At 73.0% G+C, this 45,536-nt stretch carries 38 protein-coding genes and 1 pseudogene; 25 read left to right on the forward strand and 14 right to left on the reverse strand.

Annotated features, from left to right (window positions below; translation table 11 throughout):
* The 4 genes from sucB to ACFWV2_RS09130 all read left to right on the forward strand — a co-directional run.
* Positions 1 to 1,008: 2-oxoglutarate dehydrogenase, E2 component, dihydrolipoamide succinyltransferase (gene sucB, locus ACFWV2_RS09115; protein WP_384404035.1), on the forward strand; the 1,008-nt coding region annotated here is incomplete at its 5' end.
* 129 nt (positions 1,009 to 1,137) lie between these two features.
* Entirely contained in the window at positions 1,138 to 1,761 is a 624-nt protein-coding gene (locus tag ACFWV2_RS09120) for a GntR family transcriptional regulator (protein WP_073806834.1), read from the forward strand.
* A gap of 300 nt (positions 1,762 to 2,061) precedes the next feature.
* Positions 2,062 to 4,776, forward strand: coding sequence for a pyruvate dehydrogenase (acetyl-transferring), homodimeric type (gene aceE, locus ACFWV2_RS09125; RefSeq protein ID WP_384404040.1), 2,715 nt, complete (start codon positions 2,062 to 2,064; stop codon positions 4,774 to 4,776).
* A gap of 36 nt (positions 4,777 to 4,812) precedes the next feature.
* Complete coding sequence (locus tag ACFWV2_RS09130; protein ID WP_384404043.1) at positions 4,813 to 5,778, forward strand: helix-turn-helix transcriptional regulator; 966 nt, start codon at positions 4,813 to 4,815, stop codon at positions 5,776 to 5,778.
* Between the two features lie 16 nt (positions 5,779 to 5,794).
* Here ACFWV2_RS09130 and ACFWV2_RS09135 read toward each other — a convergent pair whose 3' ends face one another.
* The gene (locus tag ACFWV2_RS09135) at positions 5,795 to 6,724 is read right to left on the reverse strand and encodes an SDR family oxidoreductase (protein WP_384404046.1); all 930 of its coding nucleotides are present in this window, start codon (positions 6,722 to 6,724) and stop codon (positions 5,795 to 5,797) included.
* Between the two features lie 98 nt (positions 6,725 to 6,822).
* On the opposite strand from ACFWV2_RS09135, the gene ACFWV2_RS09140 reads away from it, so the two are divergent.
* Complete coding sequence (locus ACFWV2_RS09140) at positions 6,823 to 7,344, forward strand: DUF4240 domain-containing protein (protein WP_384404641.1); 522 nt, start codon at positions 6,823 to 6,825, stop codon at positions 7,342 to 7,344.
* 48 nt (positions 7,345 to 7,392) lie between these two features.
* On the opposite strand, the pseudogene ACFWV2_RS09145 reads toward ACFWV2_RS09140, so the two are convergent.
* Together ACFWV2_RS09145 and ACFWV2_RS09150 are read right to left on the reverse strand one after the other, a co-directional pair.
* A pseudogene (locus ACFWV2_RS09145) lies at positions 7,393 to 7,778 on the reverse strand (SDR family oxidoreductase); the annotation flags it as partial.
* Positions 7,779 to 7,781: 3 nt separating this feature from the next.
* Positions 7,782 to 8,282: a GNAT family N-acetyltransferase gene (locus ACFWV2_RS09150; RefSeq protein ID WP_384404049.1), complete on the reverse strand. Its 501-nt coding sequence runs from the start codon at positions 8,280 to 8,282 to the stop codon at positions 7,782 to 7,784.
* A 47-nt stretch (positions 8,283 to 8,329) separates the two neighbouring features.
* Between ACFWV2_RS09150 and ACFWV2_RS09155 the strand changes: the two genes are divergently transcribed.
* Both ACFWV2_RS09155 and ACFWV2_RS09160 read left to right on the forward strand, forming a co-directional pair.
* A complete protein-coding gene (locus ACFWV2_RS09155) occupies positions 8,330 to 9,241 on the forward strand; it encodes a TIGR01777 family oxidoreductase (RefSeq protein WP_384404052.1) in 912 nt (303 codons plus the stop codon).
* 269 nt (positions 9,242 to 9,510) lie between these two features.
* The gene (locus ACFWV2_RS09160) at positions 9,511 to 10,887 is read left to right on the forward strand and encodes an NAD(P)/FAD-dependent oxidoreductase (protein WP_384404055.1); all 1,377 of its coding nucleotides are present in this window, start codon (positions 9,511 to 9,513) and stop codon (positions 10,885 to 10,887) included.
* Positions 10,888 to 10,965: 78 nt separating this feature from the next.
* On the opposite strand, the gene ACFWV2_RS09165 is transcribed toward ACFWV2_RS09160, so the two are convergent.
* Positions 10,966 to 12,507, reverse strand: a complete 1,542-nt coding sequence (locus tag ACFWV2_RS09165; protein WP_384404058.1) for a regulator — start codon at positions 12,505 to 12,507, stop codon at positions 10,966 to 10,968.
* 289 nt (positions 12,508 to 12,796) lie between these two features.
* Here ACFWV2_RS09165 and lipB point away from each other — a divergent pair, with 289 nt between their 5' ends.
* From lipB to ACFWV2_RS09185, 4 genes are all read left to right on the forward strand, one after another.
* Complete coding sequence (gene lipB, locus ACFWV2_RS09170) at positions 12,797 to 13,615, forward strand: lipoyl(octanoyl) transferase LipB (RefSeq protein WP_384404061.1); 819 nt, start codon at positions 12,797 to 12,799, stop codon at positions 13,613 to 13,615.
* Between the two features lie 118 nt (positions 13,616 to 13,733).
* Positions 13,734 to 14,690, forward strand: a complete 957-nt coding sequence (gene lipA / locus ACFWV2_RS09175) for a lipoyl synthase (protein ID WP_384404063.1) — start codon at positions 13,734 to 13,736, stop codon at positions 14,688 to 14,690.
* Positions 14,691 to 14,941: 251 nt separating this feature from the next.
* Positions 14,942 to 15,157: a hypothetical protein gene (locus ACFWV2_RS09180; protein WP_360783414.1), complete on the forward strand. Its 216-nt coding sequence runs from the start codon at positions 14,942 to 14,944 to the stop codon at positions 15,155 to 15,157.
* Positions 15,158 to 15,167: 10 nt separating this feature from the next.
* Positions 15,168 to 15,872 (forward strand): DUF4191 domain-containing protein, encoded by a 705-nt coding sequence (locus tag ACFWV2_RS09185; RefSeq protein WP_384404067.1) that lies wholly within the window; start codon positions 15,168 to 15,170, stop codon positions 15,870 to 15,872.
* 86 nt (positions 15,873 to 15,958) lie between these two features.
* On the opposite strand, the gene ACFWV2_RS09190 is transcribed toward ACFWV2_RS09185, so the two are convergent.
* Positions 15,959 to 16,426 (reverse strand): RDD family protein, encoded by a 468-nt coding sequence (locus ACFWV2_RS09190; RefSeq protein WP_384404070.1) that lies wholly within the window; start codon positions 16,424 to 16,426, stop codon positions 15,959 to 15,961.
* A 244-nt stretch (positions 16,427 to 16,670) separates the two neighbouring features.
* On the opposite strand from ACFWV2_RS09190, the gene glnA reads away from it, so the two are divergent.
* Positions 16,671 to 18,095 carry a type I glutamate--ammonia ligase gene (glnA, locus tag ACFWV2_RS09195; protein ID WP_360783421.1) on the forward strand — a complete coding sequence of 475 codons (1,425 nt, stop codon included), beginning with the start codon at positions 16,671 to 16,673 and terminating at the stop codon, positions 18,093 to 18,095.
* Positions 18,096 to 18,189: 94 nt separating this feature from the next.
* Here the strand turns inward: glnA and ACFWV2_RS09200 are convergent, their stop codons facing one another.
* Positions 18,190 to 18,465, reverse strand: coding sequence for a hypothetical protein (locus ACFWV2_RS09200; protein ID WP_384404074.1), 276 nt, complete (start codon positions 18,463 to 18,465; stop codon positions 18,190 to 18,192).
* Between the two features lie 149 nt (positions 18,466 to 18,614).
* Here ACFWV2_RS09200 and ACFWV2_RS09205 point away from each other — a divergent pair, with 149 nt between their 5' ends.
* Together ACFWV2_RS09205 and ACFWV2_RS09210 are read left to right on the forward strand one after the other, a co-directional pair.
* Positions 18,615 to 18,974: an ArsC/Spx/MgsR family protein gene (locus tag ACFWV2_RS09205; RefSeq protein WP_384404077.1), complete on the forward strand. Its 360-nt coding sequence runs from the start codon at positions 18,615 to 18,617 to the stop codon at positions 18,972 to 18,974.
* A 14-nt stretch (positions 18,975 to 18,988) separates the two neighbouring features.
* Complete coding sequence (locus ACFWV2_RS09210; protein ID WP_384404080.1) at positions 18,989 to 20,398, forward strand: PLP-dependent aminotransferase family protein; 1,410 nt, start codon at positions 18,989 to 18,991, stop codon at positions 20,396 to 20,398.
* Here the strand turns inward: ACFWV2_RS09210 and ACFWV2_RS09215 are convergent.
* Positions 20,296 to 21,303: a Gfo/Idh/MocA family protein gene (locus tag ACFWV2_RS09215; RefSeq protein ID WP_384404082.1), complete on the reverse strand. Its 1,008-nt coding sequence runs from the start codon at positions 21,301 to 21,303 to the stop codon at positions 20,296 to 20,298. The genes ACFWV2_RS09210 and ACFWV2_RS09215 overlap by 103 nt on opposite strands.
* A 120-nt stretch (positions 21,304 to 21,423) precedes the next feature.
* On the opposite strand from ACFWV2_RS09215, the gene ACFWV2_RS09220 reads away from it, so the two are divergent.
* The 4 genes from ACFWV2_RS09220 to ACFWV2_RS09235 all read left to right on the forward strand — a co-directional run bounded on the left by ACFWV2_RS09220 (position 21,424) and on the right by ACFWV2_RS09235 (position 26,149).
* The gene (locus ACFWV2_RS09220) at positions 21,424 to 22,899 is read left to right on the forward strand and encodes a hypothetical protein (protein ID WP_384404085.1); all 1,476 of its coding nucleotides are present in this window, start codon (positions 21,424 to 21,426) and stop codon (positions 22,897 to 22,899) included.
* Positions 22,896 to 24,071: a hypothetical protein gene (locus tag ACFWV2_RS09225; protein ID WP_384404088.1), complete on the forward strand. Its 1,176-nt coding sequence runs from the start codon at positions 22,896 to 22,898 to the stop codon at positions 24,069 to 24,071. Before ACFWV2_RS09220 ends, ACFWV2_RS09225 begins: the two co-directional genes overlap by 4 nt.
* A 138-nt stretch (positions 24,072 to 24,209) precedes the next feature.
* Positions 24,210 to 25,241: a glutamine synthetase gene (gene glnII / locus ACFWV2_RS09230; protein WP_384404091.1), complete on the forward strand. Its 1,032-nt coding sequence runs from the start codon at positions 24,210 to 24,212 to the stop codon at positions 25,239 to 25,241.
* 359 nt (positions 25,242 to 25,600) lie between these two features.
* Positions 25,601 to 26,149: a winged helix-turn-helix domain-containing protein gene (locus ACFWV2_RS09235; protein ID WP_384404094.1), complete on the forward strand. Its 549-nt coding sequence runs from the start codon at positions 25,601 to 25,603 to the stop codon at positions 26,147 to 26,149.
* Here ACFWV2_RS09235 and ACFWV2_RS09240 read toward each other — a convergent pair whose 3' ends face one another.
* On the reverse strand, positions 26,150 to 27,598 hold the full coding sequence (locus tag ACFWV2_RS09240; protein ID WP_384404097.1) for a PepSY-associated TM helix domain-containing protein: 1,449 nt from the start codon (positions 27,596 to 27,598) through the stop codon (positions 26,150 to 26,152). It abuts the gene before it with no gap.
* A gap of 43 nt (positions 27,599 to 27,641) precedes the next feature.
* Positions 27,642 to 28,397 carry a hypothetical protein gene (locus ACFWV2_RS09245; protein WP_384404100.1) on the reverse strand — a complete coding sequence of 252 codons (756 nt, stop codon included), beginning with the start codon at positions 28,395 to 28,397 and terminating at the stop codon, positions 27,642 to 27,644.
* A 223-nt stretch (positions 28,398 to 28,620) separates the two neighbouring features.
* Between ACFWV2_RS09245 and ACFWV2_RS09250 the strand changes: the two genes are divergently transcribed.
* The 5 genes from ACFWV2_RS09250 (at position 28,621) to ACFWV2_RS09270 (ending at position 35,074) form a co-directional block, all read left to right on the forward strand.
* Positions 28,621 to 29,664, forward strand: coding sequence for an NAD-dependent epimerase/dehydratase family protein (locus tag ACFWV2_RS09250; RefSeq protein ID WP_384404102.1), 1,044 nt, complete (start codon positions 28,621 to 28,623; stop codon positions 29,662 to 29,664).
* A gap of 59 nt (positions 29,665 to 29,723) precedes the next feature.
* Complete coding sequence (locus ACFWV2_RS09255; RefSeq protein ID WP_384404105.1) at positions 29,724 to 30,518, forward strand: tyrosine-protein phosphatase; 795 nt, start codon at positions 29,724 to 29,726, stop codon at positions 30,516 to 30,518.
* A gap of 79 nt (positions 30,519 to 30,597) precedes the next feature.
* A complete protein-coding gene (locus ACFWV2_RS09260) occupies positions 30,598 to 32,901 on the forward strand; it encodes a hypothetical protein (protein ID WP_384404108.1) in 2,304 nt (767 codons plus the stop codon).
* Positions 32,902 to 33,125: 224 nt separating this feature from the next.
* Complete coding sequence (locus ACFWV2_RS09265; RefSeq protein ID WP_384404110.1) at positions 33,126 to 34,010, forward strand: metal-dependent hydrolase; 885 nt, start codon at positions 33,126 to 33,128, stop codon at positions 34,008 to 34,010.
* The gene (locus ACFWV2_RS09270) at positions 34,010 to 35,074 is read left to right on the forward strand and encodes a PDR/VanB family oxidoreductase (RefSeq protein ID WP_384404113.1); all 1,065 of its coding nucleotides are present in this window, start codon (positions 34,010 to 34,012) and stop codon (positions 35,072 to 35,074) included. The genes ACFWV2_RS09265 and ACFWV2_RS09270 overlap by 1 nt, the downstream gene beginning before the upstream one ends.
* A gap of 25 nt (positions 35,075 to 35,099) precedes the next feature.
* On the opposite strand, the gene ACFWV2_RS09275 is transcribed toward ACFWV2_RS09270, so the two are convergent.
* Positions 35,100 to 35,510: a hypothetical protein gene (locus ACFWV2_RS09275; RefSeq protein WP_384404116.1), complete on the reverse strand. Its 411-nt coding sequence runs from the start codon at positions 35,508 to 35,510 to the stop codon at positions 35,100 to 35,102.
* A 37-nt stretch (positions 35,511 to 35,547) separates the two neighbouring features.
* Between ACFWV2_RS09275 and ACFWV2_RS09280 the strand changes: the two genes are divergently transcribed.
* Positions 35,548 to 36,261 carry a TetR/AcrR family transcriptional regulator gene (locus ACFWV2_RS09280; protein WP_360783460.1) on the forward strand — a complete coding sequence of 238 codons (714 nt, stop codon included), beginning with the start codon at positions 35,548 to 35,550 and terminating at the stop codon, positions 36,259 to 36,261.
* Here the strand turns inward: ACFWV2_RS09280 and ACFWV2_RS09285 are convergent.
* On the reverse strand, positions 36,246 to 36,578 hold the full coding sequence (locus ACFWV2_RS09285) for a 5-carboxymethyl-2-hydroxymuconate Delta-isomerase (RefSeq protein WP_384404119.1): 333 nt from the start codon (positions 36,576 to 36,578) through the stop codon (positions 36,246 to 36,248). The two genes, ACFWV2_RS09280 and ACFWV2_RS09285, sit on opposite strands and share 16 nt — an antisense overlap.
* 66 nt (positions 36,579 to 36,644) lie before the next feature.
* Between ACFWV2_RS09285 and ACFWV2_RS09290 the strand changes: the two genes are divergently transcribed.
* On the forward strand, positions 36,645 to 37,166 hold the full coding sequence (locus ACFWV2_RS09290; protein WP_384404122.1) for a GNAT family N-acetyltransferase: 522 nt from the start codon (positions 36,645 to 36,647) through the stop codon (positions 37,164 to 37,166).
* Here the strand turns inward: ACFWV2_RS09290 and pulA are convergent.
* From pulA to ACFWV2_RS09305, 3 genes are all read right to left on the reverse strand, one after another.
* On the reverse strand, positions 37,153 to 42,444 hold the full coding sequence (pulA, locus tag ACFWV2_RS09295) for a pullulanase-type alpha-1,6-glucosidase (RefSeq protein WP_384404125.1): 5,292 nt from the start codon (positions 42,442 to 42,444) through the stop codon (positions 37,153 to 37,155). The two genes, ACFWV2_RS09290 and pulA, sit on opposite strands and share 14 nt — an antisense overlap.
* A gap of 70 nt (positions 42,445 to 42,514) precedes the next feature.
* Complete coding sequence (locus ACFWV2_RS09300; RefSeq protein WP_384404128.1) at positions 42,515 to 44,233, reverse strand: carbohydrate-binding module family 20 domain-containing protein; 1,719 nt, start codon at positions 44,231 to 44,233, stop codon at positions 42,515 to 42,517.
* A 123-nt stretch (positions 44,234 to 44,356) separates the two neighbouring features.
* The gene (locus ACFWV2_RS09305; protein ID WP_384404131.1) at positions 44,357 to 45,451 is read right to left on the reverse strand and encodes a LacI family DNA-binding transcriptional regulator; all 1,095 of its coding nucleotides are present in this window, start codon (positions 45,449 to 45,451) and stop codon (positions 44,357 to 44,359) included.
* Positions 45,452 to 45,536 lie beyond the last annotated feature (85 nt).

Genomic DNA, 45,536 nt, shown 5'->3' on the forward strand with positions numbered 1-45,536 from the left:
CCGGCCACCCAGGCTCCGGCCCAGACCCCGGCCCCGGCCCCCGCCCCCGCCCCCCCCGCCCCCGCGGCTCCGGCCGCACCGGCCGAGGACGGCGCGTACGTCACCCCGCTGGTCCGCAAGCTCGCCACCGAGAACGGTGTCGACCTGGGCGCCGTCAAGGGCTCGGGCGTCGGCGGCCGTATCCGCAAGCAGGACGTCCTCGCCGCCGCCGAGGCCAAGAAGGCCGCCCCGGCCCCCGCCGCCGCTCCGGCAGCCGCGAAGGCCCCGGCCCTCGAGACCTCCCCGCTGCGCGGTCAGACCGTCAAGATGACCCGCATGCGCAAGGTCATCGGCGACAACATGATGAAGGCGCTGCACGGCCAGGCCCAGCTGACCTCGGTCGTCGAGGTCGACATCACCAAGCTGATGAAGCTGCGCGGCCGCGCGAAGGACGCCTTCGCCGCCCGTGAGGGCGTCAAGCTGTCCCCGATGCCGTTCTTCGTGAAGGCGGCGGCCCAGGCGCTGAAGGCCCACCCGGTCATCAACGCCCGGATCAACGAGGACGAGGGCACGATCACCTACTTCGACACCGAGAACATCGGTATCGCGGTGGACTCCGAGAAGGGTCTGATGACCCCGGTCATCAAGGGTGCGGGCGACCTCAACATCGCCGGCATCTCGAAGAAGACCGCGGAGCTGGCCGGCGCCGTGCGCGCCAGCAAGATCACCCCGGACGACCTGGCCGGCGCGACCTTCACCATCTCCAACACCGGTTCGCGCGGCGCGCTGTTCGACACGATCATCGTGCCCCCGAACCAGGTCGCCATCCTGGGCATCGGCGCCACCGTGCGCCGTCCGGTCGTCATCGACCACCCGGACCTGGGTGAGACGATCGCGATCCGCGACATGACGTACGTCGCGCTGTCCTACGACCACCGTCTGGTGGACGGCGCCGACGCCGCCCGCTACCTGACGGCGGTCAAGGCGATCCTGGAGGCCGGCGAGTTCGAGGTCGACCTCGGTCTGTAAGGCCGTGTGAGGGCCGTACGCCCGACTGGCAACGTAACGAGCCTCACCTGCGGCGCCCCCGTCCGGAAGTGTTTCCGGGCGGGGGCGCCGCCGTATTGTCTAAGGGTCAACACTCCCCGAGGAGCCTTCATGACCGTCCCCGTCGTCCACTCGCTGCGCGAACAGATCCGCGAGCACATCGTGGAGGGGATCGTCAGCGGCCGCTGGAAGCCGGGCGAGCGGATCGTGGAGCGCCGGATCGCGACCGAGCTGGAGGTCTCCCAGACCCCGGTCCGCGAGGCGCTGCGCGAGCTGGAGTCGCTGCGCCTGATCGAGTCGGCGCCGAACAAGGGCGTCCGGGTCCGCAATCTGACCGCGGCGGACCTGGAGGAGAGCTACCCCGTACGCGCGGGTCTGGAGCAGATCGCGGCCGAGCTGGCGGCCCGGCGGCTCGCGGCGGACTGCTCGGCCCTGGAGCCGCACGTGGCGGCCCTGTACGAGGCGGACGCGACCTCCGACGGGACGGCGCAGGTGCGGCACACGGTGGCGTTCCACCGGGAGCTGGTGAAGGCCGCGGGGAACGGGGTGCTCCTGCACACCTGGGAGACGCTGGGCATCGAGGTCTTCACGGCCCTGTCGATCCGCTGGCTCGGCACGGTCCAGAAGTCGTACGCGGAGGAGCACCAGGAGCTGGTGGAGGCCTTCCGCAGGGGCGATCCGAACATCGGCGCGCTGGTGAAGGCGCATGTGCTGGGCTGCGCGCCGAGGGCCTGAAGCCATAGCTGCACGCACAGTGAGCGGGTCCACCGTCCGGTGGGCCCGCTCATTCGTGCGGGCATCTTCTCAGAAAGCCGCTCCCACCTGCGAAAACGGGGGGAAAATCCGGCACCGGGTGCCCTGTTTCGCGGCACCCTGTGCCGACTTTCTCGATCTGAAGAGGTTTTCCCCTTCAACCCTTTGATCGATCATCGATCGGCGGCTTACAGTCTTCGGCGGGCCGCTACCCGGCCCTTCGCCCTGTCCTGCCAGACACGGCACCCCTTCTCCACCCCACCTGTCCGGAAGGCGGCGATCATGACCGATCCCGTAGGCAAGACTCCGAGCGAGCTCGACCAGCTCCCGGACCGTGACACCGAGGAGACCGCCGAGTGGGCGGCCTCCCTGGACGCCGTCACCAAGGCCGCCGGCCCCCACCGGGCCGCCTACCTGATGCGCCGCACGCTCCAGCACGCCGAGGGCGCGGGCCTCGCCCTGCCCAAGCTGCTGGAGACGGACTACGTCAACACCATCCCGACCTCCGCCGAGCCGACGGGCGCCGCGTTCGACGGCGACGAGGACATGGAGCGCCGGATCACCGCCTGGAACCGGTGGAACGCGGCGGCGATGGTCTCCCGCGGCTCCAAGTACGGCGTCGGCGGCCACATCGCCACCTTCGCCTCGGCCGCCTGGCTGTACGAGACCGGCTTCAACCACTTCTTCAAGGGCAAGGACTCCGGAGACGCGGCCGGTTCCGGCGACCAGCTCTACATCCAGGGTCACGCCGCCCCCGGCATCTACGCCCGCGCGTTCCTGGACGGGCGCCTGAACGAGGCCCACCTCGACAACTTCCGGCAGGAGTCGGGCGGCAACGGCCTGCCCTCCTACCCGCACCCGCGCCGCCTCCCCTGGCTGTGGGAGTTCCCCACCGTCTCCATGGGTCTCGGCCCGCTCTCCGCGATCTACCAGGCGCGCTTCAACCGCTACCTGACCAACCGCGCCATCAAGGACGTCTCCGCCTCGCACGTGTGGGCGTTCCTCGGTGACGGCGAGATGGACGAGCCCGAGTCGACCGCGGCCCTCGCCCTCGCCGCCCGCGAGGGTCTGGACAACCTGACCTTCGTCATCAACTGCAACCTGCAGCGCCTCGACGGTCCGGTCCGCGCCAACTTCAAGATCGTGCAGGAGCTGGAGGCCCAGTTCCGCGGCGCCGGCTGGAACGTCGTGAAGTCGCTGTGGGGCAACGCCTGGGACGAGCTGTTCGCGCTCGACACCACCGGCGCCCTCGTCCGCCGCCTCCGCGAGGTGCCGGACGCGCAGGTCCAGACGTACCAGACCCGCGACGCCGCCTACATCCGCCAGGACTTCTTCGGCAAGGACCCGGCGCTCGTCGCCATGGCGCAGCTGCTGAGCGACGACAAGATCCTGGAGTGCTTCCACCTCTCGCGCGGTGGCCACGAGCCGCGCAAGGTGTACGCCGCGTACAAGGCCGCCCTGGAGTTCAAGGGCGCGCCGACGGTCATCCTCGCGCAGACCGTCAAGGGCTTCACCCTCGGTGAGGGCTTCGCGTCGAAGAACGCGAACCACCAGATGAAGAAGCTCTCGAACGACGAGTTCAAGAACATGCGCGACCTGCTCGACCTGCCGATCCCGGACGCGCGGTTCGCCGACGGCCAGGTGCCCTACGGCCACCCCGGCGCCGACTCCCCCGAGGTCCGCTACCTCCAGGAGCGCAGGGCGGCCCTCGGCGGCCCGGCCCCGGCCCGCCGCACCCAGCCGCTCGCCCCGCTTCCGGCCCCGGCCGAGAAGGCCTTCACGGCTTTCGACAAGGGCTCCGGCTCGCAGTCGATGGCGACGACGATGGCGTTCGTACGGCTCGTCAAGGACCTGATCCGCGACAAGGAGACCGGCAGGCGCTGGGTCCCGATCGTCCCGGACGAGGCCCGCACCTTCGGTATGGAGAGCCTCTTCCCGTCGCTCGGCATCTACTCGCCGAAGGGACAGACGTACGAGCCGGTCGACCGCGACCAGCTGATGTACTACAAGGAGGCCGTCGACGGTCAGATCCTCAACGAGGGGATCACCGAGGCCGGTTCGATGGCCGACTTCATCGCCGCTTCCACCGCGTACTCCACGCACGGCGAGGCGATGATCCCGTTCTACATCTTCTACTCCATGTTCGGCTGGCAGCGGACCGCCGACCAGATGTGGCAGCTCGGCGACCAGCTCGGCCGGGGCTTCCTCGTCGGCGCCACCGCGGGCCGTACGACCCTGACCGGTGAGGGCCTCCAGCACGCCGACGGCCACTCGCCGGTGATCGCGGCGACGAACCCGGCGGCGCTGACGTACGACCCGGCGTTCGCCTACGAGGTCGCGGTCATCGTCAAGGAGGGTCTGCGCCGGATGTACGGCGAGGCCGCCGAGGGCGAGGACCAGAACGTCTTCTACTACCTCACCGTCTACAACGAGCCGATGCCGCAGCCGGCCAAGCCGGCCGGGATCGACGAGGGCATCGTCAAGGGCCTCTACCGGTTCAACACGGCGGAGTCGGCCGGTCTCGACCTCCCGGCGAACGCCCCGCGCATCCAGCTCCTCTCCTCCGGCACGGCCATCCACTGGGCCCTGGAGGCGCAGAAGCTGCTCGCCGCCGAGTGGGGCGTGGGCGCCGACGTGTGGTCCGCGACCTCCTGGACGGAGCTGCGGCGCGACGCCCTGGAGGCCGACGCTGCGCTGCTGCGCGGCGAGGAGCGGGTGCCGTACATCCGCCAGGCCCTGGAGGGCGTCGGCTCCCCGGTCCTCGCCGTCTCCGACTACATGCGCCAGGTCCCGGACCAGATCGCGCAGTGGGTCGAGCAGGACTGGTCCTCGCTGGGCGCCGACGGCTTCGGCCTGTCGGACACCCGTGACGCGGCCCGCCGCCACTTCGGCGTCGACGCCCAGTCGATCGTCGTCGCGGCGCTCGCGCAGCTCGCGCGGCGCGGCGAGGTGCGGGCGACGTCCGTGAAGGAGGCGCGCGAGCGCTACGGCCTCTGAGGCCCGACTGTCGGTGCGGGCACGCATGATGGGTTCATGCGTGCCGCCCGGCTGATCAAGATGGTCCTGCTGCTCCAGTCCCGTCCCTCGATGACGGCGGCCGAACTGGCCGAGGAGCTGGAGGTGTCCGAACGGACCGTCACCCGTGACGCCCTCGCCCTCTCCGAGGCGGGGGTTCCGGTGTACGCGGACCGGGGCAGGACCGGCGGGTACCGGCTCGTCGGCGGCTACCGTACCCGTCTCACCGGCCTGGCGCGCGGCGAGGCCGAGGCGCTGTTCCTGTCCGGACTGCCGGGCGCGCTGCGGGACATGGGCCTGGAGGACGCGGCGTCGGCGGCCCGGCTCAAGGTGTCGGCGGCGCTGCTGCCCTCGCTGCGGGACGCGCCCCGCACGGCGGCCCAGCGCTTTCACCTGGACGCGCCCGGCTGGTACCAGGAGCCGGTGACCCCGCAGCTGCTCCCGGCGCTCGCGGAGGCGGTCTGGGACGACCGGTGCGTCCGGGTCCGCTACCGGCGCGGGGGCGGTACGGAGGTGGAGCGGGAGCTGCGGCCGTACGGGCTCGTCCTGAAGGCGGGCGTCTGGTACGCGTGCGCGTGGACGGACGGCTCGTTCCGTACGTACCGGGTGGACCGGTTCACGGCGGTGTCGGTGGGCGAGGACCGCTTCGAGCGGGATCCGGACTTCGACCTGCCCGCGTTCTGGTCCGACCGCTCCCACGAGTTCACGCGCTCCCTCCTCCGGGCCGAGGCGGTCCTGCGTCTGACGGCGGCGGGAGCGCGGCGGCTTCCGTACGTGACGGACCGGGCGGCGGCGGAGGATGCCCTCGCGGCGGGCACCGCCGAGACCGACGGCCGCCTCCGGGTGCGCCTGCGCGTCGAGAACGAGGAGGTCGCCTTCGGTCAGCTCCTGGGTCTGGGTCCGGAGGCGGAGGTGCTGGCCCCGGACACGCTCCGGAAGCGGTTCGCGGAGGCGGCCCGGGGCCTGGGAGAGCTGTACGGGTAGGCGGGCCCGGCCGGGGCTACCGGTAGTCGTCCACGGACGCGTTCTCGTCCGTCTCCTTCGCGATGATGAAGCCCCAGCCGTCCGGCCGCGATCCGTCGGCGTCGGTGAAGCCGTACTCCTTCGCCATTTGGCCGCTGGAGAGGGACCGGCCGTTCCAGCGGGCCCGGTCGGGGTCGGCGGCGAGGGCGGCGATCGCGCGGCCCACGTACACCGGGGACTCGGCGACGGCGAAGTCGGGGAGCTTCTCGGCGGCGTCGCGCCAGTTGTCCTCGGTCACGCCGAAGTGGTCCAGCATCTGTTCCGAGCGGAGCCAGCCCGGAGTGATCGCGACCGCCGTGCCGCCGGACGGCTCCAGCTCGCGCGCGAGGCCGAACGCCATCCGGATCGGCGCGTTCTTGGCGAGGTCGTAGTAGATGTTCTCGCGGTACCGGGTGTTGTTGTACTCGGCCGTGCCGTCGGTGACCTCGACGAGGAGGCATCCGGGGTGCCGTACGAGCAGCGGTGTGGCCGCCGCGCTGGTGACGAGGTGGCTCTTCACGCCCAGCTCCAGCATGCGCAGGCCGTCGGCGAGTTCCATCTCCCAGATCTTCTTGCCGAAGCCGGCGATGACCAGGTGCTCGCCGCCCCAGATGTCGTTGACGAGGACGTCGAGCCGCCCCCGCTCCCGGTCGATCCGGTCGACGAGGGACCGGACCTGTTCCACCTCCAGATGGTCGGTGGGGACGGCGACGCCCTCCCCGCCGGCGGCCGTCACCAGTTCGGCGGTCTCCTCGATGGTCTCGGTCGCCCGGCCGACCTCGCTGAGCTTCTCGCGGGTGGTGCGGCCGGTGACGTACACGGTGGCGCCGGCGGCCCCGAGCTGGACGGCGATGGCCCGTCCGGCTCCTCGGGTGGCGCCCGCGACCAGGCAGATCCGTCCGTGCAGTGGCTTCGTCTCAGTCGTCATGGGCACCAGCGTGTCAGCAAATGACGACACCTTCTGTCCTGATTGATTCGGCCTTTCCGGGTGCGTCGCGTCCTGCGAACCAGGATGCTTGTCCCGTGATGGACGAGACGGAGTTCTGGCAGATCATCGACACCTCCCGCGAGGAAGCCGAGGGCGACCCCGAGGAGCAGGCCGATCTGCTCGTGGAGCGGCTGACCCGCCTCGACCCCGACTCCGTGCTCGACTACGCGCGCCACTTCGAGGCCCGCTACAACCGCGCGTACCTCTGGGACCTGTGGGGCGCGGCGGCCGTGCTGTTCGACGGGGCGGGGGACGAGACCTTCGACTCGTTCCGTTGCTGGCTCATCGGGCAGGGCCGGGAGGTCTACGAGGGCGCGGTGCACGATCCGGACGCGCTGGCGGAGCTGCTCGGCGACTTCGACGTGGAGATCGACGGGGACGGTGAGGAGATCGGTTTCGCGGCGGACGAGGCGTACGAGCGGCTGACCGGCGCCGAGACGCCCGATCTGGGCATCCCCATGCCGGGCGGGGAGCCGCTCGGCACCCCCTTCGACCTGGCGGACGACGAGGTGCTGGCCAGCCGCTTCCCCCGGCTGTGGGAGCGCTTCGGCGCCGGGTAGGCCGGCCGGGGCGTCCCTCGCCGGCCGGGCCGGGCCGGCGGGCGCTCGTCAGAAGGGCGTGCCGCCGTCGACGCGGATCTCGGTGCCGGTGACGAACCTTCCGTCCTCGCTCGCCGGCATCGCGACGAACCCCGCGACGGTCTCGGATCCGCGAAGCCCTGGCCGAGGGCGGGGGCGAGCTTCGCGAAGAGGGTCCAGCGGTGTCCTCGGGCAGGCCGGGGCCGACGCTGCGGCGTCCGGCGCCGGTGCCGTCGGTCATGCCGGAGGAGAGGGAGCCGGGCTGGACGGCGGTGAAGCGGATGCCCTGCTTGGCGTACTCGGCGGCGAGCGCGTGGGGCATGGACCGGATGCCGCCGATTGCCGGCCGCGCAGGCCGCCCTGTGGGGGTGGGCGAACCTCGCGGAGGTGGAGGAGAGGTTCACCACCGCCGCCCGGCGTCACTCCGTGAGTGACCGGCCCATGAGCACGTCGTCCACGGGCACGCCGTCGAAGAGGAACTCCCCCGGGAGCACACCCTCGACCGCGAAGCCCTCGGAGGCGTAGAGCGCTCGGGCCGGGGCGTTGTGCCCGAGGACCCGGAGCGTGATCCGGACGGCGCCGTCCGCGCGCGCCTTGTCCATCGCGGCCCGCAGCAGCGCCCGCGCCACACCCCGCCCACGGACGGACTCGGCCACGACGAGGCCCTGGATCTGGCGTACGTGGGCGTTGGACGCGAGCCGGGTCGGCGGCGCCACCCGGACATAGCCGACGACGGCCCCCTCGCTCACCGCGACCAGGTAGTCATCGGGCCGGTGGCGCTCGTCGAAGAACGGCTCGTACGGCGGGACGGGCGCGGGCAGCACCGCGTGGAGGGGCGACCAGGCGGCCCGGTCGAGCGCGCCGAGGGCGTCCGCGTCCCCGGCTGCGGCCCCGCGTATCCCTGTCTCCGACACCCTCATGACGGCCACTGTGCCATGCGCCCGGCCGGGGAGGGCAGGATGACCCCATGCAGCGTTCCGCCACCCGCAAGCGTGTCGCCGTCACCGGCGCCTCCGGGCTCATCGGCTCGGCCCTCGTCCGCTCCCTGCGCGCCGACGGCCATGACGTCCTCCGGCTCGTCCGCCGCCCGGCCCGGGCGGCCGACGAGGTCGAATGGGATCCCAAGCGGCTGTACGTCGACGCCGCCGGGCTCGTCGGCGTCGATTCCGTCGTGCACCTGGCGGGCGCCGGGGTCGGCGAGCGCCGGTGGAGCGAGGCGTACAAGCAGGAGATCCGGGACAGCCGGGTGCTCGGCACGATGGCCGTCTCCCAGGCCCTCGCCTCGCTGGCGCAGCCGCCGGAGAGCCTGGTGTGCGGCACGGCGCTCGGCTGGTACGGGGACACCGGCAGCCGCGCGGTCGACGAGAGCGCCCCCTCCGGCACGGGTTTCCTGCCCGAGGTCTGCGTGGAGTGGGAGGCCGCCGCGGCTCCCGCCGAGGAGGCGGGCATCCGGGTCACCTACGCCCGTACCGGCCTGGTGGTGGCGCGCGAGGGCGGGGCCTGGGGGCGGCTCTTCCCCGTCTTCCGCGCCGGGCTCGGCGGACGGATGGGCGACGGCCGCCAGTACTGGTCGTTCATCTCCCTCCACGACGAGGTGGCCGCCCTGCGCCATCTCGTCGACACCCCGTCGCTCTCCGGCCCGGTGAACCTGACGGCCCCCGACCCGGTCACCAACCGCGAGGTGACGGCGGCGATGGGCCGGGTCCTGCGCCGTCCGACCCTGTTCACCGTGCCCGCTCCGGCCCTGAAGGCGGTCCTCGGGGACTTCGCGCAGGACGTGCTGGGCAGTCAGCGGGTGCTGCCGGGGCGGCTGTTGGAGACCGGTTTCGACTTCGCGTTCCCGACGATCGACGACTCGATCAGGGCGGCGGCCGGCTGAGCGCTGACGGCGGGCGGCGCGCGGCGGGAAAGCGGCGGCGGGCGGCCTGACGAGGGCGCCGGGCGGCGGAGCGGGGTGCTCCCCTCGTACCCCGGGACCACCGGTCTCCGCGCCTCTGCGCTCCCCCGTGCCGCACGCACCCCCGGTACGCGCGGCTGGCACCCGTGGGAGCGCTGCCTAGGCTCGACCCGAACCGCGAACTCGGGCATTCCGGGGGCTCGTTGGGGGCATAGGCCTCCCACCGGCCGCGCCGACCTGGGGAGGGGCACGTGCTCAGCAGCGCAGACAGCGCAAGGAACGCACAGCGTACGGACGTCGTGGAGGCCGTCGACGTCGTGATCGTGGGAGCGGGGGTCGCGGGGCTCGCGGCCGCCCAGCGGCTGACCGGCGCGGGGCTGTCCGTCGCCGTCCTGGAGGCGGAGTCCCGGATCGGGGGCCGGATGGCGACCGACACCGTCGACGGCTTCCTCCTCGACCGGGTCGGGCCCGTGCTCACCCTGTCGCCGGAGGAGCTGCGGGCCACCCCGGGGCTCGACGGCCTCGTGCTGCGCCCCTTCGCCCCGGGAGTGCTCGTGCACAGCGACGGGCGGTACGCGCGATGGGGCGCTCCGCATCCGCGCCGGGTCGCCGGAGCGGCCAGGGGCGGGGGCAACCGGAGCGTGGGGGGAGCGTTCAGCGTCGCGCGCGCCCTCGCGAGCGCCCCCCGTCATCCGGCGTACTCGCTCGACCAGGCGCGGCTCGGCGCCTCCCTCGTCCGGCTCGCCGCGACCCCGACGCAGCGTCTCCTGACCCGGCCCGAGCGGACGGCGCGCGAGGCACTCACCGCGCGGCTGCCCGCCAGGACCGTGCAGGGGGTGTTGCGGCCGCTGCTCGCGGCGCTCCTCGGCGACCCGGACCTCGGCACGTCGAGCCGCCACGCGGACCTGGCGCTGCGCGCCTTCGCCCGGGGCTGGGCGGCCGTCCCCGAGGGCGGTTCGGGGGCGCTTCCCGAGCGGCTCGCCGCCGCGCTGCCGCCGGGCACGGTCCGTACCGGGGTACGGGTGACGGAGGCGTCCGTCACCCGGGTCACGACGGCGGAGCACGGGGTGTTCCGGTGCCGTTCGGTACTGCTGGCGACGGGGGCGCGGACGGCGGCGGCGCTGCTTCCTGGCCTGCGGACGCCTGCCTTCCACTCGGTGACGGTGCTCCACCACACGGCGCCCGTGGCACCCGCGGGGGACCCGACGCTGCTCCTGGAGTCCGACCCGGGCGGGCCGGTGGCGCACACGGCCGTGATGAGCGCGGTCGACCCGCGCCGGGCGCCGGAGGGCCGGGCGCTGATCACCTCGACGGTGCTGGGGACGCCGCCGGACGACACGGAACGGCGGGTCCGCAAGCACCTGGCCACGCTGTACGGGACGTCCACCGACGAATGGGAGCTGATCGGCCTGCGCCACACCCGGGACGCGTATCCGGCGATGACCCCGCCGCACGACGCCCGCCGCCCGGTCCGGCTGCTCTCGGGCCTCTACGTCTGCGGCGACCACCGCGCCACGGCCACCCCCCAGGGCGCCCTCTCCTCCGCCGCCCGAGCCGCCCGAGCCCTCCTGACGGACCTGGGCGTCCGGGTCCCCCCACGAGGAGAGGCGCACGGGGAGGCTGCTTGAGGAGGGGCCACGGCGGCCACGGTCGCGGGCGTGGGCCACGAGCGCGCGGGCCCGGGGCTCGGCTCCCCCGCCGCCCCCTCAGCCGATCGCGGCCACCCGGTCGCGGTACGTGCGCGCCGCCGCCGCGTCCCGGTACGGCTCCAGGCGGCGCTCGAAGTCGCGTACGTACTCCACGGCCCGGGCCGACCGCATCTCCGAGGCCTGCTGCGCCGCCTCGGCCCCGAGCGCGCACGCCTGGTCCAGTTCGCCGAGGGCGAGGCGGGACGTGGCGAGGACGACCCGGCAGAAGAGCCGGCTGCGGGCGAAGCCGGGGGCGCGGAGCTGGAGGGCCCGTTCGGCGTGCTGCGCGGCGGGCCGGTACTGCTGGAGGTCGCGGTGGCAGTGCCCCAGCTCGTCGGCGAGCTGGGCCTCGTCGAAGGTCCGGGCCCAGTACGGCACCTCGTCGCCAGGCCGGGCCGCATCGAGGGCCCGCTCGGCCCGTACGAGGGAGGCACTGCACGCGCGTGCCTCGCCGAGGACCGCGTGCCCCCGCGCCTCCACCGCGTGCAGCATCGCCTGGACGACGGGGGGCGCGGCGGCTCCGACGCCCTGCTGGGCGACCCGGGCGAGCTGCACGGCCTCCCTGCCGTGGCCGAGGTAGACGGCCTGGCAGCTCATGGTGAGGAGCACGTACGAGCCGTAGGCCCGGTCCCCCGCGGCCTGGGCCAGGCGCAGCGCCTGGACGAAGTAGCGCTGGGCGAGGCCGTGGGCGGCGATGTCGTACGAGGTCCAGCCGGCGAGCCGGGTGAGGTCGGCGGCGGCGGCGAAGAGGCGCCGGCCGACGGCCTCCCCGTAGGTCCCGCGCAGCATCGGTTCGGTCTCGTGCTCCAGGTAGCGGACGAGGGCCTGGCGGGCGTGGCCGCCGCCGTAGGCGTGGTCGAGGGTGCGGAAGAGTTCGCCGACCGAGCGGAGGGCGGCGATGTCGCCGCTGGAGACCCGCTGGCCGGGCCCCCGGTCCGTACCGCGCTGGCGTGGCACGGAGAAGCGGCCCTGGGGCGGGACCCGGGGGTCGTTCGGGAGACGCGTGTCGTGCCCGATCCGGGGGTCGTGCGGGACCCGGGCCTCGGTCAGGGTCGTGCTCGCCGTCGTGGTGAAGGAGCGGGGGCCGGGGCCGGACGGAAGGTCCCCGCGTGCCACCCGGTCGTCCGCGCGGCCGATCAGCCAGTCGCGGCTGGGGACGACCAGGCCCGCCGGGGTGAAGGCGATCTTGCGGAGTTCCGCGTGGCTGCCGGAGTCCTTGCGCCACAGGCCGCTGACGATGTCGACGGCCTCCTCGGGGGTCGCGGCGAACTCCAGGCCCGCGTAGACGGGCGCGCAGGCGTCGAGGCCGAGGTCCTGGGCGGAGAGGCGGCGGCCGAGTCGGCGGGTGAAGACCTCGGCGATGAGCGCGGGCGTGGTGCCGCGCGGCTGCTGCCCGCGGAGCCAGCGGGTCACGGAGGTCTTGTCGTACCGCAGGTCGAGACCGTGTTCCAGGCCGAGCTGGTCCACCCGTCTGGCGAGCCCCGCGTGGGAGAACCCGGCTTCGGCGATGAGCGCGGCGAGCTGGCGGTTCGGGATGCGCTGCGGTGGTCGTTCCGTCATCAGCTGTGCGGTCTCCTGCCTTCCGGGTCCGGGCGGCAGCCCCGTCGGACCCTCATGGAACGGCGCGAATTTAGCGGTCCTCACGGCCCGTACCGCCAGCTTCGCCCCACATTCATCCGATCGTGTGAGGATTGATGGCACCGCTGACGTAGGCGCCCCCGTCCACCTGCCGGAGGGGTGTCGCGGGCGCCGCCGTACAGTGGCATGGGCGCGAATGACCCGTTCGGCGCCGAGTCGGCCCGGGATGATCCCCGGTTCCCGGTCCCGGCACCCAGGAGGAGGCATGGCCGTGAGTGAGCTGCGATTCGTCCGCCTTGGATTCGGCGAGGACGCCGTCGACTACCAGGTGGCCTGGGACAAGCAGCGCGAGGTGCACGCCGCGCGGTTCGCGGACGAGATCGACGACACCTGTCTGCTCCTGGAGCACCCGCCGGTCTACACCGCCGGACGCCGTACGGCGGAGAGCGAGCGCCCGCTCGACGGGACGCCGGTGGTGGACGTCGACCGCGGCGGCAAGATCACCTGGCACGGCCCCGGCCAGCTCGTCGGCTACCCGATCATGAAGCTGCCCCGCCCGGTGGACGTCGTCGCGCACGTCCGCCGCCTGGAGGACGCGCTGATCCTCACGGCCGCCGAGTTCGGGATCGAGACGACCCGGGTCGAGGGCCGCAGCGGCGTCTGGGTCCTCGGGGACCCGCGACAGGAGACAGAGCAGCGGCCGTCCCTGGGCGGTCTGTCGCTCGACTTCGACCCGCGGCTGCACGACGAGGAGTTCGACGCGCGTCTGAACGGCCCGGAGTACGCCCCGTCCAACGCCGGCCAGCGCCGCGAGGACCGCAAGCTCGCCGCCATCGGCATCCGGGTCGCCAAGGGCGTCACGATGCACGGCTTCTCGTTCAACGTGAACCCGGACAACGCCTGGTTCGACCGGATCATCCCGTGCGGCATCCGCGACGCGGGGGTGACCTCGCTCGCCAACGAGCTGGGCCGGGACATCTCGATCGCGGAGGTGCTCCCGGTGGTGGAGCGCCGGCTGCGGGAGGTCCTGGAGGGCGCGGAGCTGAAGCCGCGCGAGATCGAGCGTCCGGTGGAGCCGGCGTCGGCCTGAGGCGTCCCGAGGCGTCCCCAGGAATGCGGGGAACCGGCCAGAGGTTGGCCAGTAGTAAGGCATGAAAGCAACGGCGTACGCTGGTGTACGCCGAAGAATCGAAGCTACAGGAGCCGATGTGTCCGCAGTCGCACCCGACGGACGCAAGATGCTGCGCCTGGAGGTCAGGAACGCCCAGACCCCCATCGAGCGCAAGCCCGAGTGGATCAAGACCCGGGCGAAGATGGGGCCCGAGTACACGAAGATGCAGGGTCTCGTGAAGAGCGAGGGCCTGCACACGGTCTGCCAGGAGGCCGGCTGTCCCAACATCTTCGAGTGCTGGGAGGACCGCGAGGCGACCTTCCTCATCGGCGGCGACCAGTGCACCCGGCGCTGCGACTTCTGCCAGATCGACACGGGCAGGCCCGAGGCCCTGGACCGTGACGAGCCGCGCCGCGTGGGCGAGTCGGTCGTCACGATGGACCTGAACTACGCCACCATCACGGGCGTCGCGCGCGACGACCTGGAGGACGGCGGCGCCTGGCTGTACGCGGAGACCGTGCGCCAGATCCACCAGCAGACGGCGGACCGGGCCGAGGGCCGCACCAAGGTCGAGCTGCTCGCGCCCGACTTCAACGCGGTGCCGGAGCTCCTGGCCGAGGTCTTCGCCTCCCGCCCCGAGGTCTTCGCGCACAACGTGGAGACGGTGCCGCGGATCTTCAAGCGGATCCGCCCCGGTTTCCGTTACGAGCGTTCGCTCGACGTCATCACCCGGGCGCGGGACTACGGTCTGATCACGAAGTCGAACCTGATCCTCGGCATGGGCGAGACCCGCGAGGAGGTCAGCGAGGCGCTCCAGCAGCTGCACGACGCGGGCTGCGAGCTGATCACGATCACCCAGTACCTGCGTCCGTCGGTCCGGCACCACCCCGTGGAGCGCTGGGTGAAGCCGCAGGAGTTCGTGGAGCTGAAGGAGGAGGCCGACGAGATCGGCTTCTCCGGCGTGATGTCGGGCCCGCTGGTCCGTTCCTCGTACCGCGCGGGACGGCTGTACCAGCAGGCGATGGAGCAGCGCGGCCGCGTCGCGGGTGTGTGAATCCAAGCACAAGGAGTTACCGGCCAGTAGTGGCCGAATCCGGCGCGGCCCGTACGCTCCCGCAGCTCAGCGGGGACGTACGGGCCGCGTCGGCGTCCCGCGTACGTCCGGTCGGCCGCATCAACCTTTCATCAGTGTTTGACCATCGGGTCACGCCCTGGTAACACCAATCTGTGAGCCTGGTTTCACACACCGCCACCTCCTGCTCACACCCCCGCCTCGTCTCACCCGCCTTCGAGGGAGGACCCGCCATGCCGGGCGCATCGACCCACGTCCGCGTCACCCCGATCCCGTCCGTCACCGACGCCCTGAAGGCCGTGGAGTCACTGCTCCTCGGCGCCGGGCAGCGCACCGCACGGCGCAACGCCTGGAACTCCGTCCTGGAGGACCGCCGCCGCGCCAAGGACAGGGTCGAGGCCCAGCACGTGATGGAGGTCGCGTCGGGCCGGACTTCCCGGGCCACGTAAACTTCAGGACATGGCGAGGAAGGCAAACACGGGCAGCGCTGACGCTGCGAACCAGGGGCGACTCAAGCAGATCGCCCTCACGTACAAGATGACCCGAAAGGCCGACCCCCGGGTCGGACTTGTCGTCGCAGGCGTGGGCATCGTCGTACTCGGTGTCCTCCTCGCGATCGGCTTCCTGATCGGGCACCCGGTCTACCTGGGCATCCTGGGATTCGTCCTGGCGCTCCTGGCGGCGGCCATCGTCTTCGGGCGGCGTGCCGAGCGCGCGGCCTTCGGACAGATGGAGGGCCAGCCGGGCGCGGCCGCGGCGGTCCTGCAGAACGTCGGACGCGGCTGGACGACGACCCCCGCGGTCGCGATGAACCGCAGCCAGGACGTCGTGCACCGGGCGGTCGGCCGGGCCGGCATCGTGCTGGTGGCGGAGGGCAACCCGAACCGGGTGAAGCCGCTGCTGGCGGCCGAGAAGAAGCGGATGAACCGCGTCGTGGTGGACGTGCCGGTGACCGACATCATCGTCGGTGACGGCGAGGGCCAGGTGCCGCTGAAGAAGGTCCGTACGACCATGCTCAAGCTGCCTCGGGTGCTCACCGGCCCGCAGGTGACGGCGGCCAACGACCGACTGCGGGCGATGGGCGACCTGATGAGCAACATGCCGCTGCCGAAGGGTCCGATGCCGAAGGGCATGCGGATGCCTCGCGGCGGAAAGACGCGCTGACGCGCCCGACCGCTCTCATGGGAGCGAACGAGAGGGGCCCCGGACCGTGACAACGGTCCGGGGCCCCTCTCGTCTGTCGGTACGGGTCAGACGCGGACCTGGACGGCGCCGGAGAGGCGGTCGTGGAGGCCGCGTCCGTCGCGGTCCCAGATGAGGGCCGGGATCGCCAGGCAGACGAGCAGGGAGCGCAGCGCCACGCGCGGCAGGCCGAGGCGGCCGCCGCGCACCGAGACGACCGCGAGGCCGAAGAGGCGCTTGCCGGGCGTCGAGCCGATGGTGCCGACGGTCAGCACGCTCAGGACGAACAGGAGGCCGAGGGCCCAGTTGCCCGTGGCCTGGTTGTAGCCGTCGGTGATCAGGCCGTATGCGATCAGCGTGCAGAGGGCCCAGTCGACGGCGAGGGCGCCCAGGCGCCGCCCGGGACGGGCGATGGAACCGGGGCCCTCCTCCGGCAGCCCCAGCTGCTGACCGCGGTAGCCGAAGTCGACGCCTGCGTCCTCGGCCGCCGCGCGGGGGCCGGAGAGCCAAGATCCGAGTGCTTGCCTGTTGTCCACCCGACCACGGTACTGTGCCCGCTTTTGATCACTTCGGCCCGGGTCGGCGAAGACGGGCCGGACCGGTCGCCCCGGAGCGCCGGACAGCGCCGCGACACCCACCCCGGTTAACTTCGACGAAACAAATGGGTCATGCTGGAGAAATCCCGTCTGCCTATGGTCGGGTCCAGCGTGTGCCACCGCACTGGCCGCACGACCGAGCTGCAAGCCCGCCCCTCCCCGGGCCGGGAGTAGGAGGAGTTGGATGTCCGAGAAGCACGGGTTCCAGAACGCCGACGAGGTCCAGAAGTTCATCAAGGACAACGACGTCAAGATGGTCGACGTCCGTTTCTGTGACCTTCCGGGCGTGATGCAGCACTTCACGATCCCGGCGACGGCCTTCGACCCGGCGGAGGAGCTCGCCTTCGACGGCTCGTCGATCCGCGGCTTCCAGGCGATCCACGAGTCCGACATGGCGCTCCGCGCCGACCTGTCGACGGCCCGGGTGGACCCCTTCCGCCGTGACAAGACGCTGAACATCAACTTCTTCATCCACGACCCGATCACGGGCGAGCAGTACAGCCGTGACCCGCGGAACATCGCGAAGAAGGCCGAGGCGTACCTCGCCTCCACCGGCATCGCCGACACCGCGTACTTCGGCCCGGAGGCGGAGTTCTACGTCTTCGACTCGGTCCGGTTCGAGACCTCCGCGAACCAGGGCTTCTACCACATCGACTCCGAGGCCGGCGCCTGGAACACCGGTGCGGAGGAGAACAACCGCGGTTACAAGGTCCGCTACAAGGGCGGCTACTTCCCGGCCCCGCCGGTCGACCACTTCGCCGACCTGCGCTCCGAGATCTCCCTGGAGCTGGAGAACGTCGGCCTCCAGGTCGAGCGCCAGCACCACGAGGTCGGCACCGCCGGCCAGGCCGAGATCAACTACAAGTTCAACACGCTGCTCGCCGCGGCCGACGACCTGATGCTCTTCAAGTACATCGTGAAGAACGTCGCCTGGCGCAACGGCAAGACCGCGACCTTCATGCCGAAGCCGATCTTCGGCGACAACGGCTCGGGCATGCACGTCCACCAGTCCCTGTGGGCGAACGGCGACCCGCTGTTCTACGACGAGACGGGCTACGCGGGCCTCTCGGACACCGCCCGCTACTACATCGGCGGCATCCTCAAGCACGCGCCGTCGCTGCTCGCCTTCACCAACCCGACGGTGAACTCGTACCACCGCCTGGTGCCGGGCTTCGAGGCGCCGGTCAACATGGTGTACTCGCAGCGCAACCGCTCCGCCGCCATGCGCATCCCGATCACGGGCTCGAACCCGAAGGCCAAGCGCGTCGAGTTCCGCGCGCCGGACCCGTCCTCGAACCCGTACCTCGCCTTCTCGGCGCTGCTCCTCGCGGGCCTCGACGGCATCAAGAACAAGATCGAGCCGATGGAGCCGATCGACAAGGACCTGTACGAGCTGGCTCCGGAGGAGCACGCCAACGTCCCCCAGGTCCCGACCAACCTGGAGGCCGTCCTCTCCGCCCTGGAGGACGACAACGAGTACCTCCAGGCCGGCGGTGTCTTCACCTCCGACCTGATCGAGACGTGGATCGACTACAAGCGCACCAACGAGATCGCCCCGATCCAGCTGCGCCCGCACCCGCACGAGTTCGAGCTGTACTTCGACCTCTAGACCGCGGACTGCCGCGTCCCCCGCGTGACGAAGGCCGCCACCCCGGAAACCCCGGGTGGCGGCCTTCGCCGTGCGCGACGCGGGTGAGCGGCCGTCAGCGGCCGTAGCGGATGAAGGTGCGGACCATGCGGCAGGTGGTGTCCGAGGGCGGGTGGATGTCGAGGCGGGCGGCCGTGGTGCGTATCGTCGCGTTCGTGGCCTTCGACGGGACGTAGACGCCGGCGTCGAGGAGGGCGATCGCGAGGCGCATGGCCTTCAGGCGCCGGTTGTGCGTCACGTACCACTCGCGGGGGCGGCCCGCGGGCAGGGGCTTCTTCTGGAGGGGCTTCCAGGGTTCGATGGACGGCGTCCGGATCACGGTGAGAGCCATGGGCTACCTCCTGGCGAACGGCGGGGTGCGGGCCCTCCCCGGGACCCTCACCTTCACCCCCCATTCTAGTGCCCCCCACTGACAATCGCCCCTGGCCAGACGGGGTTTGGGGGGTGGTGGAACGAAGTCCGGCGGGTACCGTGGGGCGCATGGAGATCTGGATCAACCCCGCCTGTTCCAAGTGCCGCGCCGCCCTCACCCTTCTCGACGCCGAGGGGGCCGACTACACCGTGCGGCGGTATCTGGAGGACGTGCCCTCACCGGAGGAGATCGCGCGGGTGCTCGAACGGCTCGGGCTCGAACCGTGGGACATCACCCGCACCCGGGAGACCACCGCCGAGGAGCTCGGCGTGCAGGACTGGCCCCGGGACGCCGACAACCGCGACCGGTGGATCGAGGCGCTCGCCGGACACCCCGAGCTGATCCAGCGGCCCCTCATCACCGCCGAGGACGGCACCGCGGTCGTCGGCCGGTCGGAGGAGGCCGTACGGGACGCGCTGTCCCGCTGAGACGGAGCGAGGACATGGTGCTCGGGAACGATCTGCATCTGGAACTCGGAGCCGGGGGCGGGCGGCGGGCCGCGCTCATCGGGGCGCTGCGCGACGCCGTGCGCGGCGGGCGGCTCGCGCCGGGGACCCGGCTTCCGCCCTACCGCACCCTCGCCGCCGACCTCGGGATCGCCCGCAACACCGTCGCCGACGCGTACGCCGAACTGGTCGCCGAGGGCTGGCTCACCTCCCGTCAGGGCTCCGGGACCCGGGTCGCGGACCGGGTCGCCGCGCCCGCCCCCGGGCCCGTGCGGCCGGCGGCGCCGCCCCCGCTCCCGTACGACCTCGTCCAGGGCAAGCCCGACCCCGGTGCCTTCCCGCGCGCGGCCTGGCTCGCGGCCGCCCGGCGGGCTCTGACGGCCGCGCCGCACGAGGCCTTCGGGATCGGCGACCCGCACGGCCGGATCGAACTGCGCCGGGCACTCACCGAGTACCTCGCGCGAGTCAGGGGCGTGCGGACCGCCCCGGACCGGATCGTGATCTGCTCGGGCGCCGCCCACGCCCTGCGGCTGCTCGCGCGGGTCCTCGGCACGACGGGCCCCTGGGCCGTGGAGGCCTACGGGCTGCCCTTCCACCGCGGGCTCCTCACCGGCGCCGGGGTCACCACGGTGCCGGTGAGCGTCGACGAGGACGGGGCGCGGGTCGGGGAGATCCCCCGCCACGCGGGCGCGGTGCTGCTCACCCCCGCCCACCAGTTCCCCACCGGTGGGCCGCTGCACCCCGAGCGCAGGGCCGGCGTCCTGGAGTGGGCGCGGGCCGCCGGCGGTCTGGTCGTCGAGGACGACTACGACGGGGAGTTCCGCTACGACAGACGGCCGGTCGGAGCCGTCCAGGGTCTCGACCCGGAACGGACGGTCCTCATCGGCTCCGTCAGCAAGAGCCTCTCCCCCGCGCTCCGGATCGGCTGGATGTGCCTGCCGGCGGCCCTCGTCGACCCGGTCGTCACGGCGAAGGGCGAGCGCGAGCCGTACGCCGCCGCGACGGAGCAGCTCACCCTCGCGGACTTCCTCGCCACCGGAGGGTACGACCGGCACGTCCGGCGCATGCGCCTGCGCCACCGGGCGCGGCGCGACCGGCTGACGGCGGCGCTCGCGGAGCGGGTGCCCGCCGTACGGGTCACGGGCATCGCCGCCGGTCTGCACGCCGTGGTGGAGCTTCCGCCGGGTACGGAGCGGGCGGCCCTGGCCGCGGCGGCCCGGCACGGGGTCGCGGTGGAGGGCCTGGCCTCCTACCGCCACCCCGACGCCCGCGACCCGGCCCGCCCGGACGGTCTGGTGGTCGGTTACGCCACTCCGCCGGAGCGGCTGTACGGGGCGTCGCTCGACGCGTTGTGCGACGCGCTGCGCGCGGTGTCGGGCGATCCCTCGGGCGACGCTCCGTCCTGAGGACGACGGGCCGCCTCCGTCTCCGCCGCCGTCAGGATCTCCGTGAGGCGGAGGCCGAACCGGGCGTCGCACGGGTGGGGTTCCCCCGTGCGGGCCGCCGTGACGAGGGCGTCCACGGCCGCGCCGAAGGCGTCCACCGCCCCGTCCCAGCGGGGCAGTTCCGCTCTGCCCCCGGCGCCGTACAGGGTGAGGGCCGCCTCCGCCGCCTCCGGTGGGGCGCTGAGCGTGAGCGTGGCGGTGCTGCTCGCCCCCGAGGTGTGCCGCAGGACCAGGTGGTGGGTGTCGTGCGGCCCCGGTACGGCGGTGATCGCCGTGACGTCGCCGAGGACCGGCAGGTAGACCGAGAGGACGTGCGGGCCGACGTCCCAGAGGCCGCCCTTCTCCCGGCGCCAGGGGGAGGCCGCGTACGCGCTGGTGGAGCCCGGCCCGTAGAGCGAGCCCAGCCAGTGCGCCTCGCCGAGGAACCAGCCGCCCTTCACCGCCTGTTCCTCGATCCAGCGGGCCGTCGGCTCCGCGAACCGCAGCGTGCAGAAGACCACCGAGGCGACCCCCGCCGCCTCGACCGCCTCGGCCACCTCCCGCGCCCCGGCGACCGTCGTCGCGACCGGCTTGTCGAGGAGGACGTGGCACCCGGCCCGCGCCGCCCGGACCGCCAGCGGGGCCTGCACGTCCGGCGGGAGCGCGAGGGCGACGGCGTCGCTGGCCGCGAACAGGGCGTCCACGTCGTCGTACGCGCGCGTGCCGGAATCGGCGGCGAGCGCCGCCGCCGCCTCGGCGCGTCTGCCCCAGACCCCGCTGAACTCGATCCCCGGATGCCGGGCGAGCGCGGGCGCGTGCGTGCGACCGGCCCAGGGGCCGGTGCCGAGGAGTCCGATACGGGGCTTCACGCCCGGGTTCTTCGCCATGCCCCCAGTCTGCCGGGTCGCGGTGACGGGCGGCCAAATCCGCTGGCGGACCTCCCCCCGCCCGGTGTTAGCGTTTCCGGGCCGGCCGCGGGACTCCGGTGCGACTTCCGGAACCTGCCTATGAAGCAACGTCTTCGCTGTTCGTGCCCTCATTCCCCGGCCGGCGCCCACGAGAGGGGAAGAGCCTTGTCCGAGCTCGTCGCCGCCGAGGACGTGCTCCTCTTCGTCAACGCCGCCGTGACCGCCACCGGCCAGCGCGAGTTCCGCTCCTCCGCGGCCGCGCAGCACTTCTCCCTCCGCTTCGTGCACGAGTACGTACGGGTCAACTACCGGCCCGTGTACGCCGCCGCCCTCGCGCTCGACATCAACCACCACAACGCCGCCCTCATCGTCGAGCAGCTGTTGCGCACCGCCGACGAGGCGGGCGGGCCCGAGGGGAAGCGGGCCGAGGGACGGCTGATCGGCGCGCGCCTCGCGCTGCTCCCGCCGCAGCGGGTCTACCGGCTGTTCCGCGTGCTGCGCACGGCCGGGGTCAACAACCGGCGTACGCGCGCGATCACGCGCGCGTGGATCGCGGCCCGCCCCGACCACGCCCTGGACGCGGTGAAGTACCGGTCCGGTCTGAAGTCCGCCCTGCGGCACGTCCACGGGCGGCTGCCCGATCCCGAGACGGGTGACTTCCTCTTCGCGCCGGGCCGCCGGGTCCGGTACGAGAACACGACGCTCGACGCGTTCCGCCGGGCCCGCTACGAGCAGGGCGCGATCTACGAGCTGCCGTTCACGGTCGCGGAGGGGTTCGCCGCGAAGCACGGCGTGCCGCGCGCGGTGTTCCTGGACCGGATCGCCCCCCGGATGACCCGGCTCGAACAGCTCAGGATGGAACGGGCCGCGGACCTGTCGGTGATGCCGCTGACCCGTCTCGCCCTGTACGTCCTCTCGCTGTCGTCCGGTGAGCGGGTGGCACGGCGGGCCGAGCTGACGGGTGCGCTGCGGGCGGCGGCACGGCGCGCGGCGGGCCCGTACGCCGGGAGCTGGGGGCGGGTCGCGGCCGTGCTCGACGACAGCTTCTCCTCGTCGGGTTCGGCGGTGAAGCGGCGCCGTCCGCTCGCCGTGGCGCTCGGCTCCCACTACCTCCTGGAGGCGTTCGCGGCGCCGGGGGCGTACACCCCGCTGTGGACGTCGGGCGGCAGCGATCCGCTGCTCGTCCGGCCGTACGGGCCGACTCCGCTGGGTCTGCGGATCCTCGACGCCCTGGAGACCGGCCCCGACCGGCTCGTCATCGTGTCGGACGGATGGGACAACGCGCCGCCGGGGCTCGCGGGCGAGGTGCTGCGGGTGTGGCGGACGCGGCTCGATCCGGGGCGGCGGACGAGTGTGGTGCACCTGAACCCCGTATACGACGCGGAGGGCTTCGACGTACGGCGGCTCGCCCCGGGCGTGCCCGCCGCCGGGATCCGGGACGCGGAGGATCTGGCGGCGCTCGTGGAGATCGCCCAGTTCGCCGAGGGGCGGACGGGGTTCGGGGAGTTGCGGGCCTATCTGGACCGGCGGGTGGAGCTGTTCCTGGACGCCGCGCGAGAGGGGGCCGGAGGATGACCCGGATCGATCTGACCGGTCTCGACGTGCGGCCCGCGCAGGTGTGGGGCGGGGTGCGGCTGGTGCCGCTCGTACGGGCCGAGCCGGTGCCGGGGCTCCGGCTGCGCCGGGAGGTCTACGAGGGGTCCGGCGGGTGGGGCGCCGTCGACCTGCCCGACCGCACCACGTACACCTCGTACATCCCGCACGGTCTCGTCGCCGACTGGACGACGGGAGCGGGGACGGGGACGGCCACGGGAGCCGAGTCCGCCGCGTACGGGACCCGGCTGGGCGGCGAGGGGCCGCCCGCCTGCGTGCCGGTGCGGCGGATCCAGCGGCTGGCCAAGCGGCGCCAGGGCGAGCGGCGGCTCCGGTTCCTCCCGCTGCACCTGGCCCTTGAGGGGTATCTCGCGCTGCACTTCGGCGGGCCGTCCGTGGTGTGGGACGACTGGTCGCGCGAGGCGCTGCGGCACGGGCTCACGCCGCGCGCCGAGGCGGCGTACGCGGGGTGGGCGGTGCCCGGACTCGCGGAGGCGCTGCGGGTCTTCGAGCTGCACCCGGGGCAGTGCGGGATGCTCCTGTACGTGGCGGACGCGCTGGCCGCGGCGTTCGTGGTGCCGCATCCGGACGACTACCGGCTGCTGCACCCGACGCTCGTGGAGGACCTGTTCGGGGAGCTGGTGCACCAGTACGCGTACTACGGCGGGCCCGTGCCCGAGTTCACGGCGCGGATCCGGGACGGGGCCGGCGGGATCCGCACCCTCGCCGACCTGCGGGCGGCGGCGCGGGAGCAGGAACGGGCCTGGGCGGCGGCGCACGACGGGCTGATGGCGCGGGACCTCCTGGAGACCTCGTACGCCTTCGAGCGGGTGTACCGGGCGGGGCCGTTCGACCTGTACCGGTTCCTTCCGCCGTTCCGGCGCGGCGGGCGGGAGCAGCACATCGGCGAGCTGATCACCGACCGTAAGGGCCGGGCGGTCTATCTGAAGACGTTCCGGCTCTCGGAGAACCAGATCCGCAAGGGACATCTGCTCCAGCGGCTCGCCTCCTGCGACTGGCACCCGGGGCGGACCGCGGAGGCGCTCGGGACCTCGTACGCCGAGGTGGTGCGGCGGGTGCGGGGCGCCGGGCTCGGCGGGCTCCTGGACGCGCACGGGGTCGCACAGCGCCTGCGGGAAACACAGGATCGCTGAGTAACACGGGGTTCACATTCGGGCAACCGACGGGAAATGCCGTGTTGCGAAGCTGCGACCGGACACCGACACCGCAGCTTCTCGCAGCGCCGCGAGCCGATGCGATTCCCGCAGCAGCACGCCCAAAGGATGAGGCCCGTGACCTTCAAGGCTGAGTACATCTGGATCGACGGCACCGAGCCGACCGCGAAGCTTCGCTCCAAGACGAAGATCATCGTGGGTGACGCGCTCGCGCTCGACGAGCTGCCGATCTGGGGCTTCGACGGTTCCAGCACGAACCAGGCCAAGGGCCACGCCTCGGACCGTGTCCTCAAGCCGGTCTTCTCCTGCCCGGACCCGATCCGCGGCGGCGACGACATCCTGGTGCTGTGCGAGGTCCTCAACACGGACATGACGCCGCACGACTCCAACACGCGCGCCGCGCTGGCCGAGGTCGCCGCCAAGTACGCCGCTCAGGAGCCGATCTTCGGCATCGAGCAGGAGTACACCTTCTTCAAGGGCTCGCGCCCGCTGGGCTTCCCCGAGGCGGGCTTCCCGGCCGCGCAGGGTGGCTACTACTGCGGTGTCGGCGCGGACGAGATCTTCGGCCGTGACGTCGTCGAGGCGCACCTGGAGAACTGCCTCGCGGCGGGTCTGGGCATCTCCGGCATCAACGCCGAGGTCATGCCGGGCCAGTGGGAGTTCCAGGTCGGTCCGCTGGCTCCGCTGGAGGTCTCCGACCAGCTGTGGATCGCCCGTTGGCTGCTGTACCGCACGGCCGAGGACTTCGACATCTCGGCGACGCTGGACCCGAAGCCGGTGAAGGGCGACTGGAACGGCGCGGGCGCGCACACCAACTTCTCCACCAAGGCGATGCGCGAGGGCTACGACGCGATCATCACCGCCGCCGAGTCCCTCGGCGAGGGCTCGAAGCCGCTCGACCACGTCAAGAACTACGGCGCCGGCATCGACGACCGCCTCACCGGCCTGCACGAGACGGCCCCGTGGGACCAGTACTCCTACGGCGTCTCGGACCGCGGCGCCTCGGTCCGCATCCCGTGGCAGGTCGAGCAGGACCGGAAGGGCTACATCGAGGACCGCCGTCCCAACGCGAACGTCGACCCGTACGTGGTGACCCGCCTCCTGGTGGACACCTGCTGCGAGGCCCTGGAGAAGGCCGGCCAGGTCTGATCCGCGCTCCACGTCCGACCGAAGGGGCGTCCACCGTTTCACACGGTGGACGCCCCTTCCGTCATGTGGGAAGGACAACACGGGTTTCCGGCCGCCGGGGACTGCTCACCGGCATTCCCGAGTAGTAGACTAGGGATATGGCCATCACACGGAACGACAGCGCGACGGGTCGTCATGACCTCGAGCCGTTCTGGCCTTCCCGGCAGCATCACGACTTCGACCGGGTGTGTTGCCGCGCGAGGAACGCGTCGGCCCTCTAAAGCCCCGATCGGTACGGTCCGATCCAGCGGCCTTCGGCCGACGCGCACGACGAACGACTCCTGTCCGTCCGTTTCTCCGCGCGAAAGAGCTGATCCCTCATGGCCCACACCCAGAGCGCCTCCCTCACGGCCGTCCGCCCCGGCCGGCACCGACTGCGCGCCGTCGACCCCGACGAGAGCGTCGACTTCGCCCGGGTCGCGGACTTCCTCCCGCCCGGCGCCACCCTGCTGCCCGCTCCCCCGCACACCCTGCCGACGTTGCCGGGACGTCCGCCGATGGTCGGGTACCTGGTCCTCCTGCCGGCCGACCAGCAGCCGCCGCAGCCCGTCGCCGCCCCCGCACCCGTCGCCTCCACCCTGGCGGAACAGGGGCCCGTGGCCATCGACGACGCCCGTCGGATCGCCGTCGTCGACGGGCGGCCGCTCGACCTGACCTATCTGGAGTTCGAGCTCCTCGCCCATCTCGTGGCGAACCCCCACCGGGTGCACACCCGGGACCAGTTGGTCACCACCGTATGGGGGTACGGGCACGTCGGCGACGGGCGAACGGTCGACGTGCACGTGGCCCGGCTGCGCCGCAAGCTGGGTGCCGAGCACCGCCACACGATCCAGACCGTGCGGCGGGTCGGCTACAAGTACACGCCCTGATCAGCTCGTTCGTGACCTCGCCCGCAGCCTGGACACCAGCGCGAGGGCGAGGTCCACCGCCAGGAACAGCAGCAGGCTGAGGCCGAGCAGCGGGACGAACCAGGCCACCAGCGCCGTGCCCGCGGCGAGGGGCAGCAGCAGGGTCGCCGGCACGCGCCGCCACGCCCCGCGCGCCGCCGGGCGGCCCGGGCGGCGCAGCCACCACATGCGGTAGCCCCAGCAGATGAGCAGGATCAGGGAGAGCGCCAGGGCCGCGAGGGCCAACTGGTTGAACAGGCCCAGGAAGACGCCGGTGTGCGCGTCGATGCCTATGCGGGTGAGCTTCGCGAGCAGCGGGTAGTCGGCGAAGGCGAGCCGGTCGAGGACCGCGCCGTCGGCCGGGTCCACGGCGACGGAGTCCAGCTGGAGCGGGAACTGCGTGTCGGTCTCCTTGACCACGTAGCCCTTGCCCTCGGCGGGCAGGACCACCGAGATCCTGGGACTGTCGACGCCGGCGGCGCGGGCCGCCTCAAGTGCCCTGTCGGGGCCGATGTCGGGGCCCTGGGCCGTGGTGTCGCCCCCGGTGTGGGCTCCGCCGTGGCCCTCGTGCTCCGAGGAACCGCCGGCGGCCGCGCCGTCGACGGTCGCGGACAGGGTGGGGGTCGCGCCGCCGAGTCCGTCCTGGACCGCGCCGATGTTCTCGCCCGCGTACCGCGACCAGGTCAGGCCCGTCGCGGACAGCAGGACGAGTCCGGTGACCGCCCACAGGCCGACCGAACCGTGCCAGGACAGGGTGCGACGACGGGAGGCCGGACCGCCCTCGGGGACGAACAGGGCGCGGCGGTTACCGCGGCGCCGGCCGAGCCAGAGCAGCAGGCCGCCGAGCGCGACGACCCACAGCCAGCTCGCGGCCAGTTCGCTGTAGTTGCGGCCGAGGTCGCCGAGGTGCAGATCGCGGTGCAGGCCGTCGATCCAGGTGCGCAGCGGGAGGGCGCCGGAACTGCCGTAGCTGGGCAGCTGTCCGCGTACGTCCCCGGTGTACGGGTCCACGAAGACGGCCAGCGAGGTGTCCTCGGGGACGTCGGGGTCAGCCATCAGGACCCGGGTGGTCGCGCCCGGTTCGGCGCCGGGCCAGACGGCGGTGACGGTGCCGCTCGGGTTGACCTCGCGGGCGATGTTCACCTGCTGGGACAGCGGCAGGGCCGTGTCACCGACGGGGACCTCCAGCTCGTGGGCGTACACCACCCTCTCGGCCTGGAAGGAGAGCGCGTAGAGCAGACCGCTGGCGGCGGCCACGAGGAGGAACGGGGCGAGGAGGACGCCCGCGAAGAAGTGGAGGCGGAGGACGAGGGGGCGCAGGGCGCTCCAGGTTCCGGCCCGGCGAGGAGGGGCGGTGGGGGCCGCGGTCGGGGTGGTCTCCGACGGTGGCGCCTCGGGCGTTTCCGGGCGTACGGGATCGTCGATGGTCATGACTGTCCTAGGACTCGGTGCAGACAGGGGGAGGACCCCCGGGTCAGACGTGTGCTCCGAGGGCCGTGGCGCGGGGTAGGGACAGCCGGGGCGGGCCGCGCCGGGACAGGGCGTGCGCGAGGACGACGGTGTGCGGCCGGTGGGCGGCGCGCCGGGTCCCGCGGACCGGTCGGCGCGGGGCGTCGGGCACGCGGACGCGTGCGGACAGCAGGCGGAGCGGGGTGAAGGCGTACGCGAGGGCGGCTCGGGCCAGCGTGAAGAACGCGGCCTCGCCGCGGGCCAGCCAGAGTCCGCAGAGCAGCGCGGCGAGCAGGTGCACGGCGAGCATGCCGGCGCCGGAAGCGGTGGCGGTGCCGAGGTCGGCGCCCATGCCGGCGCCGGAAGCGGTGGCGGTGCCGAGGTCGGCGCCCATGCCGGCGCCGGAACCGGTGGCGGTACCGAGGTCGACGCCCATGCCGGCACCAGGCCCGGCATCGGTACCGATGCCGATGCCGGTGCCGGTGCCGGGAGCCGGGGCGGAGTGCATGCCCGTGCCCGTGGCCACGTCCGCACGCGCCCCCGTGCCGTGTGTCCCGTGCGTGCCGGTCATGTCGTGCGCGCGCGTCCCCGGCCGGTGGCCCGCGTCACCGACGTGGGATCCCGCCACCGAGAAGATCAGGTGCAGGCCGCCCTGGAGGGCGAACAGCGCGCCCGCGATCGCCGGCGCGCCCCTGCGGCGACCCGCCGCCGTCCAGGCGGCCCCCGCCGTCACGACGAACGCGCCGACCAGCGTGAGCGCCGGGAGCCGATGCGCAGACATGGACGAATGCCCCACGGCCGCCAACACCACGCACACCACCGCGAACAGGGCGGCTCGCAAGGCGCGCACAGGCGACCGGGCATCCGTCATCGCCCGTCATGGTGTCACCCCGTCGCGCGGCTCACGAGCCCCGTGCCGCATCCGATCACGTTCCTCCGCCGGCGGAATCCTCCGGGAGCGGAAAGCCCTGGCCGCGCCCGGTGCCGCCGGAGAGGATCGGATCATGAAGCTACTGATGCTCGGGGGTACGGAGTTCGTCGGCCGCGCGATCGTCGAGGCGGCGCTCGCACGGGGCTGGGAGGTGACCGTCTTCCACCGGGGCCGGCACGCGCCGCCGGAGGGGGTCAGGTCGCTGCGCGGTGACCGGACCACGGGTCCTGACGGTCTCGCCGCCCTCGCCGAGGGTTCCTGGGACGCCGTCGTGGACACCTGGTCGGCCGCACCCTCGGCGGTACGGGACGCGGCCCGGCTGCTCGCGGGAAGGGCCGGGCGGTACGCGTACGTGTCGAGCCGTTCCGTGTACGCCTGGCCGCCCGCCGCCGGACTCGCGGAGGACGGGCCGCTGGTGGAGGGTTCGCCGGACGCCGGGGACGTGCCCTACGCGGAGGCAAAGCGGGGCGGCGAACTCGCCGTCACGGCCGCCTTCGGCGCGGACCGGACACTGCTCGTCCGCGCGGGCCTCATCATCGGCCCGTACGAGAACGTGGGCCGGCTCCCCTGGTGGCTCGGCCGGATCGCGCGCGGCGGCCCGGTCCTCGCCCCCGGGCCCGCCGACCTCCCGATCCAGTACGTCGACGCCCGCGACCTCGCCGAGTGGACGCTCGACGCCGTCGCCGCGGGGCTCTCCGGTCCGTACAACCTCGTCTCACCGCCCGGGCACACGACCATGGGCGAGCTGCTCGACGCCTGCGTACGGGTCACCGGCGCGGACGCCGAGCTCCGCTGGACCGCGCCCGAGGCGCTGCTCGCGGCCGGGGCGGAGCCGTGGTCGGAGCTGCCCGTGTGGCTGCCGCCGGGCGAGATGTACGACGCGATGCACACGGCCGACGTCTCCAGGGCGCTCGCGGCGGGGCTGCGCTGCCGGCCCGCGGCGGAGACGGTCGCCGACACGTGGGCGTGGCTCGCATCGCTCGGCGGGGTCGCGCCGCGCCGCCCGGACCGGCCGGAGGTGGGCCTGTCCGCCGCGCGGGAGGCGGAGGTGCTGGCGAAGCTCACGGCCGACGGCTGGACGGGGAGGAATCGCCCGGACCTGCCCGGACCGGGGTGATCCCTTACCGTCGAAACGAGCGCGCCGCCGAGGAGCGTACGAACCGGAGGAGTCGCCGCATGCCCGCCATCCCCGCCGCCTCCGTCGCCAACCTCCGTGATCTCGGCGGTCTGCCGCTCGGTGGCGGGCGGGCCGTCCGTCCCGGGCTCGTCCTGCGTTCCGCGCAGCTCGACCGGCTCGACCCGGCCGAACCGGCCGTGGCCGCTCTGGGCATCCGTACGGTCGTCGACCTCCGTACGGAGACCGAGCGCGTCGAGCGGCCCGACCGGCTGCCCGCCGGTGCGCGGCGGATCGTCGCGGACGTCCTCGCCGACCACCTGGCCGTCAGCGGGCTGCCGCCCGCGGCCCGGCTCAAGGATCTGCTCACCGACCCGGCGCTCGCCGAGGAGTACCTCGGCGGGGGCAAGGTCCGGGCGGCCTTCGCCCAGACCTACCGGACCTTCGTCGCCGGCGACTCCGGCCGCGCCTCGTACCGCACCCTCCTCACCGAGCTGGGCACGCCGGGCGCCGGGCCGCTGCTCTTCCACTGCACGGCGGGCAAGGACCGGACGGGCTGGGCGGCGGCGGTCGTCCTGTCCCTGCTCGGCGCGGACGAGGAGACCGTGCGGAGCGAGTACCTGTCGGTCAACACGGCGGTCCGGCAGGCGTTCGCGCCGATGATCGAGGGCTTCACGGCCCAGGGCGGCGACCCCGACCTCGCGCTCGACCTGATCGGGGTCCTGCCGGAGTACCTGGAGGCCGGGCTGGACGAAGTGGCGGTCCGGCACGGGACGATGGAGACGTACGTACGGGAGGGCCTGGGCGTTCCGGACGAGGTGACGGACGTGATCCGGGAGCGGCTGACGGGCGGGTGACGGCCCACGCGGTGGGGTGGCCCCCGGGGGACGCCCTGGACCGGGGTGACCATCGGAAGAATCGCTCGTTCTGCTGAACGTGAGCACCCAGGATCTCGTCCCCTCCCCCGTGGGCCCCGTCGACGTCGAACAGGCCGAGGCCGCGCTCGTCGAGCGCTATCCGCGTCTCGTCCGCATCGCGTACCTCGTGCTGCCGCCGTCGCTCGGCCGCAACCGGCGGGTGCTGACCGCGCACGCGCTCGTCCAGCGTTCGCTGCCGCGCCGGCGGGTGCCGGGGCCGGCCGTACCGGAGCAGTGGCTCGCGGAGGACGCGGTCGATCCCGGTTACGCGTACGTGCGGGGGGAGGTGCTGCGGCAGGCGCTCGTCGCCGGGCTGCCGCTGCGGCGCCTCGCGCTGCCGCGCAGGGCGCAGTTTCCGCCGCTGCTCCCGCACGTGTGGGGGCTGCGGCTGTTCCCCCGGGTGGGCGGCGCCGACGAACTCGCCCTGGACCAGCGGCTGTCCCGCCTCTCGGGCCCCGGCCGCGCCGCCTACGTCCTCCGCGGCCTGGAACGCCAGGGCGACCCGGAGGTGCTGCGGGTACTGGCGTCGGCCGGCGTCGAGAACCCCCGGGCGGCACTGGCGGAGGCGGACGCGCTGGAGGAGGGGGACGAGGAGGAGTCCGGGGCGGGGGCGGGGCAGGGGGCTGGTGCGGGGGCGGGCGCGGGGGCCGGGGCTGGTACGGGTGTGGGCATCGGTACGGGTGCCGGGGCCGGGGCTGGTGCGGGGGCCGGTACGGATGCGGGGGCCGGGGGCGGGGCTGGTACGGGTGCGGGGGCCGGGGGCGGGGCTGGTACGGGTGCGGGGGCCGGGGCTGGTGCGGGGGCCGGTACGGATGCGGGCGTCGCTACGGATGCGGGGGCCGTGGTCGGGGGCGGGCGCCGCGCAGCCCCTGCCGGTCCCGGGGCCGGACACCCCGGGGCCGTCGGTGCCACCGGCGAGGCCGGACGTGCAGTCAGGAGCGGGGGCGGCGGGTCCCTTCGGGTCCGGCGGGTCGGTGGGGCCGCTCTGCTCGAGTCCGACGAGTTCGATCCGTGTGCGCTCCAGGCGCGGCCCACCGACCTTCTGCGCCGGCGGCAGCACGCGCGGGCCGCCGGGGTCGCCCTCGCCGCGCTCGTCGTGTGCGGGACGCTGCTCGGGCTGCCCGGGGACGGCTGGGGCAGAAACGGTGCGGCGGCACCCTCGTACGCCCGTAACCCCGCCGCCGAGGCAGCGCTCGACCCCGGCGCGCTCAAGCGGGTCGCCCCGGCCGCCTGGCCCGGTTCGACCCGGCGGGACTTCTCCGTGTGGCCCGCGCGCGGTGCTCTGACCGGCGACAGCGCGCTTCTGCGGCGGGCGCTGGCCGTCTGGGCCAGGCCCGGCGCCTCCGTGCGGTCCTCCGCGACGCCCGGGACCCCCGTGGGCCCGCCGATGGGGCCCCCGCAGCTGCTGTTCGCCGGCGTGGTGGACGGAGCCCGGGTGGTGCTCCTCCACGACGGGCTGCGGGCCGTGCGGTACGCGGAGCCGGCCGGGGGCGCCGCGGGCGCGGCGCTCGACTTCGCGCGGACCGACGGGGCCGACGCCGTCGGTTCGGCCGCGCTCGTCCTCTCCCGCGCGGCCGGCAACGTCCGCTATCTCACCGCTCCCTGGGTGACGGAGACAGCGGTACGGGATCTCCTCGTACCCGCCGAGGAGCCCTGGCCGCTGGCGCGGGACGCGCACGGGACGACCGAGCCCGTCCCGAGTCCCGCCCTGGCGAAGGACTGCACCCGCTGGAACACTCTCCAGGTGCGCGAGGGTTCGGGTGTGCGGCTCCTCACCGACCTGGGCGAGCTGGCCCCCGCCCGGCTCCTGTGGGGACCGCCGGACGCCCCCGTGGACGCCACGGGCCCGGCCGCGCGGGAGGCGTGGGCCCGGACGGCCTGCCGGCTGACGGCGGTACGGGCGCACGGCGTGCGGTCGGTGAACGCCTGGCGGTTCGCCTCGCAGCCGCTCCCCGAGGGCGCGGGACGCGGCACCTGGCTGTGCACCCGCGCGGAGACCTGGCGGGGCACCGGCAGCCGGGTCCTCGCCCAGTTCCTGGTCCCATCGCCGACGGTCCCGGCCGCGCTCGCGGCCAGCTCCGAGGGTTCACCGGCCTGCGGGGTCCGGGACCCCCGGGTGCTGGCGGGCGTGCTGTGGAAGGCGCCGAGCGGCGGGTGGTATGTCCTGGCGGCCGGCAGTCCCGGCTTCACCGCCCTGGAGACCTCGGGCGGGGTGAAGGGCCGCTCGGACGGCCCGGTCCTCGCCGTGAAGGCCGCCGCGGGGGCTCGGGCGGACCTGGACGGGACGCTCCGGGACGGCACCCGGATGAGCGCCCTGAGGTGACCCCGCGCAGGACCATCCGGGTGTCCCTCGCTCATGGTTCCACGCGCATCTCCACTCGCGCCTCCACTCGTGCCTCCACGCACGTCGCCACTCGCGCCTCACGCCCATCTCCACTCGCGCCTCCACGCGTCACCGCGCATGGCCACCGGGCGCCCGACCCGCCCCCGCCAGAAAGCTCCCGCACACACCTGTTCCCGCCGTCTACCCCTCAGTACATTGACGACATGTCTAATACGCAGCCCGCACCGGTGGCGTCGGAGCACGTCGAGCTCACAGCCCGCAAGGTCTCCTTCGACTGGGCGCTGACCCCGCTCCACTGGGTCCCCGGCGATCCCTTCACCACGCACACCATCAACGTGCTGCACCTGCTGCTCCCGGCCGGTGAGCGCTGGTTCGTGCACGTCTACAAGCAGGCGCTGCCGTACATCACCGACGACCGGCTGCGCGCGGACGTCATCGGCTTCATCGGCCAGGAGGCCGTCCACTCCCAGGCCCACGACGACGTCCTCCCCCACCTCCGCGAGCAGGGCCTCGACCCCACCCCCTACACCGCCCAGGTCGACTGGTTCTTCGAGAGGCTCCTCGGCGACCGGACCCTGCCTCCGGGCCGACGCCGGCGCTGGTGGCTGATGGAACGGGTCGCGATGATCGCCGCCATCGAGCACTACACCGCGTTCCTCGGCAACTGGGTCCTGAACGCCGACGCGCTCGACCGGGCCGGCGCCGACCCCACGATGCTGGACCTGCTGCGCTGGCACGGCGCCGAGGAGGTGGAGCACCGCTCCGTCGCCTTCGATCTGTTCATGCACCTCGACGGCGGCTACCGGCGCCGCGCCCGCACCTGGGCGCTCGCCTTCTCCGCCCTCGTCTTCCTCTGGCAGCGGGGCGTCCGCTTCTTCATGGAGAACGACCCGACCCTCCACGACGGCAAGGCCTCCCTCGGACAGTTCGTCCGCAGGGGCCGGCAGGGCGTGCTGCCCTCCACCCCCGCCATGCTGCGCTCCATACCCCGCTACCTCAGCCGCGCCTACCACCCCTCCCAGGAAGGCGACTCCGCGCAGGCCCTGGCCTACCTGGCCTCCTCCCCCGGCGCCGGGGGAGGCCGCTGATGCCCCGGTTCGCCACCGTCGCCCTCGTCGTCGGCGCCGCCCTGCTCGCCCGCCGCGCCGTCCGCGACCGCATGTCCACCGCCCCCCTGTGGCCGATGCCCGCCCTCGACGAGCCCGTGTCCGGACACGGCCGGGGCAGCACCGTCCCCCGCAGGGTCCGGGTGACCCGGCGCGCCACGCCCGCCGAGGGTGTCGTCGAACTACGCCTGGAGGGGGGCGGGTTGCCCGCCTGGCGGCCGGGCGCCCATGTCGACCTCGTCCTGCCCTCCGGCCTCGTGCGGCAGTACTCGCTCTGCGGCGATCCGGCCGACCCCACCTCGTACACCGTGGCCACCCGGCTCATCGAGGAGGAGCGGGGCGGCCGGGGCGGCTCGCGCGAGGTCCACGAGCAGCTGCACGAGGGCGTGGAGATCGAGATCCGGGGCCCCCGCAACCGCTTCCCGCTGGCCGAGGCCCCTGCGTACGTCTTCGTCGCCGGTGGCATCGGCATCACGCCCGTCCTGCCGATGCTGCGCGCGGCCGAGGCGGCCGGGGCGGACTGGCGGCTCGTGTACGGCGGACGGAGCCGCGCCACCCTGCCGTATCTGGCGGAGATCGAGGCGCTGGGCCGCGGCGAGCGGGTGACGGTCGTCGCCGAGGACGAGTCGGGCCACCCCGACCTCGGCTTCCTCGCGCAGACTCCTGCAGAGACCCTCGTCTACTGCTGCGGACCCGACGGTCTGATGGACGCGGTGGCGGCGGCGATGCCGGAGGGCCGGGCGCCGCGCCTCGAGCGCTTCTCGGCCGCGGCGACGACCGGCGGCACGGCCTTCGAGCTCGAACTGCGCCGCTCCGGGCGTACGGTCACGGTGGCGGCCGACCAGTCCGTCCTGGCGGCGGTGCGCGAGGAGGTCCCGGGCCTCGTGTACTCGTGCGGGCAGGGGTTCTGCGGGACCTGCCGGCAGCGGGTCCTGGAGGGCGAGATCGACCACAGGGACGATCTGCTCACCGACGCCGAGCGGGACGGCTCGATGCTGATCTGCGTCTCGCGCTGCTCGGGGAAGCGGCTCGTGCTCGACCTCTAGGCGCCGGCCGGGGGGCGGGTGGACGTCAGGGCAGGATCAGCCAGTCGAAGGCCAGCGCGGCGAGGAGGCCTCCGACCAGGAGCCAGGTGGCGAGCCGCGTACGGCCGTTGCGGGACAGCTCGATCACGATCCCGCAGAGGATCATGGCGAGGCCGTAGACACCGACGACCAGGACCGACGTCCGGCTCGCGAGGCGGACGACGAGCACCACGGCCATCGCCACGAGCAGTACGGAGGCGACGGCGACGCGCAGTCGTCGCGCCTGCTTGGGGGTGAGCCCCGAGGCGGGGGTCTCGTCCTCGTGCGCCTCGCCCTCGTGCGCCTCGTCCTCAGGGATCTCCTCCGCGGGCTTCTCGGGAGTCTCTTCGCGGCTCTGTTCGGCCTCGGGGGTCTCCGGGGCCTCGGTGGCCGTGGTGTCCTGGTCGGAAGCGCTCATGGAGCAGCAGCGTAACGGACCCCGTTAGGCTGTTCGTATGACGACCGGGGTGCGCCGCAGGATGGGCGTCGAGGAGCGCAAGCAGCAGTTGATCGGGGTCGCCCTCGAACTCTTCAGCCATCGCTCTCCCGACGAGGTCTCCATCGACGAGATCGCCGCCGCCGCCGGGATCTCGCGGCCGCTGGTCTACCACTACTTCCCCGGCAAGCAGAGCCTCTACGAGGCGGCGCTGCGGCGGGCCGCCGACGAGTTGGCGGCGCGGTTCGTGGAGCCGCCGCAGGGGCCCCTCGGGGCGCGGCTGCTGCGGGTGATGGGCCGGTTCTTCGACTTCGTGGACGAGCACGGGCCGGGCTTCGCGGCGCTGATGCGGGGCGGGCCCGCGGTGGGTTCCTCCACGACGAACGCGATGATCGACGAGGTGCGGCAGGCCGCGTACGAGCAGATCGTGGCCCATCTGGAGGTCGAGAGGCCGTCGGCCCGGCTCGAACTGGTCGTCCGTTCCTGGGTGTCGCTCGCCGAGTCGACGGCGCTGCTCTGGCTGGACGGGCGCCGGGTGCCGCGCGCGGAGCTGGAGTTGCAGCTGGTGCACGATTTCGCGGCGCTGGCCGCGGTGAGCGCCGCGTACGACGAGGAGGTGGCGGAGACCCTGGTCCGGATCCTGGCGGACGAGCCGGCGGACGGTCCGTTCGGGGAACTGGTGGCCAGGCTCTCCGCGTTCGTTCTCCGGGTGCCGGATCAGCGCTTGCGGTAGGACGGTTCGAGGTCGCGGACCTCGACGGAGAGGCGTACGCCGTCCGCCGCCCTGAGGTGGGCGGGCAGCAGGTCGAGCACGCCTTCCGAGAGCCGGCCCTTGAGCTCGTCGGTGCGGCCGGGCAGCAGGGCGATCTCGACGTGCACGATGACGTCGTCGCTCGTCCCGTCGCCGGTGACGAGTTCCTCGATCTCGCGGAAGCGGGTCTTGCAGGCGTCGAGCGTCGTGTCGACCGTCTTGACGACGAACGGGTGCAGGGCGCGTGCGAAGCCGCGCCGGTCGAGGGGCGCGGAGTAGTCGACGGTGATCTGCGGCATGAGGGTCACTCCCGGCCAGAGGGATACGGCTGTCGGATGTCTGGCCACACCTTTACGGTGATCGGTATGACGGCACAAGTGACCTTCCGGCAGGCGGACACGAGCGATGTGGACCTGCTGGTGGGGATGTACGACGGGGCGGCGCGCTGGATGGCGCGGAACGGCATCGACCAGTGGAAGCCCGGCGGGAAGAGCGCGGAGCACTTCGGGGAGCGGGTCGCCGCGGGTGAGGTGTGGCTCGCGACGGACGGCGGCGGCCCGGCCGTCGGGGCGTACGAGCTGTGGTGGGAGGACGAGGAGGCGTGGGGTCCGCAGCCGCCGGTGGCCGGTTACGTGCACCGTCTGATGACGGTCCGGGGGGCGGCTCCCGCCGGGACCGGGCGGGTGTTGCTGGCGCACGCGGAGGGGCGGATCGCGGCCGGTGGGCGGGCCGTGGCCCGGCTGGACTGCCTGTCGGACAACCCGCGGCTCCGTACGTACTACGAGGCCGCGGGCTACCGCGCCGTCGGCGAGGAGCCGGGAAAGCTCGCCGCCGACGGCACGCGCTACGGGGTCACGCTGCTGGAGCGCGTGATCACCCGGCCTTGAACACCGCCACCGTCCGCGACGGGACCGTGAAGGTGCCCGAAGCGGCTTCGTAGGAGGCGGACTTGACCACCGTGTCGGAGCCGGCGGCCTGGACCGGGTGGAGGCGGTAGCCCATGCCCGCCAGGTCGGTGATCTTCTGCGAGGTGCCGTTCGGGGTCGCGTTGAGGACGACGACCAGGTCACCGAGGCGCATGGTGATCACGCCGGGGGTCTCGTCGCGGCCGGAGAGCGGGAAGGACAGCGCGGACTGCACCTGCCCGGTGGTGGCGAGCGAGAACACCGGCTCGGTGGTGCGGATCTTCTGGAGGTCGCGGTAGGCGGCGGAGGTGCCGTCGATCTCCGCGCAGCCGACCGTCAGGGCCGGGTTGACGAGCAGCGGCTTGCCGTAGCCCCACTTGGGCTTGTTGTCGGCGGCCGGCGGGAGGCCGATGCCGAAGCCGTTGCCGTCACGGCAGTCCCAGTGGATGGCGTTGAACCAGTCGCCGCTGTCGTACGAGTTGCGGTCCAGGGACTTGGAGCGCAGCAGGTCGGAGCCCGCCTGGGAGAGCGCCGGGCCCTGGGAGAGGGTTGCCGTCGCCATGGCGAGGACCTGCATGCGGGCCCGGTCGGCGGGGGTGGTGCCCGCCGGGAGCTTGAAGGCGAGCGCGTCGTACAGGGTCTCGTTGTCATGGGCGTCGGCGTAGGCCAGGGCGTCGCCGGGGGCGGCGGCGTATCCGGCGGGGGCGCCGTTGTAGTCGACCTCGGAACCCTTGACCGTACGGCCGGAGGTGTCGGTGAAGGTGTAGGCGGCGAGGTTACCGGTGAGGCCGACCTTGATCAGGTCCTGGTAGTGGAGGAGCCGGGCCTTCTGCTGCTCCGGGGTGCCGTTGGCGGTGGAGGTGTTGGGGTCGGTGAACAGGCCGGAGGCGAAGCCCTGGACGCCGGGGTCCTCGTCGAAGGGGCCGCCGCCGCGGACGGCGTCGCGGGCCCGGTCGGAGAAGGTGGCGATGTCGGTGCCGGCCATGTTCTTCTGGGTGGCCTGGACGAAGCGGGAGTCGTCGGCGATCTCCCCGAAGTTCCAGCCTTCGCCGTAGAGGACGATCGCCTTCCCGTCGACGCCGTCCTTCTCGACGGTCAGGGCGTCGAGGGCCGCGCGGACGGCGAGGATGTTCTCCTTCGGGTGGTGGCCCATGAGGTCGAAGCGGAAGCCGTCGACCTTGTACTCGCGCGCCCAGGTGACGACGGAGTCGACGACGAGCTTGCCCATCATGGCGTTCTCGGGCGCGGTGTTGGCGCAGCAGGTGGAGGTGGCGACGGAGCCGTCGGCCTGGAGGCGCTGGTAGTAGCCGGGCACGATCCGGTCGAGGACGGACTTGTCGGACTGTCCGGCGGCGACGGTGTGGTTGTAGACGACGTCCATGACCGTGCGCAGGCCCTGTCCGTTGAGGGCCTGGACCATCTGCCGGAACTCGACCGTGCGGCGGGTGCCGTCGGGGTCGGTGGCGTAGGAGCCCTCGGGGACGGTGTAGTGCAGCGGGTCGTAGCCCCAGTTGTAGGCGTCCTTGGCCGCGGCGGCGGCGACGCAGGCCTGCTGCTCCTCGGAGTCGGGGGCGTGGACCGCGAGGTCGCAGGCGGGGGTGGTCTGTGCGGACTTCTTCTCGGGGATGGTGCCGATGTCGAAGGCCGGGAGGAGGTGGACGTAGGAGGTGCCGGAGTCGGCGAGGGCCTTGAGGTGCTTGGAGCCCTCGCTGTTCCTGTCGGTGAAGGCGAGGAAGGTGCCCTTGTGGGCGGCCTCGGCCGTCGGGTCCGCGATCGAGAAGTCGCGGACGTGCAGCTCCTGGATCTGGGCGTCCCGCAGCGGGACGGGGGCCGGCTTCTTCAGTGACGTCCAGCCCTCGGGCGCGAGCCGGGTGTCGGTGAGGTCGACGGCGAGGCTGCGGGCGGAGTCGGTGGTGAGGGCGGTGGAGTAGGGGTCGGTGACCTTGTTGGTGACGATCTGCTGGACGGTGGGCGCCCAGACCTTCACGACGTAGCGGTAGGGCTTGCCCGTCCAGGACTTCGGGCCGGTGACGGACCAGACGCCGGAGCTGTCGTCGCGCCGCATGGGGACGGCCTTGCCGTCGAGTTCGAGGGCGACGGACTGGGCGGTGGGGGCCCACACCGAGAGGGTGGGGCGGCCGCCGCGGAAGACGGGTCCGAGGGCGGCGCCGGTCGCCTTCCCGGCGTACAGGTCGTCGAGCACGCCCGCGGTCTGCACGCCGGTGGCGGCGAGCAGCGCCCCGTTGGCGGCACGTTGGGTGGCGATGAGCTGGCCGCGCAGGGAGTCACGGACGCGGTCGGCGTCGCGCGGGTCGACGGCGAAGGCCGGGTACTCCTTGAGGTGCGGGAACGCGGTCTTCTGGGCGTCGGTGAGGGCGGTCCGGTCGAGCCGGAGCCACTGGCCCTCGGTGTTCAGGGCGCCGTCGGTGACGGTGATCCCGCCGTCCTTCGCGTACACGAGCTGCTGGCTGGTGGCGTCGGTCGCCTTGACCTTCCAGACGACGGTGTTCCGGTCGATCCACTGGGCCTCGGCCTTGCCGAGGTCGAGGTTCGGGGCGCCGCCGACGGTGGGGAGCAGGTACTTCTGCTGTCCGGAGAGCGTCCAGATCTCGTGGCCGTGGGTGGCGAGGTCGAGGGACTGGTCGGTGGGCAGGTCCTTCTCGTCGCCCTTGTGGAGGATGTACGAGAGGGAGGTCGCGCCCTCGGTGAGCGGCACCTCGTAGACGGCGCCGTACGCGTCGGTGCGGACGGGCATGAGCGGCTTGGACCAGTCGGTGGGCTGGGCGGCGCCGGTCCAGGTGTGGAGGCCCCAGCCGTCGTAGTTCCCGTCGGGGCGCTGGTAGTGGATGACGGCCTTGGTCTTGTCCTGCTGTCCGGGGGCCGGGTTCGTGTCGGACTGTCCTTCGGCGCCCTGCGTGATCCAGACCTCGCCGGTGCGGCCGAGGGTGATGCTCCGCTGGGGGCCGTCGGCGGTGCCGTCCTTCTCGACGGTGTACGTGACGGTGGAGGCGCCCTCGGGGACCTTGACCCAGGCGAAGGCACCGTGGGCGTCGCGGCCGGTGAACGCGGCTTCCTGCCCTGCCGCCTTCAGGGTCCAGCCGTCGTAGTTCCCGTCCCCACGCCGGTAGTGGACGATCGCGTGGGTGCGCTCGACGGCGACGGGCCTCTCGGGCGCCGGGGCCTGGCCCGCCGTGCCGGCGGCGGTGGCGCTCGCGGTGCGCCCGGCGCTGTCGACGACGACGGCCTTGTAGCGCAGGGCGGTGCCGGCGGGGGCGGTGACGTGCTGGGTGACCTTGTAGGGGGCGTGGTCGGCGGTGCCGAGGGTCTGCCAGCGGCCGTTGCCGGTCTGGGCGGCGAAGACGACCCGGTTGAGGCCGCCGCCGGTGACGTCGGCGGTGAGTTCGACGGTGCCGGTGGCTCCGGCTGCGGGGGCCTTCAGGGACACGGCGGGCTTCGCGGCCGGGGCCGGGAGGGGCTTGTCGGCCTTGAGGACCAGGGAGGACAGGGCCGGGACGGTGACGGTCACCTTGCCGTCCTTCGCGGCGACGGCGCCCTGCCCGCCGTACAGGAAGCGGAGGTTCGCGGAGTCGACGGGGACGGTGACGGTCCTGGCGGTGGTGGCGCTGTTGGAGGCGACGAGGTACTCGGTCCGCCGGGCCGCGTCCGTACGGGAGAAGGCGTAGACGGAGCCCTCGGCGTACCGTTCCTGCTGGACGCCGTCGCGGAGGGCCGGGTGTGCCTTCGTGAGACGGGACAGCTGGGCCACCGAGCTGTACACCGGGTGCGTGGTGTCGTAGGCGTCGGTGGCGTGGGTGCGGTCGGTGCCGAGCTGGTCGTCGTCGAGGTAGTCGGCGGACCGGGCGGCGAAGAGGGGCTGGCGGGCGTCCTTGTCGCCGCCGGCGCCGGTGAAGCCCTGCTCGTCGCCGGAGTAGATCACCGGGTTGCCCCGGGAGAGGAACATCAGCTCGTTGGCGAGGCGGGCCCGCCGGACGAGTTCGGCGTCGGACGCGGTCGGGTTGTCCTGCTTGAGGAAGGTGCCGATGCGGCCCATGTCGTGGTTGCCGAGGAACGTGACCTGCTCGTAGGCGTTGGCCTTGTCGGTGGTGTAGCGGTAGTCCTCGGCGAAGACCTTGGCGAGGCGGTCGGCTCCGGCGCCCTGGGAGGCGAAGGCGCGGGCCGCGTCCTGGAAGGGGAAGTCGAGGGTGGAGTCGAGCCGGCCCCTGGTCACGTAGGGGGCGGTGACGGTCGGGTCGGCGGAGTACACCTCGCCGAACATGAAGAAGTCCTCGCGGCCCCGCTTCTGGGCGTAGGCGTCGAGGGCGGTGGCCCACTGGGTCCAGAAGTCCAGGTCGACGTGTTTGACGGTGTCGATGCGGAAGCCGTCGATCTTGAAGTCGCGGACCCACTTCTCGTAGATCCGCTTCATGCCCTCGACGACCTCGGGGCGCTCGGTCCACAGGTCGTCGAGGCCGACGAAGTCGCCGTACTCGGCGGACTCTCCGGCCCAGGTGGAGTCGCCCCGGTTGTGGTACATCGTGGGGTCGTTGAGCCAGGACGGGACCTTGGTGTTCGCCTTCTCGACGGGGGTGTACGGGAAGGAGTCCGCGTCCACCTTCCCGATCTTCGTCCGGTCGTCGAAGGGGCGGCCCGAGGCGTCGAGGTAGGGGTGGGAGCCCTTGGGGCGGTAGCCGTACTTCTGCTCGGCGTAGTCGACCGTGTCGGCGGTGTGGTTGGTGATGACGTCGAAGAAGACCTTCATGCCCTTGGCGTGGGCGGCGGCGATCAGCCTCTCCAGGTCCTCGTTGGTCCCGAAGTGCGGGTCGACCTGGGTGAAGTCGGTGATCCAGTAGCCGTGGTAGCCGGCCGACGCGTCCTTGCCGGTGCCCTGCACGGGCCGGTTCCTGAAGATCGGCGCCATCCAGATGGCGGTGGTGCCGAGGCCCTTGATGTAGTCGAGCCGCTGGGTCAGGCCCTTGAGGTCGCCGCCCTGGTAGAAGCCCTTGTCGGTGGGGTCGAAGCCGGTCTGGGTACGGCTGCCGGTGAGGCCGCCCCGGTCGTTGGAGGTGTCGCCGTTGGCGAAGCGGTCGGGCAGGACGAAGTAGAACTGCTCGCGGGTGAGGTCATGGCGGGCGGGCTCGGCCGCGAGCGCCCGGTCGGACGGCGGGGCGGGGGGCCGGGGCGCGGCGGCCGCGGGGACGGCGGGCGCGAGGGCGGCGCACAGGGCGGCGGCGAGCGCGACCGCCGTTCTCTTGCGTGTCACGGGGATGCTCCCTGGAGGGACGGGAAGAGGGGGCCGCCCCGGACGGGGCGGCCCTGCGGAGGGAGGGGACTCAGCTGCGGAAGGTGTCGTTCAGGACGGTCCGGCCGGAGGCGGGGACGGTCGCGGTGCGGTTGGCGCCGGACTCCCAGGTGACGTTTCCGGCGGCGTCCTTGCGGAGGTACTTGTACTCGAAGGCCGTTCCGGCGGGGAGGCCGAGGGTGAGCTTCCAGACGGGGTACGTGGCCGGGTCGAGCTTCAGGGCGGCGGCCGGGGACCAGTTGCCGAGTTCGGCGCGGTTGCCGGTGACGTAGATGTTCTGGCCGACCGTGGTGGTGGCGGTGACCTCGAACGAGGCCCCCGCGGTGGCGGGCGGGGTCGTCGTCGGCGGCGCGGTCGGGGTGGTGCCGCCGCAGCCGGTGGCGTTGACGTGCAGGGCCAGCGCGGTGTCGGCGCGGAGGGTGGCCGTGAACTGGCCGGACGAGTTCACCGTCACGGGCGTGTTCGACTGGACGTCGCAGTAGCCGCCGGCGGGCAGCGAGGTCTGGAAGGTGCGGGTGAGCGCCCAGGGCTCGTGGTTGATCGCCACGTACGCCTTGGAGCCGCGGCCGAACGCGATGGCGTTGTTGCCGTTGTCCCACCACTGGGTGACGGCCTGGCCGCGCGCGGTGTTGCGGAAGGCGACCATGGACGAGATCTCGCGCCAGGCGTGCTGGCACTTCCAGCCGTCGGTGTAGCAGGCGTCGACCTGGCCGCCGTTGGGCGGGCCCGCGTCCTTGTCGGTCCACTCGTAGCCGGAGTGGACGTCCGGGGAGCCGTAGGGCCAGGCGAGCGCGAAGACGGAGGCGAGGGTGTAGTTCGCGCCGTCCTTGTAGGAGAGGGTGTCTCCGCCGCGCTCGGTGTCGTGGTTGTCCACGAAGACGTTGGACTGGCCGGAGGGCATGTGGCCCCAGGCCTCGCCGAAGTTCTTCAGGTAGGCGAGCTTCTCGTTCTGCAGGACACGCTTGAGGTCGCGGGCGTAGCGGAACTCCTGGACGTCTCCGCTGCCGAGGTACTCGCTCGGGGAGACGGCCTCGCCGGCGCCGTGGATGGCCTCCAGCTTCCAGTACACGCCGGGCTTGGTGAGCCGGGACTTGATGTTCGCGAGGTCGGCGGCCGGCATGTGCTTGGCGGCGTCGATGCGGAAGCCGTCGACGCCGAGCGAGAGGAGGTCGTTGAGGTAGCCGGCTATGCGGCCGCGGACGTACTCCTCGCCGGTGTCGAGGTCGGGGAGCTGGACCAGTTCGCAGTTCTGGACGTTGCCGCGGTCCTGGTAGTTGGTGATCGTGGACCGGCAGTCGTCCATGTCGGAGCCGGAGTAGAGGCCCGGGTAGTCGTACTTGGAGAACGGGGTCCCGCCCGTTCCCGTGCCGGAGCCGTTCGCCATGTGGTTGATGACGGAGTCGGCGACGACCTTGACGCCGGCCGCGTGGCAGGTGTCGATCATCCTCTTGAAGGCGGTGCGGTCGCCGAGACGTCCGGCGATCTTGTAACTGACCGGCTGGTACGAGGTCCACCACTGGCCGCCCCGCACGTGTTCCTGGGGCGGGGAGACCTGGACGTATCCGTATCCGGCGGGGCCGAGGCGGTCGGTGCACTCACGGCCGACCGAGGCGAAGTTCCATTCGAACATCACCGCGGTGACGTCCTTCTCGCCGGGCGGGGCGGCCTGCGCCGGGGCGTTTCCCGTGACGGCCACAGCGGCGGCTCCCGCCACGAGGGCGAGTGCAGCGGCCACGGTTCTCCTGGCCATGCTTCCTCCTGTACGACGTCGATGTCGCAAGAAGTTGCCGAAAACTTCAGCAACTGTTTTCAGCCGTGACCGTACGAGTGCCCCGGCGCCCGGTCAACCCTCCGGACACCCCGACGCAACTTGTTACGAAAGGACTTGCGGTTCGCGGTGAGCGCCCGCGGGAGGCTGCGCCGTGGAGCCGCGCACCACCAGCTCCGGCTGGAAGACGAACTCCGTGCGCTGCACGGGATTGCCCTCGATCTCCTCCAGGAGCGCGCCGACCGCCGCCGTCGCCATGGCCTGTACGGGCTGGCGCACGGTGGAGAGCGGCGGGCTGGTGAAGGCGATCAGCGGCGAGTCGTCGAAGCCGACGACGGAGACGTCCCCGGGCACGTCGAGGCCGCGGGCGCGGACGGCACGGATCACGCCGAGCGCCATCAGGTCGGAGCCGCAGACGATGCCCGTACAGCCCTCGCGGAGCAGGATGTCGGCGGCGGCGTGGCCGCCCTCGACGCCGAACAGCGTGGGCCTGATGAACCGTTCCGCGTCGGCCCGTTCGACGCCGAGGAGCTCGTACAGCTCGGCCGTGAAGCCCTCGGCCTTGCGGCGCGAGGGGACGTAGCGGGTGGGGCCGATGGCCAGCCCGATCCGCTCGTGGCCCAGCTCGACCAGGTGCCGCACGGCCATGCGGGCCGCGGCCCGGTCGTCCGGGGAGACGAAGTTGGCGTCGATGTGCTCGTTGTAGCCGTTGATGAGGACGTATGGCACGCCCCGGGCGGACAGCCGGGCGTAGCGGGCCGGGTCGGCGGAGGCGTCCGCGTGCAGCCCGGAGAGGAAGACGATGCCGGCCACCCCGCGCTCCACGAGCTGCTCGACGAGTTCGTCCTCGGTGGCGCCGCCGGGCATCTGGGTGCAGAGCACCGGGGTGTAGCCGTGCCCGGCGAGGACCTGCTCGACGACCTGGGCGAACGCCGGGAAGATCGGATTGGTCAGCTCGGGCACGACGAGCCCGACGAGGCCCGCGCTGCGGCGTTTGAGGCGTACGGGACGCTCGTACCCGAGGACGTCGAGCGCCGCGAGCACCCTGTGCCGGGTCGCCCCGGCCACGCCCGCCTTGCCGTTGAGGACCCGGCTGACGGTGGCCTCGCTGACACCGGACTGGGCGGCGATGTCCGCGAGCCGCGGGGGGGCGGGGCCCCGGCCCCCCCGGGGGGGGTGAGTGACACCCCCCCCCCCCACGGGGGGGGGGGGCGAAAACCACAGTGTGTGTGTTTTTTTTTTATAATTACCAGAAACAACCCCCCGGGGTAGGGTGTGAGTACGG

The organism is Streptomyces sp. NPDC058671 (assembly GCF_042716475.1).
Taxonomy (GTDB): Bacteria; Actinomycetota; Actinomycetes; order Streptomycetales; family Streptomycetaceae; genus Streptomyces.

Coding starts and splice junctions, on each gene's coding strand:
- ACFWV2_RS09120 (WP_073806834.1), top strand. CDS start 1,138: ATGACCGTCCCCGTCGTCCACTCGCTGCGCGAACAGATCCGCGAGCAC.
- aceE (WP_384404040.1), top strand. CDS start 2,062: ATGACCGATCCCGTAGGCAAGACTCCGAGCGAGCTCGACCAGCTCCCG.
- ACFWV2_RS09130 (WP_384404043.1), top strand. CDS start 4,813: ATGCGTGCCGCCCGGCTGATCAAGATGGTCCTGCTGCTCCAGTCCCGT.
- ACFWV2_RS09135 (WP_384404046.1), bottom strand. CDS start 6,724: ATGACGACTGAGACGAAGCCACTGCACGGACGGATCTGCCTGGTCGCG.
- ACFWV2_RS09140 (WP_384404641.1), top strand. CDS start 6,823: ATGGACGAGACGGAGTTCTGGCAGATCATCGACACCTCCCGCGAGGAA.
- ACFWV2_RS09150 (WP_384404049.1), bottom strand. CDS start 8,282: ATGAGGGTGTCGGAGACAGGGATACGCGGGGCCGCAGCCGGGGACGCG.
- ACFWV2_RS09155 (WP_384404052.1), top strand. CDS start 8,330: ATGCAGCGTTCCGCCACCCGCAAGCGTGTCGCCGTCACCGGCGCCTCC.
- ACFWV2_RS09165 (WP_384404058.1), bottom strand. CDS start 12,507: ATGACGGAACGACCACCGCAGCGCATCCCGAACCGCCAGCTCGCCGCG.
- ACFWV2_RS09180 (WP_360783414.1), top strand. CDS start 14,942: ATGCCGGGCGCATCGACCCACGTCCGCGTCACCCCGATCCCGTCCGTC.
- ACFWV2_RS09185 (WP_384404067.1), top strand. CDS start 15,168: ATGGCGAGGAAGGCAAACACGGGCAGCGCTGACGCTGCGAACCAGGGG.
- glnA (WP_360783421.1), top strand. CDS start 16,671: ATGTCCGAGAAGCACGGGTTCCAGAACGCCGACGAGGTCCAGAAGTTC.
- ACFWV2_RS09200 (WP_384404074.1), bottom strand. CDS start 18,465: ATGGCTCTCACCGTGATCCGGACGCCGTCCATCGAACCCTGGAAGCCC.
- ACFWV2_RS09205 (WP_384404077.1), top strand. CDS start 18,615: ATGGAGATCTGGATCAACCCCGCCTGTTCCAAGTGCCGCGCCGCCCTC.
- ACFWV2_RS09210 (WP_384404080.1), top strand. CDS start 18,989: ATGGTGCTCGGGAACGATCTGCATCTGGAACTCGGAGCCGGGGGCGGG.
- ACFWV2_RS09215 (WP_384404082.1), bottom strand. CDS start 21,303: ATGGCGAAGAACCCGGGCGTGAAGCCCCGTATCGGACTCCTCGGCACC.
- ACFWV2_RS09220 (WP_384404085.1), top strand. CDS start 21,424: ATGAAGCAACGTCTTCGCTGTTCGTGCCCTCATTCCCCGGCCGGCGCC.
- ACFWV2_RS09225 (WP_384404088.1), top strand. CDS start 22,896: ATGACCCGGATCGATCTGACCGGTCTCGACGTGCGGCCCGCGCAGGTG.
- ACFWV2_RS09235 (WP_384404094.1), top strand. CDS start 25,601: ATGGCCCACACCCAGAGCGCCTCCCTCACGGCCGTCCGCCCCGGCCGG.
- ACFWV2_RS09240 (WP_384404097.1), bottom strand. CDS start 27,598: ATGACCATCGACGATCCCGTACGCCCGGAAACGCCCGAGGCGCCACCG.
- ACFWV2_RS09245 (WP_384404100.1), bottom strand. CDS start 28,397: ATGTCTGCGCATCGGCTCCCGGCGCTCACGCTGGTCGGCGCGTTCGTC.
- ACFWV2_RS09250 (WP_384404102.1), top strand. CDS start 28,621: ATGAAGCTACTGATGCTCGGGGGTACGGAGTTCGTCGGCCGCGCGATC.
- ACFWV2_RS09255 (WP_384404105.1), top strand. CDS start 29,724: ATGCCCGCCATCCCCGCCGCCTCCGTCGCCAACCTCCGTGATCTCGGC.
- ACFWV2_RS09265 (WP_384404110.1), top strand. CDS start 33,126: ATGTCTAATACGCAGCCCGCACCGGTGGCGTCGGAGCACGTCGAGCTC.
- ACFWV2_RS09270 (WP_384404113.1), top strand. CDS start 34,010: ATGCCCCGGTTCGCCACCGTCGCCCTCGTCGTCGGCGCCGCCCTGCTC.
- ACFWV2_RS09275 (WP_384404116.1), bottom strand. CDS start 35,510: ATGAGCGCTTCCGACCAGGACACCACGGCCACCGAGGCCCCGGAGACC.
- ACFWV2_RS09280 (WP_360783460.1), top strand. CDS start 35,548: ATGACGACCGGGGTGCGCCGCAGGATGGGCGTCGAGGAGCGCAAGCAG.
- ACFWV2_RS09285 (WP_384404119.1), bottom strand. CDS start 36,578: ATGCCGCAGATCACCGTCGACTACTCCGCGCCCCTCGACCGGCGCGGC.
- ACFWV2_RS09290 (WP_384404122.1), top strand. CDS start 36,645: ATGACGGCACAAGTGACCTTCCGGCAGGCGGACACGAGCGATGTGGAC.
- ACFWV2_RS09300 (WP_384404128.1), bottom strand. CDS start 44,233: ATGGCCAGGAGAACCGTGGCCGCTGCACTCGCCCTCGTGGCGGGAGCC.